The organism is Labrys sedimenti, assembly GCF_034424805.1.
Lineage (GTDB): Bacteria > Pseudomonadota > Alphaproteobacteria > Rhizobiales > Labraceae > Labrys > Labrys sedimenti.
In genome coordinates this window covers 1-55,980 of sequence record NZ_JAXOUF010000004.1, presented here as the reverse complement: position 1 = coordinate 55,980, position 55,980 = coordinate 1, and the positions used below count along the sequence as shown (strand labels likewise).

Sequence of the window (55,980 nt, the reverse complement as noted above, 5' to 3'; positions counted from 1 at the left end):
ATATTTGCCTGAGCCTTCGCTATCTCAATGGCCGCATGTTCGCCGATTGGCTGGTCGTCCTGCCCGACCATCGCCTGTCGTCCGCCGATGGCTCGCATTGTAGCGAGCCTGACGCGCTCACGGCCTCCATCGACGCCGTCGAGAAGCTTCGGCGTTGTCTACTGCCCAAGAGCAGCCTGAGCGTCAGTACGCTCGATGGCCATGCGGAGCGGTTTCAATGTCAGGTACGATTGGGCTTCGGTACACGTGAAACCGGCAGAGTGATCGTCGCCAATTCCGAACCTTGCGCCCGGCTGGCGGCTCTCCTTCATGCCTTCGCCGTTTCGACCCTAGGCTGGCCGGATCCTGCAAGCGAGCCAGCCAGGCTGCGCTTTGCCCTGGTCGACAAGTGAGCGCGCCCGACCGGAAATCGCTGCATGACGCCGTGTCGGCGCCTGCTCGATAGGCAGAAGGCTAGCGCCGCTCATTCCCGAGCAAGGTCGCACCGACGACGAGCCCAATGAGAAATCCGACAATACCGGCCGAGGACAATATCGTCGCGGCCGTGCCGGGATGTTCCCTCGCCGCATCGGTCACGGCATGCGCCTGCTCGCGGGCCTGCTGGAAGGAGGCTCTCGTCTGTCCCCTGGCCCGATCCACGGCTTCGGAAGCCGCTTCACGTGTGCGTTCCAAGGTCTCGGCACCGCGATCCGCGATGGATTTGCCAAGTGCGCTGATTTCCTTACGGAGACCGGCAATCTGCTTTTCCAGTTCCTTGCGCACATCGTCCGGGGAGATCGAGTCGGCCATCATGTTCTCCGTTCTGGTGATCCGTGACGGTGATGGTGGATACCTGTACCGCCCTTGCCCATAACGCCCGATCAGGCGCCATGTTCCCGGCATGCCCCACCAGCATACGAAAAAGGCTCCATTGGGAGCCTTGACGTCTTGCTGCGCATTCACCCAGGCACGAACGCGTTGCGCTCGAGCGCAAGCCTAGCGCTTAGTTGAACAGATCCTTGGTCAGGATCGCCACTTCCGTGCGGTTGCGCGCCTTGATCTTGCGCATGATGTTGCGGATGTGGATCTTCACCGTGCTCTCGCTCATCTCGAGCTTGAAAGCGATGATCTTGTTGGACTCCCCACGGCGCAAACGGTCGATGACGTCGATCTGCCGCTGGGTGAGGGCCTGGCCGAGTGGGCCCTTGTCTGCAGCCGGCATGGGCGCGGCCTGCGCCGCCAGGAGGCTGCTGACAGGGACAAACTTCTCGCCTGCCTGAACCAGGCGAATGGCGGCGGCCGCCATGTCCAGATTGAAGGTCATGCCGACGAAACCCTGGGCACCGTGTTCGAGGCTGCGGCGCACCAGAACGGGGTCCTCGACATCGGAGAGCACGATGATCTGGCTGTCGGGAGCCTTGGCCTGCAACCGGGCGATATCGTCGCAAATGACGCGTTCCGTCGCACTGTCCCCGGTCGCGCACAGCAATATCGTTACCGGAGCGGCAAGGTCTGCCGGACGCCATTCGTCGACCGATGCATAACCGCTCGTGCTGCAGTTCAATTCAGCTTCGGCCAGGCAACGCGCCAGGCAGTCACGGATCAGCGTTGCGGCGCTGATAATGAGGATCGGGGTCGTCGCGACCCGGGGTGTGACGATCGGACCGGCAATGGGTGTCGGCCGCATGACTTCATTGCGCAGTCTTGGCAGATGGTCGAAGTCGACGCTCCTATAGGCGTCGGAAAGAACGGCAGCACCCATTACCATATTACCTTAAAACAGACTGCCGCTATCCAGCAGATCTCCAAACTTCATGGAGCCTTAGGGATAATTTCATGCCGCGGATGTGCGATTTCGCACATCCGGCGCGGACAGGTCATCCGCCGCAATGGCGAATCCGGCTACGCGCACCACACTCTGAGACGGCATCGGCGGACTTCTGCGGCCGCAAGACACAGGTAGCGCTTCGATAAGAATCTTCTATCTATATAAATCAAAAACTCAGAATTCAGCAGAATATTGAAGTACCACATATTTATCGAAAATGTGTCATCATTGAGAAAGCAAAGATAATTTGAAGGCATATGTCGTAATTCTTATTTTCATCGAAATTTCATGGGAACAATTTGAGCTATGGTCTGTTGCATCGCTCATATCTGGAGTGGATACACTCGGCAACCATGGAGAAAAATCATGACAAACAGGTTGATGAACTTGATTGGCGTATCTTTGGTGGTGCTCTGGCTGCCTGCTGCGGCCCAAGCGCAAGGCGTGATGGGCGGAGCCCAGGAAGGGGCCGAACGCGGCAATGACAATGCCGGCCCGATCGGCGGGATCGTCGGCGGTACGGTCGGCGCCGTCACAGGCGGCATCAACGGGTTGCTGGGAATCGAGCAGCGCCCCCGCTTCCGCAAATATGTGATTGAGCGGCATATCCCCTCCTATAGCTATGAGGAGCCCCTCAATGTGGGCGTTGTCCTGCCTGAGGAAGGCGTCGAATATTACGACGTACCCGCTGACTATGGGGAAGTCCGCTACAAATATACGGTCATCAATGACGAGGTCGTATTGGTCGACCCCAGCACCCGCAGGATCGTGCAGATTGTAGAGTAGCGTCCAGACCTTCGAGTGGCTCGGTCACTTCGGCCACCCTTGGAACAGACCGCGAGATCTTCCGGCTGCTGCAGATGCAGGGGTCGGAAGACCTCGATGTCTGCCCAAGGCACGGGTGGGTGTGGGTTTCGCATCATGCCCGAAAAAGCAGGCCAAGTTGATAAATCATCGATTTATGAATATTGCATATCATGTTGATACATATTCATTTTTTTGAAAACACAAAGAAAGATTCGTTCCTGCTCGGATGAAGAAACGTCTTGCCCAGTGGCAATGAGCCCGCCAGCTGGGGCCGACTTATCGCCGCGGGATCATGCTCATCCTTAACTTCAGCAAGCTGGCCATCCGCCAATAGAAACGACACCCGCCGGCCACAGCGCGCGACCACCATGCCTGCAGCGAAGGCCGCTGGTCGCGAGCCGTTCCCGTCATTTTTTCCGATCCCCTCACCCGCCGAAGCGCGGTTCGGGAACGCCCCTTATGCCGAGATCGTGGATCGCGAACAGGCTACCGCGCAGCACGCCGTCGCCCGGGAAGCGCGGCAAGGGGGGCTTGGCCATCGAGGTCACGTAGAGCACGTCGAGATCGGGGCCGCCGAACATCACACTGGTCACTTTCTTGACGGGCATCTCGATCACCCGGTCGACGGAACCGTCCGGCCGGTAGCGCACCAGTTTGCCGTCATAGACCAGGGCATTCCACAGGCAACCCTCGGCATCCACCGTCGAGCCATCGGCCGCACCGCCGCCAGAGCCGTCGACCTTGGCGAAGGTTCGCTTGTTCGACACGCCGCCCGTATCCTGGTCATAGTCATAGGCCGAGATCTCGCCGGACCAGGTGTCGGTGAAATAGAAGATGTTGCCGTCAGGGCTCCAGCATGGCCCGTTCGAGCAGATGATGCCGGAATCGAGCCTGGTGACCTTGAAATCCGTCGACAGGCTGTAGAGCGCTCCGTTCGGCCCCTCCTCCATGGTGTCCATGGAGCCGGCGACGAAGCGGCCGCGCTTGTCGACCTTGCCGTCATTGATACGGTTGTTGGGCAGGTCAGGCTCAGGATCGTGGATGAGCTCGACGTCCCCGGTCTTGAAGTCGAGGAGATGGAAGCCGCGCGCCAGCGAGACCACGGCACCCGAGCCGTCCTTGCGCAGCGCCATGGAACCGATCTTCTGCGGCACGTCCCAGGCCCGCAATTCCCGGCCGTCGGCCGTGGCGCGGAAGACGCGGCCGTCGAAGCTGTCGATCCAGTAGAGGCGTTGCTGGTCCACATCCCAGAGTGGCCCCTCCCCCAGTGTGGTCTTCACATCCAGCAAGACTTCGATGCGCATGGTCGTTCCCTCTCCTTCAACCGTTTTGTCTTCAGCCTCGCGGCTGCCTGCCCCTGGGCGAGGGCTCAAAAATTCACGGCATGGCCGCCCTTGAGGCTCAGCATTTCGCGGGCCTCGTCCGGGGTTGCCACGGAGAGGCCGAGCCCTTCGATGATCTGGCGGACCCTGGCGACCTGCTCGGCATTGGAACGGGCGAGCACACCGGGGCCATTCCAGAGCGAGTCCTCCAGCCCGACGCGGACATTGCCGCCCATCGCCGCCGCCATTGCCGCAATGTTGAACTGGTTGCGCCCGGCCCCGAGCACCGACCAGCGATACTGGTCGCCGAACAGGCGATCGGCGGTGCGCTTCATGTGAAGGACGTCGTCGGGATGGCCACCGATGCCGCCCTGCAGGCCAAAGACGGTCTGGATGAAGAGCGGTGCCTTCACCAGGCCGCGATCGAAGAAATATTTGAGATTGTAGAGATGCGCCGTGTCGTAGCATTCGAATTCGAAGCGGGTGTCGTTGCCGGCGCAGGTGGTCAGGATGTGCTCGATCTGTCCGAAGGTGTTGCGGAAGATGATGTCCTTGTTGGCCAGATAGGTGCGTTCCCACTCATGCTTGAGATCGGTGAAGCGATCGAGCATGCCGAACAGGCCGAAATTCATGGAGCCGAGATTGAGCGAAGCGACTTCCGGCGCGAAGGTCGCCGCCGGCCGCACGCGCTCCTCGATGCTCATGGTCGGGGCACCGCCGGTGGTCAGGTTGATGACGCAGTTCGAGCGCTGCTTGATCTGAGGCAGGAACCTGGCAAAGGCTTCCGGCGTCTGGTCCGGCTCACCAGTGACGGGATTGCGGGCATGCAGGTGCACGATGGCCGCGCCGGCCTCGGCGGCACCGACAGCCGCATCGGCGATCTCTTCCGGCGTCACCGGCAGATGTGGCGACATCGACGGCGTATGGATGGCGCCGGTCACGGCGCAGGTGATGATGACTTTATTGCGGGCCATGATGCCTTCTCACTTTCCGATATCCTTGGCGGCCTTGCGCTTGTGGGCAAGCAAGGCCATCAGCCGGCGGTCACGCCACATCTGGCGTTCGCCGAGCTTGTCGCGCGGAAGCAGGGCACTGCGCTCGGCCTCCACCCGCTCCATGACGGACCCCGCCCAGTCGACGCGGTGCTGCACCGACGGGAAGATGTTGGCGTAGATCCCCTGGTAGCGCTCGGCATAGTCGCGCACGCCGCCGGGGGCATTGAGATCGATCGTCTCGAACGGCCCCATGAAGGACCAGCGCAAGGCCAGCCCGTCGCGCAGGCCGACATCGATGTCCTCGACGCTGGCGATATCGTCTGCAACCAGGCGGAACGCCTCCTCGAGCAGCGCGCCCTGCAGGCGGTTCATGATGAAGCCGTCGATCTCGCGCTTCATCACCAAAGGCGACTGGCCGCAACTGCGCATGAAGTCGGCCGCCTTGCCCATGGCCTCCGGCGAGGTCCAGGGCGAAGGACAGACCTCCACCGCCGGCACCAGATAGGGCGGATTGATCGGATGGCAGACCAGGCCGCGCTGGCGGCCGGGAAGATGCTCCATGAAGGCGGACGGCAGGATTGCCGAAGTCGAGCTCGCCAGCACCGCCTTGGCGGGCGCCAGCCTGTCGAGATCGGCGAACAAAGCGCACTTCAGCTCGACCTGTTCGGGCGCATTCTCCTGGACATGGTCGACGTCATCGAGGGCTGCGGCAAGATCGGCCTCGAGATGAATGCGCGCCTTGAGCTCGGCCGGCTCGGAGCCGCCCAGCAGGTCATTGGCGGCGAGATCCGGCAGCATCTCGTCGATGAAAGCCAAAGCCTTGGGCAAGGCATCGGCATCCTTGTCCCAGAGCCTGACCTCGTGGCCGGCCCTGGCGAAGGTGATGGCCCAGGCGCGGCCGATGAATCCGGATCCGATGATGGCTGTCTTCATGGGGGTCTTCCCGACTGAGAGGGCGTTCGCTCACAGGGATTCGACGTTGCCGTCGACGCCCAGGGACTGGCCGGAGATGTTTATCCCGGCCGGCGACAGCAGGAAGAGCACCATCGCCGCGACGTCCTCCGGGCCCGTCATCCGGCGCAGCGAGATGCGATCGAGATATTGCTTCTCCATCGCCTCATAGGGCACGCCGACCTGCGCGGCGCGATCGCGGATCACCCCTTCCATGCGGGGCCCGCGGATGATGCCGGGCAGGATGGCATTGACGCGGATACCCGAGGGACCGAGTTCCTTGGCAAGGCTCTGGGTGAAGCCGATCACACCCCATTTGGCGGCCGAATAGGGCGTGCGATAGGCATAGCCATAGCGCCCCGCAGCCGAGGACAGGTTGACGATGGCGCCGTCGCCGGCCTGCTTGAGCAGGGGCACGCCATGGTGGGTGCACAGGAACTGGCCAGTGAGGCAGATATCGATGGTGCGGCGCCAGTCGGCGGGCGCGATCTCCTCGACGCCGCCGGTCGGCCCGGCGATGCCGGCATTGTTGATGAGGGCATCGAGGCCCCCGAGCCCTGCTTTCACCTCGTCGAACAGCCTAGCGACCGCCTCTTCGTCCGACACGTCGCACAGGCTGGCGCCATGTCCGGGATGGGCGCGACGGAAATCTGCCAGATGATGCTCGGCGACATCGCACACATGCACCCTGGCGCCATTGGCGATCAGCAGGTCAGCGATGGCCCGGCCGATACCGGATGCCCCGGCGGTGACGAGAACCCGAAGGCCGGGCTTGAGGGCAATTCCAGTCATGATATTTCCTTGCATGACAATGTGTTCAGGTATTTTTTTCGCGCAACGTGATAACAGCGCACAGCACGACCACCCCATAGAGAATGGCGCGGGTCGCATAAGGGAGCGTGGTGCCGGCCAGCAGGGTCTGCAGGGCCGTCAGCAGCAGGACGCCGCCGATCATGCCGATATAGCGCCCTCGCCCGCCGGTAATCAGCGTTCCGCCCACCACGGCGACGGCGATGGAAGGCAGGAGATAATCATCCCCCATGCCGAGACTCGCCTGGCCGGAGAAGCCGGCGAGAAGGCAGCCGACAAGCGCCGCGCAGAAGCCCGAGAGCATGTAGACCTTGACGAGGGTCGCCCCGACGGGAACGCCTGAGAGCTGCGCGGCACGCACGCCATTGCCGATGGCATAGACACGCCGGCCGAAGGCCGTCCGGCCGAGGAGGACGGTGGCAAGGACGACGAACAGGATGACGAGGGGGACGATCGGCGTCACGCCCATCACCTGTCCCGTCATGATCCAGCGCAGTCCCGGCGCCGAAAAACCGTCAGGCGTCCCGCCGGAGTATACGAGCGCGAAGCCTTGAAGGATGCCGTTCATCGCCAGGGTCATCACGATCGGCGACAGGCCGAGGGCAACGATACCGAGGCCGTTCACGAGGCCGATGAACGTGCCCATCGCCAAAGCCAGCGGCAGGGCATAGAGCATGGCACTGTCCGATCCCTTCATCAGGCCGGCGCTGACGATGCCGCAAAAGGCGATCGTCCACGGCAAGGAGAGGTCGAGGCCGCCGGTGAGGATCACACTCCCCTGCCCAAGCGCGAGAATGGCCAGGAAACTCGCCAGCACGATCAGGGAATTGTAGTAGCCCCATGACGCCAGCGTGCTGCCGAGCACGAACTGGCTGACCACGAGAACGATGGCAAAGCAGGCAAAGGCCGGCAGGACCGTGCGCAGATCCTCCTGGCGGCGGACCCAGAAACCGGGACGCGCAACATGGGATCGTGCGGCTTGAGCCGGCTCGGCCGGCAGCCGCAACCGCGTTTCCGGAAGGGACAGCTGGCGCGGCAGGCGCCCCTGGCGCCAGGCTGCCAGGCGATGGCTGCCCAGGCGCAGGGTGCTGGCGAGCACCGAGGTGCGCGTGATCGAGGCGCCGAGCACCGCCAGGATCAGGATGGTACCCTCGACCACGGACGAATAGAAGGCCGGCACGTTGAGGACGAGCAGGATGTTGACCACCATCATCAGCACATAGGCGCCGAAGATGGTGCCAACCGGGCCCCCGCGCCCACCGCCCAGCAAGGTTCCGCCCACGACCACCGCCGCGAACATCTGCAGCAGCATGGGATTGCCGACCAGCGGGTCGCCCGAGCCGGTCTGTGCGCTGATGAACACGCCGGCCAGCCCGTAAAGCCCGCCGGCGAGGACATAGACGGAGAATTCGCACAGGCGGGTGTTGAGGCCTGCTGCCCGCGCCGCGTCCCGGTCGGAACCGATGGCATAGATCGCCTTGCCGAAGACCGTGTTCTTGAGGAAGAGCCAGCCCAGCACTAGGAGGACGAGCATGAGAACTGGCCCGGGCAGCCAGTCAGGGATCGCGTCGGCTGTGAAAAAGGCGCTGAACCCTGCGGGAAGCTGGCCGCCCGGCTTGTCCATGACCAGCAGTGTCACCCCCTGCAGGATGAACATGGTCGCAAGCGTCACGACGATCGGCTGCAGGCGCAGAAAGGCGATGAAGAAGCCGTTGAAGGCGCCTGCTGCCGCCCCGATGGCGATGCCGGCGCAGGACCACAGCAGGATGCTGGAAGGGTCGTCCTGCATGTGGCTCGCCAGCGTGACGTTGACCAGCGAGACTACGGCAGCGGCCGACAGGTCGAACCCGCCCGACAGGACCACGATGGTCTGGCCGATCGCGGCGGTCGCCAGCGTGGCCCCGCCCGTGGCGATGGTCGAGATGTCGTAATAATTGAGGGATCCGCTGACGAGGCGGATCAGGCCGAGGCAGACCAGGAAGGCCGCAACGGCAATCAGCGTGCCCCGATAGCGCGACCAGCGCAGGCCCCCGCGCTTGGCCGGCGACGGCTTGAGGGACATATCGGCATGGGCCGCGCTCATGATGCCTCCTGGATCGTGGAAGCGCTACCCAGCGTGGCGCGCAGAATGGCGTCCTCGGAAATCGCGGGGCCGGAGAGATCGGCCGCGACTTTGCCGCGATAGAGCACGAGGACGCGATGGGCGAGATGGTCGAGTTCGGCGATCTCGGTGGAATGGAACAGGACGGCGCCGCCGGAGGCGGCATATTGCTGAATCAGCGCATAGATTTCATGCTTGGTGCCGACATCGATGCCACGGGTCGGATCGAACAACAGCAGCACGCGGCTTTGTGCGAACAGCCATTTGGCGATGGCGATCTTCTGCTGGTTGCCGCCGGAGAAGGATTTCACGCTGGTCCATAAAGCGCGCATCTGCACGTTGAGCCGCCCGAAGACCTGGGCGACATCCCTCTCCTCGCCGGCTTCATCGATCAGGCCGAACCTGGTATAGCGCTCGACCACCGGCAGGGAGACGTTGCGCTGCCCGTCGAGCTTGAGGAAAAGGGCCTCGGTCTTGCGGTCCTCGGGAACCAGGCTGATACCGATACGTGCCTCGATGGCATCGCGCGGGGAGGTCAGGGTCACCGGCTGTCCATCGATGCGGATCTCGCCGCGATATTCCTCCATGCCGAACAGGGCCGAGAAAAGTTCGAGCTGGCCCATGCCCTGGAGACCAGCGACGCCGAGAATCTCGCCTGCGCGCAGATCGAAGCCGACATGTTCGAGCCTCTTATGCGTACCCAGGGCGTTTACCGATAGCACGGGATCGCCGGTCAGCGACGGCACCGGCGGCTTGGGCGGGAAGGAGCGGCCCAGTTCCCTGCCCGCGATCATGCCGATCAGGTCCTCGTCGGCGACGTCGGCAAGGCTGGCGGTGGCGATGTGCTTGCCGCCACGCAGGACCGTGACCCGATCGCAGAAGGCCCGCACCTCCGCCATGCGGTGGGAAATGAAGACGACCGTGACGCCGTCGCGCTTCAGGCTGTCGATCAGGCCGCCCAGCCAATCGATGTCGCGGCCCGAGAGCGTGGAGGTCGGCTCGTCGAGGAGGAGTATCCTGGGGCGGCGGAACAAAGCGCGCGCTATCTCGATCTTCTGGCGCAAATTGAGATCGAGATCGCGCAGGTCGGTATCGAGGTCGATTGCCGCCAGGCCGAGCGCATCCAGATGCTCCGCCACTTGGCGGCGTGCCTCGGAGCGGCGGATCTGGCCGAGCAGGGTCGGCGGATAGGGCAGCAGCATGTTGTCGAGCACCGTCAGATCCTTGACGATGGTCAACTCCTGGAAGGCGGTCTGGATGCCGAGCCGATGGGCCGCACGCGGAGTGCTGAGCACGGCCTGCTGGCCGAAGATCTCGAAATGACCTGCGGTCGGCACGATCAGGCCGGACAGCAGCTTGACGAGCGTCGACTTGCCGGCGCCGTTCTCACCCAGCAGCGCATGGGTCTCGCCGACCAGGATCTCGAAGGAGACGCCGTCGACGGCAATGGTCGGCCCGAAGGAACGGCTGATATCGCAGGCCGCGACAGCGGCTTTCGCCGGCGCGGCCTGGACGGATAAGGACGACATACGAATCGGTCCCTGCAAATTTGTGTCACTCGGATAGAAAAGCGGGTCCGCCGGGATGGCACGGACCCACTTCGCCCTCAGTTCTCGGGCTGGCCGACCAGCGCCGCCGACAGGCCGAGCTCCGGCGTCTCGGCCGAATAGATCGAGGCGAACCAGCCGGGATTGGAAACCAGAGAGGGCTTGAAGGCATTGCAGCCGGCCTTCATCTCGGCCCAGCTGCCCTCCTGGCAGAGCTTGATCGTTTCGTTCGTCACGATCGGCAAAGGCAGCACCGTGTGTTTGGGAATGTCCTTGCCGTCGAGCTTGGCGACCGCGAGCTTCAGGGCCAGCCCACCCGAATAAGGCGGCGAGGCGTAGGAAATGCGGGGAGCGCCCATGGGCGTATAGGTGCCGTTGGCGCCCTCCACCTCGCTGCCCGCCGGGAGCATCTGGATGCGGCCGCCATTCGAGCCCTCGCCGGCGCAGGGCTTGAGCTTGTCGGGGGTGGCGCCTGCCTCGATCTGCATGGTGTTGGCGGTGTAGCAGCCTACCTGCGTCCACAGCCCGTCGATCTCGTCCCACTTGCGGGTGGCCATGATCTTGGACAATTCGGTGCGGGCCACCGCCTGGCTCCACATGCCGACGGCTTCGTTGACGATCTTGATGTCGGGATATTTGGCGAAGACTTCCTTGGCGGCCTTGGTGCGCAGTGTATCGACCGAGGTGCCGGGCACGCCGGTGATGGCGATGATGTTGCCCTTGCCGTTCAGTTTCTTGGCCAGCCATTCGGCCGTGACCCGCCCCGCCTCGCTCTGGTCGATCGTGACATTGTAGGCGCAGGGCTCGGTGATCTCGCCGTCATAGGCGATCACCACCACGCCCTTGCCGCAGGCATTCTTGACGGCCGCGTTCAGAGCGGTGGGCGAGATCGGGAAGACCACGATGGCCTTGGCGCCGGCCTGGACCATGGCGTTGATCTGCTGGATCTGGCGCTGGGCGTTGGGCCCGGCGACTTGGACCTGGAGGTCGACCTTGTCGGCCATCTCCTTGCTGGCGGCCATGGCCTTGACCATGTTGGCGGCCTCGCCCTGCCAGTCATTGCCGATATAGCTCATCGACAGATAGATCTTGTATTTGTCCTTGGCTTCGGCCTGCCCGCCAAGGGCACATATGCCGAGCAGTCCCGCGCCCAGCAGGGCAGCGCCGCGCTTTACCAGTCCCATTCTTCCCTCCCTGTCAGCCCGCTTCGTTGCGGCGGGCACTTCGACTCGTTGATAAGTCAGCTTCTGTGAGCTACTTTTGATCATAAATCAAAGATCAGAATTTTAGCAAGCCCGGCGACGCTTTCTCCAAACGCCGAACCGACCTACAAGACGAGAACCCGGCATCGGGATTTGCAACGCGGAGGTGTCATGAGCGAAATCAGGTCCAAGGCGCGGGAGCCGCTCTCGGTCGTGCGTGTGCAGCGCGCCACCATGCAGGAGGACGTCTATCGCCAGGCCAAGGAACTGATCCTCAACGGTGACCTGGCACCAGGCCAGTCGATCACCATCCAGTGGCTGGCGGACGCTTTCGGCGTCAGCGCCATGCCGGTGCGCGAGGCGATTCTGCGCCTGACGGCGGAAAAGGCGCTCACCGTGGTGGCCGGGCGCAGCCTCGGCATTCCCCATCTGACCCGCGAGCGACTGGCGGACCTGACGCGGACCCGCCTGGAGATCGAGGGACTGGCGGTGTCCTGGGCCGTGCCCAGCCTCCTGCCTGCAACGCTGGCCCGGCTCGATGAGTTGGTCGAAGAGATGGACAACATCAAGCCGAACAAGGAAGCCCGGAAGATCTATCTGCGCGCCAACCGGGCGCTGCATTTCGAGATCTACCAGGCGAGCGGCTCGGAAACCCTGTTCGGCATCATCGAAACGCTCTGGCTCCAGGTCAGTCCCTATTTCAACCTGCTGCAGGAACGCGGCAATTTCGTCGTCTCGAACAAGCACCATCGTGTCCTGGTCGAAGCGTTGCGATCACGAGACCAGGGTGGCGCGGTCCGCGCCATCCAGGCCGATATCAGCGATGCGGCCGATATTCTCGAAACCATTCTCTGACAGGCTGTGTTCGCTGAAGAGACCGGCTTCTAGCTGGTCCCAACTCTTCGTTTCGATGTGCCTTTGCGAATTCGGGCGAGGTTGTAGGATTGCAAAATACCTTGGCTCAGACACTTTCACAGCTGTGTCACATGGTCTGACAATAGTGTCCGCCATGCCGCAAATCGGCGGCATAGCAACCAACTTCCGACCCGGCGCCCGACACGCCGGGTACTTTGTTTTCCGAGCGACATGATCGGCATACAGCCTCAAAGCCGACGTCGTTTTCACAGCCGCCCTCAGGCCGCGCGGATGTCTCTTGAGCAAAGGCCAGCGAGGTTGCATCCTGCCTGAGACACGGTATGAACAAGGCACAACACCGGGATTGGTTTGGACATGCAGGCGGATCTATTGAGCTTTGCCGGCGAGTGGGGAGCGGCCCTGATGCTGCTGCTCTTCTTCGTCAGTGCCGTCTCGCTGCTGCCCCGGCCTGCGCTTTGCATCGTGGCCGGCTCCGCCTATGGTCTTTACGGCATCCCGCTTGCCCTGATCGGATCCATCCTTGGCGCATCCGTGGCCTACTGGCTCGGCCTGGTGGCTGGCCGCCGCTACGGCCATCGGCTCACCCGGCGCTGGCACCTGCTGGATGCACTTCGTGAAACCATTCGGATAAGTGGCTGGCGTATCGTGCTTTTATGTCGTTTCGCGCCGATCGCACCGTCAAGCCTGATGAGCTTCATGTTCGGCTCGACGTCGACGGCCTTCGGCCCGTTCCTGGTCGCGACCGGGCTTGGCATTCTGCCTGGAATCGCCCTGCAGGTCGCTGCCGGTGCCGGACTGCGCGCGGGCCTCGATGGACACCTGTCCACGCTGCAGATCGTTACCTTCGGCATGGGCCTTTGCGCCGGCCTGGCGGCTCTTCTCTTGCTGGGGCGCAAGATGCGGCAGGTTCTGGCGTCCTATCAGTCTGATCTGACGGCCGAAGGCCGGGTTCGGTAGTCCGTTCGCGCGCATAATCCTGGAACTGACCCACGCCAGGCCCGTCAACCGCGTTTTCTTCGCCGGATTTTGGCTGCTACCGCCCCCGCTACCAGCAGGCCCGCCGCCGTCAGGGCCACGATGCCCGTTACGCGAATGGCTGCCAGGGCGAGGATGATCGATGTCAGGGAGTGGATGAGGGCGTCGGCGATACTCAACAAGGGCGGCGCATACCAATGGAATGGGAATGAAGGAGATCAAATCTCGATTACACCGCAAGGATGACAGGAGAGTTGGGCGCTGATGGGGCACTGGCGGAACGAGCCTGGCCTTCGCTCGCCTTGCCTCCGTCGAGCGGTATTGGGTTCCGGACAATCGGATCACACCCCTGTCACGCCGGTGGCCGATCTAATGGCGGGCAAGGAAGGTCTGAGAAGACGCCCTGAAGCGTTTTGCGATTTGGCGGCCACGCCAAGCATCGCAAAGACGCGTCGAACCAAAGAGTGAGAGCAATGCGGCGTTTCCGTCCAAACGCCTTTGCTCTGGAGATCGAAGACGTTCTGCTCAAGAAAATGCGCCAACGCGCATGACTATAGAAAAACTGCGATCCAACGCGGTCGCAGGTCCCGCCGGTGGCACCCATGACGATCGACATGCACAATAGATATCTCGCGCCGGCTCCCGGCGAGGAAACCACGAGCCGGCCGCCAGCCAAGCCCAGGACGGTCCTCGTCTGTGGCGACGAGGCTATCGACCAACGTCGCGTCTTCGCCATCCTGGATCGCCTTCTGGCGGATGAGGGGGAATTTCGTATCGTCCATGCCGGCAAGCGTGGTGCCGACCTGCTGGCCGCCAAATGGGCGGTTGCCCATCGGGTCAGGTCGATCGTCGAGCGCGCGTCCTGGCTCAGATATGGCACATCCGCGGGACCGCTGCGTAACGAGCATATGCTCAATTTCTACGAGCCCTTCGTGGTGATTGCCTTTCCGGGCGGCAAGGATTGTGCGGACCTGGTCGCGCGGGCCCGGCGATCCGGCGTCCGCATCGTCGAAGCGGCCACCTTCTGAAGCCTGCAATGTCACGGTCCAGGCGACCGGAACCGGTCTCGAGTTCGGTCGTCCTTCCGATTGGATCAGGGAGCGTCGCTGTCGAAAAGATTATTGGTCATATAGGCGATTTCCGTACGATTGCGCGCCCGGATCTTTTGCATGATGTTGCGGATATGCACCTTGACGGTGCATTCCTCCATATTGAGCTTGTAGGCGATGATCTTATTGGATTCGCCCTGCCGCAGGCGCTGGATCACCGCCAGTTGCTTGGGTGTAAAGGCCGCCTGCCGAGACAGGCCTTCATCCTGGCTTTCCTCGCTGCCGAAATCGGCCCGTGACTTCGATGGCAGCAGGCCGCTTGCCGGGACGAAGATGCCACCCGCCGCCACCAGGCGTATGGCCGCCAGGGCAACATCGAGGCTGGAGCTCATGCCGATATAGCCCCGGGCCCCCTTGCCGAGAGCCGCCACGACCAGCCGGGGATCCTCGATGTCGGAAACCACGATCACCCGAACGTCGCCGCAATGATGGGCCACAAAATCGAGATCGAGCTCCGCGATCGCCTCGGTTGCCTTCTGCCCCGTGACGCAAAACAGGACAATGCAGGGCCCGTAGCCTTCCTCACTCTGGTGCCAATCCGCCAAGCTGGCATATCCCACGGCAGAAAAGGCAGGGGCGGCAGAGATGAGGCTGTGTATCAGGCAGCTACGGGTGAGCTGCTTTTCGTCGATGACGGCAATCGTCCAGGGCACACCCTGCCGGTCGTGTTCGGGAGCATGGGGAGTGGGTATCGGTTCCACGGGAGGGGTCTTTCAGCAAGAAAATGGACCATGAGAACTTCGGCAGCGAATTGTCGAAGTACATAGTGCGCCACCCTGTCACGCCGGCCACCATTGGAGGGGCAGCCCGCGTGATCTGGATCGGCGAAGATCGTCCGCTTCTCTTGCGGCAAGCGCCTTAGCCGCAATGGCTGGCAAGCTCGTCGTGAGACCAATCCCGCCTAGTTGCTCCATTCAACTCCAACTCGTTGGTCAAAGCGACTTTAGAAAACTCTTAGCTCATTTTCCATAGTCTGTCTTGGACTAGTCTGGATGGACTAATGGTCTAAGGTCAGCAACTAGCCTAAAGTAGGGTGTCATGCACGCCCCATCACCGTTGCACTTGCTCCTGATCGACGATCACTCGCTCTTGCGCGCTGGCTTGCGCCTTGTGCTCGAGCAAGGCCTGCCGCATGCCATGATCCGCGAGGCCGGTTCGATCGCCCAGGCCATTGCCGAGGACCAGGTGCGGCCTCATGCGGTGCTGCTCGACATCGAGATGCCTGGCCTCAGCGGCATGGAAGGGTTGGCCGTATTCAGGCGACGCTGGCCGGGCGCACCGGTGATCATCCTCACCTCGCATGACGATGTCGGCACGCGGGCGGAAGCCCTCGCCAAAGGGGCGGCGGCTTTCCTGTCCAAGGCCGAGCCGACCGATCGTATCGTCGCTACCGTCGAAGGCGCCCTGCGAGGAGAGTCGGGCCCCAGCGAGGTTGCCCATCCGGTCGCCAGAAGCCAGGCCCAGCTCACCCCGCGCCAATACGAGGTTCTCGACCATTTGGGCCGGGGCTATTCCAACAAGGTGATCGGGCGGCATCTCAACCTGTCGGAAAATACGGTGCGTGTGCACGTCCAAGCCCTGCTGGCGGCTTTCGACGTAGCCAGCCGGGCAGAGGCGGTGGCTGTGGCCCGCGAACGCGGCCTGATACGCTGAATGGCAGCGCTCTTGTTCAAGCCGGTTCCCGCTCGCATCGCTGCAGAGCAGCTTCGCTTCATGCTTGGCACGGCTCCGTTTGCCTTCATCATCGGCGGTATCGGCAATGCGGCGATGGCCGTCATCTTTGCCCTGAATGCCCCCGTGCTTCCCTTGGCGATCTGGGCAGTCTGCGCTTTTCTCCCCGTGCCTTTTCTGCGCCTGCTCGCCAACCGCTTCCGCGACAGTCCGGATCCTGTTGCCGAGGCTGGCCGCTACCAGCGTTATACCATCCTGCTTGCCACGGCGATCGGCATCCTGCGGGGCATATTGCCCTGGATCGCCTTTGATCAGGCTTCTCCCCTCGCCATCGCCCTGCTTCTGTGCTTCATGGCCGGCATCCAGGCTGGCTCCCTCTCCTTCATGGCGCCCGTGCTGCCGGCCTTTGTCGGCTATTCGGTCGTGTTCATCGCCATGCTTGCCCTCAAGCTGGTCACGCTCGGCGATCCCATGTATTGGGGCATGGCGATCGGCAGCGTCTTGTTCTGTATTGCCATCATCGCTTCGGCGCGAAGCGCGTCGCAGACCTTCCAGAAATTGGCGGAGCTGCGGTTCGAGAACAACGAATTGGTCGAGCGCCTGCGCCAGGAGACGGCGATCGCCCAGGCTGCCCGCCTCGAGGCCGAAACTGCAAACCAGGCCAAATCGAAATTCCTGGCGGCCGCCAGCCACGATTTGCGCCAACCCATCCATGCCCAGGGCCTGTTCCTGGAAGTGCTCGCCCGTGGCCAGTTGACGGCGCAGCAGCGCGAGATCCTGGACAATGCCCGCGCCGCCTCGATCGCCTCGGGCGACATGCTCAACACACTGCTCGATTTCTCCCGGCTGGAAGCGGGCGTGGTCACGGTGAGCAAGCGCTGCTTCGAGCTCCAGCCCCTGCTCAACAGGATCGGCACCGAACTTGCCCCATCGGCGGACGAGAAGGGCATCGTCTACCGCCAGCGCGATACCGATGTCATGGTGGAATCGGACCCCGCACTGGTGGAGCTGATCCTGCGTAACCTGATCTCCAACGCCATTCGCTACACCGAACGCGGCGGCGTATTGATCGGCTGCCGACGCCGTGCCGATCAGGTGCATGTCGAGGTCTGGGACAGCGGAATCGGCATCGCCGCCGACAACCAGCAGGAAATTTTTCGCGAATTCCATCAGCTCGGCAACCCCGAGCGCGATCGTCGTAAGGGGCTTGGCCTGGGATTGGCCATCACCGAGCGTCTCGCCCGGGCCGCCAATCATGAATTGCGATTGCGCTCGGTGGTCGGCCGTGGCAGCAAATTCGCTCTTATCCTGCCACTTGCAGCCGGACGGTCCGGCATGCACGCCGATCCCGAGCCGTCCGCGTCCGCGAACGACCACACGACGCTGGGCAGACCGTGCCGGATCCTCGTCATCGACGATGACGAAGCCGTTCGTGAAGGCATGTTGCGCCTGCTGAAAACCTGGGGCGCGCGGTGCGATGCAGTGGAGGGCATTGAGCAGGCGCGGCTTAGCCTCGGCCGCCTGGCGCCGGATCTGGTGATCTGCGATTACCGTCTGCGCGAGCAGCGGACCGGTGCGGAAGCGATAGCCATCCTCCGGGAACAGATCCCCGACCTGCCCGCCATCCTCATCACGGGTGACACCGCGCCCGAGCGGCTACGCGAAGCGGAGGCCAGCGGCATCCCCCTCCTGCACAAGCCGGTTCTGCCAGCCGCCCTCTTCGCCAAGATCCGCAGCACCTTGCCGCTTGGGCCAAAGCGTGCCCATGGCTGAACGGTGCTGGTAGCGCTGGCACCCCTTATGCCTTTCAACCGAAACGATTCATTGCAAAGGGTGCCGGATCGGCAAAAGTGGGCAATCCCGCCATCATTTCCGACAGCAGCCGCCCCGTGGCTGGACCGAGCGTCAGGCCATGATGGTTATGGCCGAAGGCGAACCAGAGGCCCTTGTGGCGCGGCGCCGGCCCGATCACGGGGCGCATGTCCGGCAGGCAGGGGCGCGATCCCATCCAGGGCGCATCCTCGACGCGCTGCCCAAGCGGGAACACTTCGCGGGCATGCGGCTCGGTCCGGTCGAGCTGTACCGGCGTCGGCGCGTGGTCGCGCGAGGCGAACTCGATTCCCGTCGTCAGCCGGATGCCCCGGGTCATCGGTGCCAGCAGATAACCGCGCTCGATGTCGACGATGGGTCGATTGAGGACGGCGTCGGGTGCCGGCTTGAAATGCACGTGATAGCCGCGCTTGACCGCGAGCGGCACGCGATAGCCGAATTTCGTATAGAGCCGGTCCGACCATGGCCCGAGGGCAACGACGGCCTCGCGGGAGCGATAATGACGTTCCGGCGTCTCCAGGCTCCAGCCATCCTCTTCCTGCTTCAGGGCGGTTGCGTCGGCCTCGACGAAGGTGCCGCCCTTGCGGCTGAAAAGCGCGGCATAGTCCTTCACCAGCCGGCCTGGATCGGCAATCGTGGCGGGATCGCGCCAATGCACCGCTCCCGCAAATACACCCGCCAGGCTCGGTTCCCTCTCACGCAGTGCGGAAGCGGCTAGCAGATCATAGTGCAGGCCGAACTCGTCGAGCTGCCTGGCGGCCGAGCACGCCTTCTCGAAGGCCCCGCTGGTACGATAGGCCTCCATCCAGCCAGTCGGGCGCAATTGTTCGGAAATGCCTGCATCGGCCATCAGCCTGGCATGTTCGTCCACCGAATGCTCGATCAGGGGCAGCATATCGAGGGCAGCCCGGCGCAGCCGCTTGGGCGAGGATTCCCACCAGAAGCGTGCGAGCCACGGCAGTGCCTTGGGCAGGAAGCGCCAGTGGTAGCGCACGTCCGCGGAAAGATTCAGCCCATAGTGGAGAAGCGTCGAGAGCTCACGCGGAAAGCCATAAGGAATGACGCTGGCCCGCTCGATCAGACCCGCATTGCCGTAGCTGGTTTCCTCGCCCGGAGGACGGCGGTCGACGAGAACGACGGATCGCCCCAATTTCTGAAGATGCAGAGCAACCGAAACGCCGACGATGCCGGCACCGAGCACCAGTACGTCGCCCGATTGCCTGATGACCTGAACCATGGACCGCTGCCCCCAAGCAATTTCGTGGCCAAGACCTGACCGCTGCATCGTGGAGCCCATGACTGCCGGCCGTTTCCCGATTGTCCTTGCGCCAAGCGCTGTCGTGCCCGCAAGCAATTTCATCGCATGATGCGGCAACCGCGCTGCTTTGACGCTTGGTCCATGAGAAAGGCAGGGATCGCCTGGATCATTCTACGGGCCCGTGCAGTTGTCCGGAGATATCGAAGGGATCATCATCGCGCACAAAGAAGCAGCAACAGAGGGTCAGGTTGCGGCCCTTCCCGCAAGAATGCCGTTTGCTTTAGGCTCCTCCCTTCGAATCAGCACAATCCAATCGGAGTGAGACGAAATGGACCGTTCAGCGGACGAGGCCCATTGGACGCGTATCGCCGAACAGTGGATCGCCTGGGCGCGTTCGCCCGGCCACGACGCTTTCTGGGCCTATCGCCAGTCCTTGCTCGCCTTTATCGGCGCCGGCCGGGGCAAGGCCTTGGAGATAGGCTGCGGCGAGGGCCGGGTCAGTCGCGAACTGCGCAAGCTGGGCTACCATGTGACGGCAACGGACGCCGTGGCGCCAATGGTCGATGCCGCGCGACAAGCAGAATCGGCCGACGCCTACGCTGTTGCAGGGGCTGCAAAACTGCCCTTCGCCGCTGCCAGCTTCGATCTGGTGGTGGCCTATAATGTCCTGATGGATGTCGAGGATGTGCCGGCAGCCGTCGCAGAAGCCCGGCGTGTTCTCAAGCCGACCGGCGAGTTCCTGATATCGCTGGTACACCCCTTTCGGGACCGTGGCCGCTTCGCAGGCCCTGGGCCAGATGCGCCCTTCATCGTGGAAGGCAGCTATTACGGCCGGGTTCGCTTCGAAGGCGAAGAAGAGCATGACGGGCTTCGCATGCACTTCGCCGGCTGGTCGCAGCCGCTCGAGAACTATGTCGCCGCCCTCTCGCAGGCAGGTTTGGCGATTACGGCTCTGCGCGAACCCATCCCCGACACGGCGAATGCAGACCGCCTCGAACAGTGGACCCGCCTGCCGCTCTTCCTATGGCTCAAGGCCAGGATCCTGGCTTGAAGGATTTTATTCAAGATATTAGAATTTCAATATAAGTAATTGTTATTTATAGAAATAATGAACATATTTCATAGTGCTGCACGAAACCGGGAGCCAGGCTGACGCCCTCGGCCCATTTTACACCGCCCATTCGACATCTGTGGTGAAGGCGATGGTCAGCCAGCGATCCCGGCTCTCGCCACCGATCGCTTCGCCGATCTCGTCACGGATACGATCCCATTCCTCCAGGCGCATGGCGGGCCGGCCGGGCGGCACGATGAAATAGAGCTCGATCTGCCGACCGCGACCAACCTTTGCGACATAAGCCTTGTGGGTCAGGAAATCATATTTGGCGACGAAAGTCCTGGCGACGGCGTCGACATGGTCCTTGAGAGAGGCTGGCGTCACCAGGAGGATCTCGGACAAAGCCTGCCTGACAGTCGAAACCGGCAAGGGGATGATGACCAGGCAGAGCAGAAGCAGGACCGCGGGATCGACATAGGGTGTGAGCCAGTCGAAGCGTGTGCCTTCGATCGCATAGCCGATGCAAAAAGCAACGAGAAGCGCCCCGGTGATCGAGGCCGACATGATCCAGGCCTTGGCATCGAGTGCGACGAAATCGGAGCGTATGGTCCGGTTCATGCGGGTTTCGAACACCGCCATCCCGATGCAGGCAGCCAGGGCCACGGCAGCATAGAGGATGGCGTATCCAAACGCCAGATCCCTGCCGCCAACCATCAGACTGCCAATGGCATTGATCATCGCATAGATGGCCGCCCCGATCAGCATGGCGCCGTTGAGGCCGAGAACCATCGGCTCCAGGTGCCAAAAACCCATGGTGAAGCGCTCATGCAGCTTGCCCACGGCGGTGGCGGGAGACGAATTGGTGGCAATCAGGCTGGCCACGATCAGCGCAAGGCCGCTCATGCTGGCATCGACCAGCATGTAGACGCCGTCGAAGACAATGGAAAAGGAACCGGAGAGCAGGCCGAACACCACGCCGAATCCAGCCACGAAAATGGTGACGGCGATCGAAACTTTGAGGATGCCCTGTTCCGTGTGCACCGTCGTCCCCGCTTTGCCGGACTGCCGCAGCTTCGGCTTCCTCGGTAAAGGCAGATCGGCATCGACACAGGCAAGCACGACCCACCAAGCCGATGGATCGTATCAGCAATGCCGCTCAAAAGGCGATGCCCCCGGAGGGCTATGGACGCAATTGCCCGATACGGCCCGAGCCCAGATTCCGGCGGACATGCCGCAACCGGCAGGTCCAGCGTTCCGCCGGCTTGGCGGCGGAGCGGGCAGCGCGTGCCGACAGAGGCCTGCGCCCGCCCTCGTCAGCCGCATGCTCGGCGGAGGTCTCGTCCGGAAACGAGTTCGGGGCGGGGATCGCTTTGCGCAGCTTCCCCTTCGTTTCTTCCGGCTGATTGGCAGGCGGCGACGGCTCCAGGCCGTTCGGGACCTTCGCATCAGGCGCCGGCCGCGTATCTATGGAAAGCCGTTCTTCCTGGGGTGCCTTGGCCTTGCGAGCCTTCTTTGCCGGAACAGCCTTTGCTTCCTCCGGTTGAGGCACCGGGGCTTTCACCACTTTCCGGCCGCGTTTAACGGCGGCCTTGTCGCCTTTCCCGTCGCGCGCCTGGGTTTGGACAACCTCGTCCTGCCGCTCGACGAGCACCTGGGCAGGAACGGGCGCAGGCTCCACAGGAGCGGATACCGGGCGTTTGGCCTCGGGCGCAGGATCGGAGGCTCGAGGCTGAAAGAATTGTTCAGCATGTTGCCAGGCCTTGGATCGCGCACCGGCAGGCTCAGGCGCATCCTCCCAGGACGACGTCGGTCGCGGGGGTGGAGAGGGCTGGGCCTGGGCCGGAATCGATCGCGAACGCCTGACCTCGACGAAGAAAGGCTTGGACGGGGGCTTCATTCGGGAATGTATGTTGTTTGCGAGTCGTGGAACTCAGGCAGCATTACACCCTCGATCGCGCTTGGCAAACCGCCAGATCAGGTGAAATGCGAAATACCCCTGCTTCTCCCCACCAAGAAGTGGTCATTCTGCGCTTCGCGCCGGATCATGGCACCGTCGGTGGTGCGTTCCGGCATCGCGCACCGAGCCGGCCTCCTCGATGTTTGCGCCTCCCTTGCCGGCGCTAGAGGGCGACCACGATCGGCCGGCTCTTCCGTCTCAATGATTTTGCGCGGTAAAACAGGAAAGGCGCCAAGGTCGGCCGAGCGAGAACAATATTCGGGCTAAAGCGCTTCTCCCAAAAAGTTGATAGACTTCTCGACCAATAAAACCCGCCAAAATAGGGATTTAGAGAAAAAGTTCGATTTGGGGATTTCCCGCTTCGCTCGAGCATGTCGCGATTTGAGGGAGATGTTTCAAACCGCAAGACCGCACCGAACCAACACGTTAGCGCAGAAATGTGCGGTCTTGCCGAAGGGTCGAGCCATTCCAGGGAGGAATTGTCATGGCTGCCAAGGACGTGAAGTTTTCATCCGAAGCGCGTGAGAAGATGTTGCGGGGCGTTGATCTGCTTGCAGATGCAGTCAAGGTGACTCTCGGCCCCAAGGGCCGCAATGTCGTCATCGAGAAGAGCTTCGGCGCTCCCCGCATCACCAAGGATGGCGTGACCGTCGCGAAGGAAATCGAACTCGCCGACAAGTTCGAGAATATGGGCGCGCAATTGGTCCGCGAGGTTGCCGCCAAGACGTCGGACGTCGCCGGCGACGGTACCACCACAGCCACCGTCCTGGCCCAGGCCATCGTCAGAGAGGGGGCCAAGGCAGTGGCCGCCGGCATGAATCCCATGGATCTCAAGCGGGGCATCGACATGGCGGTGGAAGCCGTCGTCGCCGATCTCAAGAATCACGCCCGCCAGGTCACCAAGAACAATGAAATCGCCCAAGTCGGCACGATCTCGGCCAATGGCGATGCCGAGATCGGCGAGTTCCTCGCCAAGGCGATGAAGAAGGTCGGCAATGAGGGCGTGATTACCGTCGAGGAAGCAACGGCGCTGACCACAGAACTCGAAGTGGTGGAGGGCATGCAGTTCGACCGGGGTTACATCTCGCCCTATTTCGTCACCAATGCCGAGAAGATGCGGGCCGAGCTCGAAGAGCCCTACATCCTCATCCACGAAAAGAAGCTTTCCAGCCTGCAAGCCTTGCTGCCCTTGCTGGAAGCCGTCGTGCAAAGCGGCCGTCCCCTGCTGATCATCGCCGAGGACGTGGAAGGCGAGGCGCTTGCCACCCTGGTGGTGAACAAGCTGCGTGGCGGGTTGAAGATCGCTGCCGTCAAGGCGCCGGGCTTCGGCGACCGGCGCAAGGCCATGCTCGAGGACATTGCCATCCTCGCAGGCGGAGCCGTCGTCAGCGAAGATCTCGGCATCAAGCTGGAGAATGTCGCTCTGCCGATGCTCGGGCAGGCCAAGAAGGTGGTGATCGAAAAGGAAAGCACCACGATCGTCGACGGCGCCGGCGAGAAAGCGGAGATCCAGGCCCGTATCGGCCAGATCCGCGCCCAGATCGAGGAGACCAGCTCCGACTACGACCGCGAGAAACTGCAGGAGCGCCTGGCCAAGCTGGCGGGTGGCGTGGCGGTGATCCGGGTCGGCGGTGCCACTGAAGTCGAGGTCAAGGAGCGCAAGGACCGGGTCGACGATGCGCTCCATGCGACCCGGGCGGCCGTGGAGGAAGGCATCCTGCCCGGCGGCGGCGTGGCCCTGCTGCGCTCGCTCGGCGCCCTCGGCAGCCTGAAACCGGGCAACAGCGACCAGAAAACCGGTATCGACATCGTCAGGCGCGCAATCGAAGTGCCGGCCCGGCAGATCGCGGCGAATGCCGGTGCCGACGCCAGCATCATCATCGGCAAGCTTCTGGAAAAGGATAGCTATAATTGGGGCTACAATGCCTATACGGGCGAATATCAGGATCTCGTCCGAGCCGGCGTGATCGACCCCGCCAAGGTGGTGCGGACGGCCCTGCAGGGCGCAGCATCGATCGCAGCCCTACTGATCACCACCGAGGCGCTGGTGGCTGAACTGCCCGGCAGGGAAGCCCCACCGGCCATGCCGGGCGGCGGTGGCATGGGCTTTTAAGTGCCGCGATATCGCGTCCAGGACGGGCACGGGGCACCGGAGGGAAACTCGCGCCTTGCGGGTTCCGGGATGGTGCCTTGTCAAACGTCGCCCGCAGCCTGGTTCCAGCTGCTTTTCCAGCCATTGTGATCGGGTGATGGTCGCAATGTGCGAAATCGCACTGACGAGCCCTATCACGTCCTGCCTTGTCGTTACGTCATGTCGGCAGTTCGAGGGCAAGATCTTGGTGCGGAAAGAAACGTTGCTGGACCTTATCGAGGGACAATCCCAGGCCGGGAAGGCGGGCCGAAGGATTGCCCGTCGCCAGTACTGTTTCGCCGCCTGCACCGTCGCGACACTCGCAGTGGCCATGGTGACCACGGCTATTGCCGGCGTCTCGGCCTATCAGGGCCAGACGACCTATTGGAACCATCCGGCCCACAAGCGCGCATCGCTGGCCAGGCCGTAGAACCAGGACCTTCGGTGCCGTGGGCAGCATTCGGGCACGAACATACTGCTGCTGATGCTTCAGGCTTTGTCGGCGAGCCAGGCCGCCGCAGCCGATCCCAGCTTCGATGCGGGTAAATCCCATGCCGCGGGATTGTCCGCGATCACAACCGGTGGGCGGATGCGCCGGGCTGTGCCCCAGCCTGTCTGCTCGACAAAGTCGGACCAGTCGGCGGGCTGTTCGGGTGCCAACGCTTCCATAGCGCTGTCCTGGTTTCCATTTGAAACCAGGAGGCGAGCCGTTCGCGCCAGCGATCCCCGCACCTCGCATCCCCGCCCCGTCTGCAGCCGCTCCACCAGGCCGCGGACGGCCGCTGCGGCCAGGATATAGCCCGTGGCATGGTCTAGCGCCTGTCCCGGCAGCGGTGTCGGACGATCGCGCCCTGACGCCCGCATCCCGGCATCGGCGATCCCCGTGCTCATCTGAATCAGGCTGTCATAACCGCGACGCCCCTGCCACGGCCCGTTCCAGCCGTAGGCGTCGAGGCAGACATCGATCAGCCCGGGATTGAGGTGACGGCGGCGCGCGGAGCCGAGCCCGAGGCGGGCCAGGGCATCGGGCCGATAGCCGTGAACGAATATGTCCGCTTGCGTGAGCAACCGCTCCAGCGCATGCAGGTCATCCGGGTTTTTCAGGTCGAGCCGAGCACAGCGCTTGCCGAGCACCACCTCCGGCACCGTAGCCGGTTCTTCCCACCCAGGAGGATCGATGCGCAGGACCTCGGCCCCGAAACCCGCGAGGAAGCGCGTTGCGACGGGGCCGGCAAGAATGCGCGTCAAGTCCAGCACGCGGATGCCCTGCAAGGGCCGGCCAGCCGACAATGTCGCGCGCAGTCGGTTACCGCTGGTGCTGCTGCGATACAGCAGCGGCTCGGCATTGACGGCCCTTCCCTGTGCGTGATCGGCCCATTGTTCGAGCGTGCGCATGGCTGCGGCACAGCCATTCTCGGTGACGATGGCCGTCTCCAGCGCCTCTGCCTGCCATTGCCTCACGGCCGCAGCCACCACCTCGCGGTCGGCTGCTGACTTCAGGACAGCCAAGGCCGCATCACGGTGATGCGGGGCGTTTGTATGCAGCCGGATCCAGCCATCCGCGGCCTGATAGTCGCCGGCCACGGCATCCCATTGCGGCGGCATCGACCAGCCCTGGGGCCGTAGCGAGGTGAGGAACCAGAAAGAGGCCAGCCGTCGATCGACCCGCACGGCAGGGAATCTGCCCCGCTGCAGCGATACCAACTCGGCGACGGCGAGGCCGGCGGCTCCTACCGCAGCGCTGGCGAGATCAGTGACGCGAAATATCGAGGGGAGAGCGCCGGCACCGCTTATCGTCAGATGGCGGAGATGCGCAGGATCCCCACCGACAGCGCTCCAGATTTCGCTGACGAAACAAGCACCGGGAGCAGAAACCGTCGAGGAAAGCGATGTCGCAGCGATGTCGTCATGCATGGAAGCCTCAATGTGATCTTGTTCGATGAACAACTCAGCAGGTGTCGGGGCTCAGATGTCGCCCGATGCTGAAACCTGCAAGCCGAACTGGTAGCGCACAGAGCTTGAATGAACGACATGGCATGCTAGGTACGCTTGTCTTGCCTCCTCACCCTCGATCTTCTCCCTATCGCTTCCAGAGGGTGAAATTTCTATGATTTCAACGTTCTTTCTGGAACTTTTCTTCAAAACACCCAATTCGAATTACCTGGAATCGACAGTATGAACTCGTTTGTCCGCCCCATGGCTTTTCTGGGGATTCTGCTTTGCCTTGCCCTTTCCGCCTGCGGGGACCAGGAACCCAGCCAACGCAAGGAGTTCATCGAATTCCTGCAGACCCGCATTCTCGACAAGCCCGGCGCTCATGTGCCGCAACTGAGCGGCAATCAGAAGGACGCCTTCGGTCCCTACGTCAAGGATTACGCCATCATCACCGACTTCGCGGCAGGCCCGTCCGGTGAGCCAGGCAATCTGCAGCAGCGCTTCAGCGCCATCATGGCGAAGGGCTCCATCCGTTCGATGAGCGATCTGGCGTCACGGCGCGAGGATCTGGTCGCGGTGCAAAATCTCATCGGAGAGCTCGGTGGCGCCATCGACCAGGCCCTTGCCAAGGCCGGTGCCGCCAAGGCTCAGCTCAAGCAGCCCGAGGATCTCAAGGCCGTTTTCGACAGGGCCTATGAGCGTGACGTGACGAACGTGGCCAGCAGCGTCAAGCAGATGCTGCCGCCGGTCCAGGACATGATTGCCGCTGCGTTGCAGCTCTCCGATTTCATCGCAAGCCACAAGGACAAGCTCGAAGTCACCGGCATGATGATCACTGCCAAGGATCAGAAGACCCTGGCATCCCTGCAGCCTCTGCTCAACGATTTCAACGCCAAGGGACAGGCTGTGATGGCACTGCAACAGAAATTCCGTTCTGCCATGCTCGGCACGGGAAACTGAGCCAACCTTCCTTCGATTTCATCAGGCCATAGGTATTCAATATGCTGATATTGCGAAAACTCGTCATGATCGTGGTGGTGGCCGTCATAGCCATCGTCGGCACGGCCGGCTATCGCTGGTATGACTATGTGACGGCCGCCAAGGACCCGCTCGACGAAGTCGGCATCGAGCTCAACAGCCGTATGCCGATGGCCTTGCGCAAATGGGGCTGCTACCAGTTGCAAAAGCGTTTTGGAGACCGCCTGCCGCCTTATGGCTGCTCCAGCGGCGACGGCCGGAGCTGGATGTAGCCAGGCCGCCACATCGCCCCGTCCGAGCGGTGGAAGGGTGGCCTTTCATCAGCCGCAGCCGGCGCTGACCACCCGCCCGGTCGCCGGGTTGGTGGTGATGGTGACCCGGTCTGGACGAAAATCGAAGGTGACGGCCTGGCCCGGCTTGATCTGGCGCACAATCCGGGCGCCGGTCAGTTTCCTGGCCTCGTCATCGCTTGGCCTGGGCTGGCCGACCAGACGTTGCACCACCGCCGCCACGCAGGCTGAAGGTTGTCCCGGCTGCGCTGCATTGGAGGCACAAGCCGCCAGCGCCAGCACGGCGATGGCCAGGAGCGGCAGGAAGGGCTTGAACTGACCTGCGGGCATGACGAATTCCTCATCGCGGCATTTGATCGCCGATAAACCGATCGAACGCTGTCCCGCCGAACGCTGCCCCGGCGGTCTCGCCGCCGGATCCAATATGGCAAGAATTGCAAATTACATCATATTTTTCAATATATTATATATATTCTTGCATCTTGAGAATTCGGAAGGCCTCTTGCCGTTCTAGCCTAGCGGCATGCCCTTGATATGGCAGGTCTTGGATATGGCAGACCTTACGCCTGGCATGCGCTGTCGCCGCGTCCCTTCGCAGAGCTGAGGCATCCGCATGCAGTAAAGTCGCGGTGCTGTCGAATGATCACTACAGGCGTAACTGCGCGGCCTCAGGATCGCTGAATGAAATCGCGGATCAGATCGGCGACGGTGTCCGGAGCATCTTCGAAGCAGTAATGCCCTACTCCCTTAAGCCGCTCGATGGGCGCCCGAGGAAAAAGCTCGGAGAACAAGCGCAGGAAATGGTCGGCCTGGAGCGTGCGATCCGCCTCCCCCCAGATCGCCAAGGCAGGCTTGTCGCGGATGATCTCGATGGCAGTCGGGCTGGGTTGCTCGAACCGGTGGATGCCAAGGGCAAAGCCCTCGGCCCAGCCGATTGCGCCCAGGCATTCGGCCGGCTCCGAAAAGGGCGCGCCATAGGCCGAAAGCCAGGTATCGGTGATGACGGCATTGTTCTCGAAGCCGTTGAGCTTCAACGTGCTCAAAATGTTGAAGCCGAGCTGGCCAAGCACGCTTCTCAGCACGCCGCCGGCATGGGCCTGAGCAATCCACTGGAACCACGGCGATGCCGACGCATTGGCGGTGAGGCGCTCGACGAGATCGGCCTGCCCGAAGGGCGTCGGCCCATTGGCTGAGATGATCCGGCGGATCCGCTGCGGCTGCCGCGCGGCAAGCCCCATGCCGACGGGACCGCCGAAATCATGCATGACGAGAGTGATATTGCCGAGGTCGAGTGCAAGGACGAAGCGCTCGAGATTGTCGATGTGATCCTGCAGCCAATAGCTGCGCCCTGTCGGGGTCTCGCTCTTGCCGAAGCCCATGTGATCGGGAACGATCACGCGATGTGTTCGGCTCAGGCCAGGGGTCATGTGGCGGAAAAGATACCCCCAGGTCGGTTCGCCATGCAGGCACAATATGGGCTCGCCATCACCGGGGCCTTCATCGACATAGTGCATTCGAAAACCAACCGCGTCGGTGAAGCGCGGCGCGAATGGAAAGGTGTTGTCGAAGGTGGCTTCTGCCTCGATCATGAGATTATCCGGCTCCATGGTTTTAGATTGAAACTATGGAGGTACTAGATCTTGTGGTTTCATTTTGCAACCTATATGTTGCGAGACGGGAGCCCACGCCGGGTGAACGAGAATGATGGACGAGTGTCATGGCCAAGCGGATAAGCCACCAGCAATCCCTATGCGGCGTCGCCCGGCCGCTGGATGCGATCGGCGACTGGTGGTCGCTGCTGATCGTGCGCGACGCTTTCGACGGCCTGCGCCGGTTCGGCGAATTTCAAAAGAATCTCGGCCTGGCCAAGAACATTCTCTCGGCGCGGCTACGCAATCTGGTGAGCCATGGCATCATGGATATGGTGCCCGCCGGCGATGGCAGCCCCCATCACGAATATATCCTGACCGAGAAGGGCCGTGGCCTGTTCCTGGTGCTGGTCGCCCTGCGGCAATGGGGGGAGGATTTCTTCTTCGAGCCGGACGAGGCGCATGTGCTGCTGGTGGACAAGAAGACCGCCCTCCCCGTGCGCAGGCTTGAGCTGCGCGCCCAGGACGGACGCGTGCTTGGCGCACAGGACACATTCGTCCGCAGCCCACCGGGACGGATGGATGCGGAGAAGGCGGGTTGAGCCCTCCTCGCACACACAACGGCCGTTCTAGCATTCCTCCTGATGCGCATCGCATCGGCGGTCGCCATGAGCGGTCAGGCGGGCTTGGAAATCGGCGGAGAGATCCGCCAGCGTGACCTTGGCAAACTGATCGAGCAGCAGCTGGCGCGCCTGACCGAGCGCATCGTCGAGGCGGGCATTCACCGCCTGCTCGACCAGGCATTGCGCGTGGTCCTCAGCGAGACCCAGGGCGAATATGGGTGGCTCGCCGATGGCGGCATAGACATCGAGCAAGGTGAATTCACCGAGAGGCCGGGCCAGTTTCCAGCCGCCGCCATGGCCCTTCTCCGAGGTCACATAGCCCTGCTCCCGCAGGCCCGCCATGGTGCGGCGGATCACCACGGGATTGGTGTCGAGCATCCTGCCGATCTCGTCCGAGGTCAACCCGCGTTCGGCCTGATCGATATGAAGCAGCACATGGAGCATGCGTGACAACCGGCTGTCGCGAGCCATTCGGTCCCCTTTCCTTTCAGTATTCCCGACCGGCTACCGCACCGTGGCGACGATGGGTTGCCGCCATCAGTGATAACCGGAATCGATTCTCGTAACAATAAAAGTTGCGTTATTCGTTGGCCGAGATATCATGTAACTCTCAATGATACGCATGTGGCAGCCACGCCAGCGAACTGCTTTTCAACCTGGACCATAGGTGCTTCAATGACTGCATCGCCCCTCGACGATGCCGACCGCCACCCTCACGACGTCATCATCGTCGGCGGCAGTTTTGCCGGCGTCTCCGCAGCGATGCAACTCGCCCGCGCCCGACGCCGGGTACTGCTCATCGACGCCGGCCTGCCGCGAAACCGTTTCGTGGAGAGCGCCCATGGCTTTCTCGGCCAGGATGGGCGCCCGCCGCGCGAGATCATCGGCACCGCTCTTGCTCAGCTCTCGGCCTATCCGACTTTCGGTTTCCTTGCCGGCCAGGCCCGACAGGCACGCCGGAAAGGAGCGGTCTTCGAGGTCGACCTCGGGCAAAAGGGCATTGCCCTTGGGCGGCGGCTGATCCTCGCGACCGGCGTCGGGGACGAATTGCCCGAGATCGCCGGCATGCGCGAGCGCTGGGGCCTTTCCATCTTCAGCTGCCCCTATTGCCATGGCTATGAAGTCGCGGATCGCCGCCTCGGCGTCATCGCCAACCATCCAATGTCGGCGCATCAGGCCGTGCTGGTGTCGGATTGGGGCCCGACGGTCTATTTCACCCAGGGGCGGTTCGAGCCCGACGAGGACCTCCTACCGCTGTTCCGCGCTCGCAACATCGAGGTCGAGCAGAGCCCGGCCGTCGAGATCATCGGCACCGGCACGGCCATCGAGGCCGTCCGATGCACCAATGGCCTGACGGTGCCGGTCGGAGCCATCTTCACTGCGCCGCGAACCTGCTTGACGTCACCGCTGGCAGAACAGCTCGGCTGCCGGATCGAAGACGGTCCCCTTGGGCCTCTCGTCAGCGTCGATGACCAGAAGCGTACCAGCGTCGAGGGTGTCTTTGCCGCCGGCGACGTCACCAGCATGATGGCGAATGCCACGATGGCTTCGGCTGCCGGCGTGATGGCTGGCGTATCCGCCCATCGCTCCCTCGTGTTCGAGGGCGTGATGCAAGGCTAATCCATCGCATGTGGCAGCAGGCCGGAAGCGGCCGGCCGCCAGGTGCAAGCCACCGGACGGCCCGACCGATCACATCGTCCGCGCGAGGCCGCTGGCGACATCCCTGGCGGCCGCCAGCGTGACCGCGACGTCCTCGCGGCTATGGGCCGTCGATACGAACAGGTTCTCGTAAGCGCCGGGATGGAAGAGCACGCCGCGCTCCAGCATGCCCTCGAACCAGCGCCGGAACAGGCCCTGGTCGGCGTAACGTTCGGCGTCGCGATAATTGTGGATCGGCTTGTCGGCGAACCACACCTGCATCAAGGGGCCGAGACCGACCGTGTAGGCAGGCAACCCCGCCTGCTTCAGGACGAGGTCGAGCCCCGTCCTCAATTCATCCGAGACGGCATCCAGTCGCTCATAGACCCCGCTTTGGCCGAGCTCATCCAGCGCCGCATTGGCGGCAGCGACCGCAATGCCATTGGCCGTGTAGGTGCCCGCCATCGACACGGTGCCATCGGCGACCAGGCTCATGATCTCCTTCCTGCCCCCGAGCGCCGCCACCGGGAAGCCGCCGCCGAGCCCCTTGGCGAACACCGACAAATCAGGCCGGATGCCGAACCGCGCCTGGGCGCCGCCGAGGCCGAGCCGGAAACCGGTGATGACCTCGTCGAAGATCAGCACGACGTCATGCCGGGTGGCGAGATCGCGCATCGCTTCCAGGTAGCCGGGCCTGGGCAGGATGCAGCCGGTATTGCACATCACCGGCTCGGTGATGATGCCGGCGATCTCCTCGCCGTGTTTGGCCAGAACGTCGGCCAGCACCTGCGCGTCGTTCCAGGGCAGGATGATCAGGTTCTCTTCCACGCCGCGCGGCATGCCGGGACCCTGGGCCACTGCCCTGGGGCTGTGATCGGGCCCGGCCTTGTCTATGGGGGGATGCTTGCTCCAATATACCCCATCCGAGAAGCCATGATACATGCCCTCGAAGCGGATGATCTTGCGCTTTCTGGTGAAGGCCCGAGCCAGGCGGGTGGCATAGAGCACGGCCTCGGTGCCGGTATTGCACAGGCGAACCTGCTCGACGCCGGGGACCGCGGCCACGATCTTTTCGGCCAGGACCGCCTCGTCGGCCGTCGGCAAGGCGAAGACGGTGCCGCGCTGCTCGATGAAGTCTACGACCGCCCGGGTCACCTGGGGTGGACGATGCCCGAGGATCATCGGGCCGAGCCCGAGGAGATAGTCGATGTAGTGATTGCCGTCGACATCGACGAGCCGCGATCCCTCCCCCTTCTCGACGAACAGGGGATAAGGCAGCCAGCCTGACCATTGGGCCCGGGCGGTCGAGTTCACGCCACCAGGAATGACATGGCGCGCCGTCTCGAACAGGGAGGCACTGGTGGTGGTACGCGTGAGGGAGGGGCTGATGTAATTCACGGGATTATCTCGATTGAGGAGGGTTTTGGCGGGCGCGTCGCCTTGAGTTCGGCGCGCGGGCATCAGTGCTGGGCGAGATCGGCGTCGAGGAAGCCGAGAGGATGGGGCGGGCGGATCACCCGCGTGCCGGCCTGTTCCTGCTCCGTGGCAATGGTGCGGTGCAGTTCGGGCATCTTGGTCCAGTGAACCTTGGGCCTGTAATGATGCTCGGCGTGATAGCCATTGTTCATCCAGGTCCAGTTGTAGACCTTTTCATAGGTGCTCACGCCCCAGGCCAGCGGCTTTTCCGGGTCGCCGCCGAAATGCTCGTAATAGCCGTTGAGGGACGACAGGCATTGGCCCAGATAGTTGAAGGGCAGCATGCAAACGATGAAGCGCCAGTCGAGCAGCGCCAGCACCAGGTAGAAGCCGATCATCACGGCGAGTTCGAACTTGGCCTGCCGGGCCTCGCCCGGACGCCGCACCGCCATGGCCCGGAGGATTTCGGCCGGGTCATCGCGGAAATAGCTGAGGAAGGTATAGGCCCAGACATTTTCGGGCTTGCCGTCATGGCCATGCTTGTAGATCGACAGGTAGTCGATGGTTTTTCCGGCCTCGTCGGGCCTGTCCATATTGCCGCTGTGATGGCGCATATGGACGAAGTTGTACATGGCCTGCGAAAAGCCGAGCGTGATCGACAGCATGAAGCTGAAGACGACATTCAAGGTCTGGCTGGCAAAGAACGAATTATGAATGAAGTTGTGCGATATACTGTTGATATTCCAGGATATCGATAGCGAATAGATCAACGCCAGGCAGATGAAGCTCCACCAGGACAAATGCGGGAAAGCTAGAAACAACCCGATCACGGCGAGGAAGTGAGCGGTGCCGAGCACGACAGGCACCCAGTCCCACTTTGAATATTGCAGAATGCGCATCTTGAACGTTCCTGGTTCGGTCGCCTTGCCAGGTGACCAACAGAGCGGCTGTCCTACCAACCGCAAGGAACGTGCCAAGATCGCCAAAGTCGGGAATGCCCTCATTCCGCCGGGGCTTTGGCGTGTTGCGCGCTGCGACCGGCAATGGGAGGGCGGCCGGCACTCCGACATTTCCTGACGCGAGCTACAAAACTTGTAGCTCGCAATTTGGAGGAAGCCGAGGAAATCGAGGTGGTGTGACGATCTTCAGATCGGCATTTTTGCCGGCAGGCGCTCGTCTCCATCCCTATCTGAAGACCGGCACACCGGTTCGCGACCGCGCAAAGCCGACTGGCATGCATCTTGCGACGAGGAGGCAAATCTCCTGCCGGCGGATCGTGAAATGGCGTATCGGATATATTGCGACTTCGATGGAACGATCGCGACAAGCGACGTGACCGACGTGCTGCTGGAAGCCTTTGCGGCACCCGGCTGGCGCGACATCGAAGCCCAGTGGCAGGCGGGCCTGATCGGTTCCGCCGTTTGCATGGCCCGTCAGGTCGCGCTGCTGCAATGCAGCCGCCCTGCCCTCGATCATCTGCTCGACGCCATCGACATCGATCCCGGTTTCGTCGACTTCGTCGCCTTCTGCCGAGACCATGACATCGAGCCGATCATCGTCAGCGATGGTCTCGATTATGCAATCCGGCGCATCCTGTCGCGCGTCGGCCTGGGCGACCTGCCCGTCATTGCCAATCGCCTGATGTTCCTGGCCGAGGATCGTCATGCCATGCTCAGCCCGCATGCCTCCCTAGCCTGTCATTCCGCAGCCGGAACCTGCAAATGCGAAGCCGTGCGTTCGGCCGGCAGCGCGGAGGCGCACACCACCATCCTGATCGGCGACGGGCGTTCCGACTACTGCGCGGCCGGGGTCGTCGATCTCGTCTTTGCCAAGGCAGGCCTGTGGGAGCACTGCCAGGCAAACGGCATCGCGCACCTGCCTTATGCGGATTTTGCCGAGGTCACCCGGCTTCTGGCCGAGCGGCTGCCAAACCTCGGCGGCACCGGTTTGGCCGACCTGCCCATCCACGCTCCCAGCGGAGCCTTTTTCGGACAGGAAAAGCAAGCAGTCGTGCTCGAAGCCGATATTCCCCGCAGGGTGCTGCCATGATGCCGATCCGGGTCCTGGATCTCGACGGCAGCCTGCCTGGCCAGGGGCCGATCACCCGGCGCCTGCAGTCCGGCCAGGCTGTCCTGCATGACCTGCGCTCGCTCGGGCCGGCCTTGCGCCTATGGGCGCGCCGCCAGGCCTATGCCGCCTTCGAAAGTTTCTGGGCCGGCCTGCCGGCCTCGTCGGGACCGGCGCTGACGCTGGTCGGTTCCGGCGATTTCCATCACCTTACCGCCAGTTTCATCGCCTCCGCTCCGGGGCCGTTGACCGTGCTCCATTTCGACAATCACCCCGACTGGTGCTGGACCATGCCCCGCCGCCATTGCGGATCCTGGGTCAACGAGGCGCTCGCCCTGCCACATGTCCAGCGCGTCGTCACCATTGGCCCCTGCAGCGACGATCTCGTGCGTCCAGACCGCAAGGGCGCCAATCTGGAGGCTTTGTCGAACGGACGGCTGGAACTCTTCCCCTGGTGGCATGGTCCCTCGGAAACCCGCAAGGCCGTCCGCAGCGGCGCCGGGCATGTCGCCGCCGACGGGTTGATTCGCTGGCACAACCTGGTGGACCAGGACTGGGGCAACTTCCTCTGTGCCCTGATGGAACGCGTGCCGACGGAGCGGATCTGGATCACCATCGACAAGGACGTGCTGCCGCCGACCGAAGCCGTGACCAATTGGGACCAAGGCGGACTGCCGCTGCAACGCCTGATCGAAGCCATCCGGCGCCTGGCAGCCAATTTCAGCGTGGTCGGTGCCGATATCTGCGGCGAATACGCGCCGATCCGCCATCGCAATCCCTTCAAGCTCATCGAATCTCGGCTCGACCAGCCGCGCGTCGAGGCGGCGCCCGATCTCTCCGTCAATGCCCATACCAACGAGCGGCTGATTGCTGCCTTCGAGGCTGCCCTATGAACGGTTTCGCCCTTCTCGTCCTCTTCGGCACGATCCTGTGCGACGTCGTCGGCCAGCTCTGCTTCAAGGCAGGCCTCGACGGCGTCACGGGCGGGGATTCCTCGCGGCCGGTCTGGCTCAAGGTCGCGACCACGCCATTGATCTGGCTGGGCGTGGCGACCTACGCCATCGAGATCGGGGCCTGGCTGTTCGTGCTGTCGCGCATGCCGCTGAGCCTGGCCTTCCCGCTGGCGAGCCTCTCCTATTGCGGCATCGCCCTCGCCAGCCGCTTCATCCTCAAGGAACCGGTATCGCGTCGGCGCTGGCTTGGAACCGCCCTCATCGCCGTAGGCGTCGCCATTGTGGGGACCTCGACATGAATGTCCACACCCCGATCGGCCAGCCCGAGGCCGAAAGCTCTCCATCTACTGCCCAGCCCCATGCCTTTCACTATGCCGGCGGCCCGACTGCCATTCTGTTGATCCACGGGCTGACCGGCACGCCGGCCGAGTTGAAGCTGGTCGCCAAGGGCCTCGCACGGGCCGGCTATTCGGTCTATGGCGTGCAGCTTGCGGGCCATTGCGGCAGCGAGGCCGATCTCACCGCGACCGGCTGGAAGGATTGGCTGGCCAGCGCGCTCGAAGCCTTCGACCAGATCCGCCAGGACCACGACGCCGTGTTCGTCGGCGGCCTATCGATGGGCGCGCTGCTGGCCCTGCTGGTGGCATCCCACCGGTCCGACCGGGTGGCCGGCTGCCTGCTCTATTCGCCGACCATGTTCTATGACGGCTGGAGCGTGCCGCGCGGCAGCGTGCTTTTGCATGTGGCGATCCTGCTCGGGCTCGGACGCTTCTTCCGCTTCCGTGAGAATTTTCCCTACGGCATCAAGGATGACCGGCTCCGGACCCGCGTGCAGGCCGCCATGGAATCCGGCCGAAGCGAAGAGGCGGGCCTGCTCTACATGCCCGGCCGCAGCCTTGCCCAGCTTCTCTACCTCATCCGGGACCTGAAACCGCGCCTGCCCGCCCTGCGCACGCCGGTCCTGGTCCTGCACGCCCGCGAGGACGACGTCACCAGCATCCGCAATGCCAATTATCTGGCGGCCAATCTTGGCGGCAATGTCGAGAAGATCCTGCTGGAGAACAGCTACCACATGATCACGCTCGACCAGGAGCGGGAGCTGGTGATCGATCATTCCGTTGGTTTTCTCAAGCGCACCGAGCCTCGACGGCTTACTGCGCCCAGCCTGAGCCTGGCGCTCAATCGAGGACGATCATGACGCTCACCGCCATCGTCGAAAACTCGATCACCGCCTTCGACAGCGCGGACTGGAACCGCTGCTTTCCGTCCGATCCGGAAAACTGGGCCTTCTATCGCGCCTGCGAGGAAGCCGGGCCTCCCGGCTTCACCTGGTACTACGCGGCCATCCGCGACGATGGCCGCCTGATTGCGGTCGTACCGGCCTTCGGCACCGAATATCGCCTCGACACCACCGTGCAGGGCGTCTTGAAGCGGATCACCAACCAGATCCATCGCCTGCTGCCGGCCCTGCTGTCGCTGCGCCTGATCGCCTTCGGCTCGCCGGTTGCCGAAATCTGCCATCTCGGCTTCGCGCCGGAGGTGCCGGCCTATGACCGGCCCGCGCTGCTCAGGCGTATCGTCGCTGCGCTCCAGGAATTCGGCGCGGCCAAGCGCTATGGCCTGCTCGGCATCAAGGACGCCCCCTCCCGCGACGACGGCCTGTGGCGCGGCGCGCTTGCGCCGAACGGCTTCACCCGCCTGCCCGGCCTGCCGACGGCCGTGCTCGACCTCCCCTATGGCAGTTTCGACGCCTATCTCGAAAGCCTGAGCAAGGCCACCCGCAAGGACATGCGGCGCAAGCTCAAGGCCTTCAAGGATATCCGCGTCGAGCAGCGTCGCCAGATCGACGACGTCGTAAGCGAGGTGTCCGCCCTCTATGAGCAGACGGTCGCCCATAGCGACCTCCAATTCGAATATCTGCCGCCGGACTATTTCCCGCAGCTGCTGCGCTTCCTGGCCCCGGAGGCCAGCGTCTTCCTTTATTGGCACGGCAGCGAGCTGGTCGCCTTCAATTTCGTGATCGAGACAGCGGATCGCCTGATCGACAAATATATCGGCATGAACTACGCCGTCGTTCCGAAATTCAGTCTCTATTTCAACAGCTGGCTGCACAATGTCCGCTATTGCATCGAGCGCGGCATCCCCGTCTACCAGAGCGGCCAGGCATTCTACGGCCCCAAGCTGCGTCTGGGCTGCCGGTTGCAGCCCAATTGGCAATATTTCCGCCATCGCAACGCGGCGATTAACACCATATTGCAAGTCGTCGCCAAATTCGTGCGGTTGGACCGTTTCGATCCCGCGATCGCCAATCTCGTGAAGGAAGCGGCATGACCAACGCAATCTCCACCATGCGTCCAGGCTACCGCAATACCTTGTTTGCGTGGCTGCTCCTGCTGGTGTTCGAGACCACCTCGCAGCTTGCCCTCAAGATCGGCGGCGAAGCGCTGGCGCATCTGCCTTTCGGCCTGGCCTGGCTGATGCAAGCGGCAAGCAATCCCTGGGTCATCGTCGGTGTCTTCGGCTATCTCGGGGCCTTCTCGGCCTGGATGGTCATCCTCGATCGCATTCCGCTCAGCTTCGGCTTTCCCCTCACCGCCGTGGTGATGCTGGTGGTTGCCATCGCCTCCCACTACGTCTTTGGTGAAGAGCTCTCACCCTGGCGCCTGGTCGGCATCGGCCTGATCGTCGCAGGGGTGGTCGTCATGGGAGGAGGCGACGGGTGACGATGCTCACCGTTCTCTATAAGTGGTGGAGCCGGTCGATACGCTGGAAGCTTGTCGGCGTGTTCGTCATCATCAGCGTCATCCCGATGCTGATCGCAACCAAATTTGCCACGCAGGTCGTCTCCACCACCTTCGAGGACAATGTCGAGGCCTGGCTGTTCCAGACCTCGCACTTCTTCGTGGCCAACATCCTCGACCAGCGCAGGGAAACCGCCAGCATCGCCGACGTGCTCGCCGAGAACGGCAGCCTGACCGCCCTCGTCACCGGGCAGTCGCGCGAGATGCCGCCGGCCGTGTCGCATATGATCAACGCGCTCGGCTACGACCTCCTGCTGATCTCCGACAATGAAGGCAGGGTTGTCTTCTCCTCAAAGCCCGCCACCAACATCACCAGCGTGCCCTTCGGCGAGGGCCAGAAGCTCTATCTCGACGTCATCGACGGTACGCCGACCCTGATGGCAGCGGGTTCCAGCACCTTCGACTATCAGGGCCAGCGCTACCACGTGCTGATCGGCACATTGGTCGACCAGAGCTTCGTCGCCAATATGGGAGCGCTGTCGTCGCTGACCGTTCGCCTCTACTACAAGGTCAATGGTCAGTTCACGCAAGTCTACGCCTCCGGCGGCCAAACATCGGTGGCCCTGCCCCCGGCAACGCTGACCGAGGTCGCCGGCAATGCCGCCGACGAGTATACATCCGCCGACATCGATGGCGAGGATACGTCCATCGGCATCTATGCGCCGATCCGTGACGGCAACAATCTCATCGGCGTGCTGTTTTGCGGCCTCAGCTCGGACTCGGGTATTGCCGACTGGGTAACGAGCAAGAACCTGTTCATCGCCATCTTTGCCTTCGGCATGCTGCTGTCGCTCGGTGCCGGGCTGATCATGTCGCGCCTGCTCACCAGCCCGGTCATCCGCCTTGCGGAAGGCGTCAACGCCATTGCGAAGGGCGATTTCAGCCAGCGCGTGCCGACCCGCCGGCATGACGAGCTTGGCCAGTTGTCCGTCGCCTTCAACTCGATGGCCCAGCAATTGGAGGGCCTGCGCAAGATGGAGGCCAAGCTCAGACGGCGCGAGCGCATGACCACGCTCGGCGAGGTCGCCGCCGGGCTCGCCCATGAGGTGCGCAATCCGCTCGGCATCATCAAGACCTCCGCCGAACTGCTGCAGAACAGCGCCAACCTGTCGGAGGTGGAGACACGGCGCCTGGGCTATGTCATCGACGAGGTCCGCCGGATCGACCAGCTTATCCGCGACTTCCTGGCCTTTGCCCGGCCGCCGCAGCGCATGACGGACCTGGCTCCCGTCGATCTTGTCGACCGGGTTCTCGGCAGTTGCCAGAGCGAGATCGAGCAGCAGCAGGTCCTCGTCAATGTCGAGGACGAAAGCGGCGAAGCCCGCATCCATGTCGATCGCGACCAGATGATCCAGGCCTGCCTCAACCTGGTGCTCAACGCTCTGCAGGCCATGGAAGGAACGCCCGAACTGGCGACGGCACCCGGTCTTGCCGTTCGCCCCCGCCTCGACATTCGCATCACCACCGAGGGAGACGAGGTGCATTTCATCTTCGCTGACAATGGGCCGGGCATCCCGCAAACCCTGATCGACCGCATCTTCGATCCATTCGTCACCACCAAGGACAGTGGCACCGGGCTTGGCCTCGCCCGCGTCTTTGCGGTGGCGGAAGGCCATGGCGGCTGGATCGAGGCCCGCAACGCCACGCATGGCGGCGCCATTTTCGAACTCGTGATACCCGCATCCCAACGGAGGGCAGGCGATGTCCCAAACGATCCTGCTCGTTGACGACGAGGTCAAGCTGCTCGACGTGCTGAGCGGCGTGCTGGAGGGGCTGGGTTATCGTCCGCTCACCGCAAGCAGCGGCGCCGCCGCGCTCGAACGGCTCGAACAGGAACCCGTCGATCTCGTGCTCACCGACCTGCGTATGCCAGGCATGAGTGGCCAGGAATTGCTGGCGGAGATCCACCGCCGCCATCCTTCGATGCCGGTGGTGATCATGACAGCTTATTCGACGGTACGCGACGCTGTCCAGGCCATCAAGGACGGGGCCTTCGACTATATCGACAAGCCGATCGAGCAGGAGGAACTGGCGACGACCCTCGCCAACGCCCTACGCCTGCACGAGGCCTTGCGTGACAATGAGCGCCTGCGCCGGGAATTGGCGGGGCGCTACAAGTTCGACACGCTGGTGGGCAAGTCCCCCGCCTTCCAGAAGGTGCTGCGCGCGGTCAGCGAAGTGTGCGAGCAGCGCACCACCGTGCTGCTCACCGGCGAAAGCGGTTCGGGCAAGGAAGTGGTGGCGCGCGCCATCCACTTCAACAGCCCACGCCAGCGCAAGCCTTTCGTCGCGGTCAATTGCGCCGCCATTCCCGAGGCGCTGTTGGAAAGCGAGTTCTTCGGCCATGTGAAAGGCAGCTTCACCGGTGCCGTCAGCAACCGCGTCGGTCGCTTCGCCCAGGCCGAGGGCGGCACGCTCTTCCTCGACGAGGTCGGCGACATGCCGCTCAACCTGCAGGCCAAGATCCTGCGCGTGCTGCAGGAACGCCAGTATGAGCCGGTGGGCGCGACGGGTTCGCGCACGGCCGATGTGCGCATCATCGCGGCGACAAACCGCGACCTCACAGCCATGGTGGCCGAGAATAAGTTCCGCGAGGATCTCTATTACCGCCTCGCCGTGTTCCCGATCGCCTTGCCGCCCCTGCGCGAACGGGCCGAGGATATCCCGCTGTTTCTGGACCTTTTCGCCGATGACCTCGCGCCAACCCTCGGCAAGCGCGACATCCGCTTCAGCCCCGATGCCGTACGGGTACTGACCGCCTATCGCTGGCCCGGCAATATCCGTGAATTGCAGAATTGCGTCGAGCGCTCGCTGATCTCGGCCCGCAGCCCGGTGATATCGGCTGCCGACCTGCCGGCCTACATCGCCGAAAAGCCGGGCAACGGCACGGCACAGGACTTTCCCATTCAGCTCGACGATGTCGCCGCCGCCTTCGAGCGCGGTCTCATCGTCGAGGCCCTGAAGCGGGCCGAGGGCGTGCAGGTGCGCGCTGCCGAACTGCTCGGCATCAATGAGCGCAGCCTTTGGCACCGGCTGAAGAAATACGAGATCACCGTCTCCAAGACGGTCGGGCCGCGTTCCTAGCGTCGCCCAATAGGAGATCATGAGATGGCTTCCACCTTGGACCGCATCCTCCGCTGGGCCTTTGCGAGGATCGTCAGCCGCGGCAATCTGACGGTGGTGACGCCCGCCGGAACCCGGCTCGCCTTCGGTGACGGCAGCGGCGAGCCGGTCACTGTCCGCCTGACCGATCGGGCTGGCGTTATCGCTCTACTGACCGATCCCGACATGCGGCTCGGCGAACTCTATATGGACGAGCGCTTCCTGGTCGAACAGGGCTCGATCTACGATTTCATCCATCTCATCCTGCGCGAGGGGCAGAACCAGACCCATCCCCTGCCCGCGCGCCTCATCGATCGAGCCCGCGCCGCGCTGCGCCGGTTCCGGCTGCGCAACCTGCCGGGCCGTTCCAAGCGCAACGTCGCGCATCACTACGATCTCGACGGACGCCTCTACAATCTGTTCCTGGATGCCGATCGGCAATATTCCTGCGCCTATTTCGAATATCCCGGCCAAAGCCTGGAGGACGCCCAGGCCGCCAAGAAGCAGCACATCATCGCCAAGCTGCGGATCGGGCCGCAGCACAAGGTGCTCGACATCGGCTCGGGCTGGGGCGGCCTCGCCTGCTCGATGGCCGAAGCGGGTGCGAGCGAGGTCCGAGGCGTCACCCTGTCGGAAGAACAACTCGCCTTCGCCAGGGAACGCCCCAAGGGCACCGCGGAAGGCCGCGTGCATTTCGACCTGATCGATTATCGCAGCGTCCAGGGCCATTTCGACCGCATCGTCTCCGTCGGCATGTTCGAGCATGTCGGCCTTGCCCACTATGAGACCTTCTTCAAGACCGCGGCCCGGCTGCTCGCCGATGACGGCGTCATGCTGCTCCACACCATCGGCTGTTCGGCAGAACCCGGCTTCACCACGCCGTGGCTCGACAAATACATCTTCCCCGGCGGCTATATTCCCTCACTATCGGAGATCCTGCCGGCCATCGAGCGGGCCGGTCTGATCGTCACCGATGTGGAGGTATTGCGCCTGCATTACGCCGAGACGCTGAAGGCCTGGCGCGAGCGCTTCCTGGCGCGCTGGGACGAGGCAGAAGCGCTCTACGACGCGCGCTTCTGCCGGATGTGGGAATATTACCTCGCCGCCGCCGAAGTCGCCTTCCGCTGCGAGGACCTCGTGGTCTTCCAGATCCAGCTTGCCAATTCCAACCAAGCCCTGCCGACGACGCGCGACTATATCGCTGCCGGACATCCGCCGCCGGCCGGCAATTTTACGACCGTAGACACGCAGCTCGAAAGCGCAGCCTGAAACGACACGCCAAGTTCTTCCCCCGAGGCTCGCCGCCCGGGGCAAACCTTCGAACACAACGAACTGATGGAATAGCCGCAAGAACATCCTTCAACACCACTGAACGGTGACGACCATGGCCCATATCGTGCTGATCAATCCGCGCTTCGAAGCTTCCTATTGGGGATTGGAACATGCCTTGCCCCTGTTCGATGCCAAGGCCAATCTGCCGGTCGCCTGCCTGCCCTTGCTGGCGGCGCTGACACCATCCGAACACACCGTGACCCTGATCGACGAAAACGTCGAGGCGATCAACTACGAGCTCTGCGCCCGCGCCGACATCGTCGGCCTTACCGGCATGATCGTGCAGCGTTTCCGCATGCGCGAGATCCTCAACGAGTTGAAGCGCCGCAACTGCTTCGTGGCGGTCGGCGGCCCCTGGATCACCGTGCGCGAGGACTATTTCGGCGATGATGCCGACGTCGCCTTCATCGGCGAGGCCGAGGAAAGCTGGCCGCGCTTTCTGGATGACTGGGTCCAGAACCGTCATGCCCGTCGCTACGAGCAGGCCGACAAGACCGACATGGCCACGGTGCCGGTACCGCGCTTCGACCTCCTCAAGATGGACGACTACGCCGTCGGCAGCGTGCAGTTCTCACGCGGCTGCCCGTTCACCTGTGAGTTCTGCGACATCATCGTGGTGTTCGGCCGCAAGCCCCGCATCAAGACCAGCCGGCAGGTCATCGCCGAACTGGAGGCGCTGCTGGCGACCGGGATGGATACTGCCTTCATCGTCGACGACAATCTGATTGGCAACAAGAAGGCGATCAAGGAAGTTCTGCGCGACGTCATTGCCTGGCAGGTCGCGCATGATTATCCGATGACCTTCGTGACCGAGGCCTCCATCGACCTTGCCGACGATGCCGAGTTGATGGAGCTGATGGTCGACGCCAATATCAGGGTGGTGTTCATCGGTATCGAGACGCCCAACGAGGCCGCCCTGCGCGAGACCAAGAAGCTGCAGAACGTGCGCAAGGGCGCCAGCATGCTGGAGAAGGTCCATACCATCCAGCGCAGCGGCATCGAGGTGTGGTGCGGCATGATCCTGGGTTTCGACAGCGACGATGCCACCATCTTCGAGGCCCAGCGCCGGTTCATCAAGGACTCGCGCATCGTCAACGCCATGGTCGGCATGCTCGCGGCCATTCCCAAGACCCCCCTCTACGCCCGCCTCGCCAAAGAGGGGCGGCTCGATCCCACCGACCGCCAGATCTATGGCACCAATGTCATCCCGCTCAATTTCAGCCGCGAGGCGCTGCGCGACGGTTATCTCGAGGTGATGGCCGACCTCCATCGGCCCGAGGCCTATTTCGATCGTCTCGATGCACTCTATCTCGACGAGCGCATCGAGCCGGAACGCTCCAGGCTCAGGCATCTGCGCCGCCACCCGCTACAACTGGCCAAGCTCAACCTGATGTGGATGTTCGAGGCCGCCGGCATCTTCCTACGCCTGATGCGCCGGGTGCCCCAGAAGGAGTTGCGCCGGATCTACCGCCAGCGTCTGTGGATGATGCTCAAGCGACGGCGATCCCCCGTGGTGATGCAGATCTACGCGATCAAATGCGCCATGCATTATCACGCCCACACCATGATCACCGACATGCGAGCCGGGCGGATCGTCAACTCCTTCTGAAAAATGCGGAGCAAGCCTGCGCTCGGCCTAGTACTACAGTTGCTTCTTTGTTCGAAAGGTATTTGGAGTGTCAGCCTCCACAGCTCCACCACTTGATGGAGCTGTGGAGGCTGACACTCCCCTTTTCCCGTGCTCCTTCATGCAAACGCAACTGCAGTGCTAGCAGCACCGGCCGCCGCTTGCGTTCGAACTGCAGCACGCAGTCGCCTCGGCCAGTTGCTCGAGCCGATGGCGCGGCTTGCAAATTGCCGGGCGCCCTTCGAGTTTGAGGACGAGCTGCTCGCCACCGGCGATTTCAAGGGCACCGACATCGAATATCTGCATGGGCTCGCCAGGCTGGCCCACCTCGAAGGTAAGCCGGGCATCCGCTTCGAGGTCCACCCTTTCCGCGACCCGCTGCAGGATTCGTTCAAATTTGGCGACGGACATGAAATCCCCGCCGGCGGTCGCCTCGATGTCCTCCACCTGCAGGATGGTTTCCCGCCAGGCATCCGGGGAGGCGCCACAGTCCAGGGTGATGAATGCGCCCGCCTTGACCTCGGTGATATGATAGCCGGGCCGTATCGTCCGCCCGCCATAGTTCAGCACCAGCGCCTTGCCGGCATGGGGTTTCAACGCAGCGAGGAAACCGCTGTGCGAGGCATCGCCGCCAAATTCAATCATCAAGGGGCTGGCAGAAGCGTTCATGTTGATGTATCCATCATCTCAATGATTCTTGAGATGTTGAGATAAAGATGGACGAAAAGCAAGCCCTCGATGCCTTCGCCGCCCTATCCCAGGAAACGCGGCTCAGGATCGTCAAGCTCCTGGTGACGGCTGGCCCGGACGGCATGGCGGCTGGCGCGATCGGTGAAGCCATGGACGGCGCTTCCTCCTCGCGCATGTCGTTTCACCTCGGCCACCTCGAACAGGCTGGCCTGGTCGAGTCACGCCGGGAGGGGCGCTCGATCCTCTACAGCGCGACCTATCCGGCGCTCTCCGGCCTGATCGAGTTCCTGATGCGCGACTGCTGCCAGGGGCACCCGGAAGTCTGCAATCCTGCCGTCGCCTCGCTCTCCGCTTGTTGTGCTCCTCGAAAGGATGTCACCCATGCCTGACCCGCACACCTACAATGTGCTGTTCCTGTGCACCGGCAACTCGGCGCGCTCGATCCTGGCCGAAAGCATCCTGCGCAAGGACGGCGCAGGTCGCTTCAATGCCTTCTCGGCGGGAAGCAAGCCCAGGGGTAGCGTCAATCGCTTCGCGCTGCATTGCCTGGAACGAGCAGGCTATCCCGTCGACGGCCTGCGCTCGAAGAGCTGGGACGAGTTCGCCGGGCCGGATGCCCCGCAGATGGATTTCGTCTTCACCGTCTGCGACGACGCCCATGGCGAGACTTGTCCAGTGTGGCCCGGACACCCGATGTCGGCCCATTGGGGCATCGAGGACCCGGCCCGCGTCGAGGGCAGCGACATCGAGAAGGAAACGGCCTTCGTCACGGCGCTGCGTTTTCTCAAGAACCGCATCGGTGCCTTCACAGCGCTACCGGTCTCCAGCCTGGACAAGGCCTCGCTTCGGGCACAGCTCGTTGAGATCGGCCAATCCGAAGGGGCAACCTCGCCCCGCAACAGCGCGGCGTGACAGCAAGCATGGACATCATCATCTATCACAATCCCGATTGTGGCACCTCTCGCAACACGCTGGCCTTGATCCGGCAATGGGGGATCGAGCCCCATGTCATCGAATATCTGAAAACGCCTCCCTCACGCGCCCTGCTGGCGCAACTCGTCGAGCGAATGGGCATCGGCGTGCGAGGCCTCGTCCGCCAGAAGGGCACGCCCTATGCGGAACTCGGATTGGATGCGCCTGATCTGACGGAAGACGAACTCCTGGATGCGATGGTCGCACATCCCATCCTGATCAATCGCCCCATCGTCGTCAGCCCTCTTGGCGTGAGGCTCTGCCGGCCGTCCGACGTCGTGCTCGATCTCCTCCCTCCGATGACAGTCTCGTCGGCGATCGGGAAGGAAGAGGGTGTGCCTTTCCTCAAAGACACTCCGATAGCTCCGACCTATCCGGCCTTGCTCGCAAGCCTCCGGGCAGCAAATCTGCCGACCGACGATTTCGCCGAGCCCGGCCGCACCTTCTTCGCCTATGAAACGCTCGACGGCCGGCCTGTCGGATTTGGCGGCTACGAATTGCAGGGCGACGAAGCTCTGATCCGATCGGTCGTGGTCCTGCAGAAGGCCAGAGGAACGGGGATCGGCCGCAACATCGTGCCCTTGCTGCTCTACCGGGCCTATGAAGCTGGTGCAAAGCGAGCCTGGCTCCTGACGACATCGTCATCTGATTTCTTCTCTCGCGTCGGCTTCAAGCCTGTAGAGCGGGCAGTTGCACCCGCATCAATCCTGGCGACACGCCAGGCGTCATCGCTTTGCCCCGCCAGTGCGGTCCTCATGACCCGCAAGATCAGTTTCTGACATGTCCACATTCGAACGCTACCTGACGCTTTGGGTTGCCCTTTGCATCCTCGCCGGCATTGCGCTCGGCCATTTGATGCCGGCGGCCTTCCAAACCATCGGCGCCGCCGAGATCGCCAAGGTCAATCTCCCGGTTGCCGTACTGATCTGGCTGATGGTCATCCCCATGCTGCTGAAGATCGACTTCGCCGCCCTGCGCGAGGTCGGGCAGCACTGGCGGGGCATCGGCGTCACCCTCTTCATCAATTGGGCCATCAAGCCATTCTCCATGGCGCTGCTCGGCTGGCTGTTCATCGGCTGGCTGTTCCGGCCCTATCTGCCGGCGGTCCAGATCGACAGCTACATCGCCGGGCTGATCATCCTTGCCGCGGCACCCTGCACCGCCATGGTGTTCGTCTGGTCGAACCTGACCAGGGGCGAGCCGCATTTCACCCTGAGCCAGGTCGCGCTCAACGATGCCATCATGATCATCGCCTTCGCGCCGATCGTCGGCCTGCTGCTCGGCCTATCGGCGATCACCGTGCCATGGGACACGCTCGTCCTGTCGGTCGGGCTCTACATCGCCATTCCGGTGATCGTGGCACAATGGCTCCGCCATCGTCTGCTGGCTGCTGGCGGCCAGGCGGCGCTCGAGCGTTTTCTCGCGCGTATCGGCCTCGTCTCCCTGCTGGCGCTCCTCGCCACGCTGGTGCTGCTGTTCGGCTTCCAGGGCGAGCAGATCATCGACCAGCCGCTCGTGATCGCGCTGCTTGCCGTACCGATCCTGATCCAGGTCTATTTCAATGCAGGGCTTGCCTACCTGCTCAATCGTATCGCAGGCGAGCAGCATTGCGTCGCCGGTCCCTCAGCCCTGATCGGCGCCTCCAATTTCTTCGAGCTTGCCGTTGCCGCCGCCATCAGCCTGTTCGGCTTCAACTCGGGGGCAGCCCTTGCAACCGTCGTCGGTGTGCTGATCGAAGTGCCGGTCATGCTGTCAGTCGTGTGGATCGTGAACCGGTCAAAGAATTGGTACGAGCGGGGTTCCTCTGCGACCGCCGCGGAAGGACGCAATTGATGATCAACGACCTGCCCAACATCGCCGCTGATTGCGTTGAGATCCCCTCGCTCGATCGTCTGCGGCCGAAGGCGTCAGTACATCCGCCACGCATCCTGATGCTTTATGGCTCGCTACGGGAACGCTCCTACAGCAGGTTACTGACCTTGGAAGCGGAACAGCTCCTCAGGCATTTCGGCGCAGAGACCCGTATCTTCGATCCCCATGGCTTGCCGCTGCCGGACACCGAGCCGGCAGACCATCCCAAGGTTCGCGAACTACGAGAACTGTCGGAATGGTCGGAGGGGCAGGTCTGGTGCAGTCCTGAGCGCCATGGTGCCATGACCGGTATCATGAAGACACAGATCGATTGGATTCCCTTGTCGATCGGAGCGGTGCGCCCGACCCAGGGTAAGACGCTTGCCGTCATGCAGGTCTCTGGCGGCTCGCAATCCTTCAATGCGGTCAACCAGATGCGCGTCCTCGGCCGCTGGATGCGAATGATCACCATTCCTAACCAGTCCTCGGTCGCCAAGGCTTATGAGGAGTTCACGCCCGATGGCCGCATGAAGCCCTCGCCTTATTACGAGCGCGTCGTCGATGTAATGGAAGAACTGGTCAAGTTCACTTTGCTGACGCGCGATGCCTCCGATTACCTCACCGATCGCTATAGCGAGCGGAAGGAAGCACACGCCGCCCTCGAAGCCCGTCTCAAACTGGCAGAAGTCCGATGATCCAATCCCACGCTGGCCCGTGATCGCCATCATCCGGGCGGCACGGATCTTTGCGCGGGGAGCTTCCTAACCGCGCAAATCGCAAAACGCTTCAGCGGAATTTCAGGCCGAAGGAATAGCTCAGGCTGAGGCCGACCGTGTTCTGGTTGAGCGAACCGAAACGCTTCGTGACCGGACTGTCCGCGGCATCGCCCGTCAGGCGCTCGAACTTGTCGTAGAGCGTCGCCTTCCAGGCCGGCGAGAACTGATAGGAAACCGAAGCCAGGGCGCCATAGGCCTTGATGCCGGCTGAGGGATCGTAGGGTATCACCTTGCCGTTGCGCACGGCGTCGCGCTCCGTCACGCCGAAGGAGGAGCGCATATAGGTGCCGTTGCCGACCGACAGGCGCGGGCCGATCGAAAAGGTGAAGGCGTCGTAGGGCTGCACCCAATCGGCCGAGAAATCGGCGACCAACCCCTGCCCGGCCCGCAGGGCCTGGCGTACTTCAGCACGGACACGCAACTGGTTCTCGATCAGCCAGTATTCCATGAACAGGCCGGCATCCAGCGTTGCGGGCACCGTATGCACCCCGGCGAGGTCCCGCTCATCTGATCGCGAGCGGCCGCCACGGAAATCGGCAGCGGGCCCGATGGCAAGGCCGTGGCTCTCGAACACCGAAAACGAGAACGCGTCATCCGGCGCACCCCATCCGGGTGCCTCCCCCGCCCGCCTGATGTCGAAATCGGAGGGTAGCACCGTGACGCTGGTTTTCGAGGCTCCCTCATAGGTCGGTCCATACTGGGTCCCGACACCCACCGTCATGATCCAGTCCGGACCGGCGTCGGGCTGCGAGGAGAAGTTCAGCACCGAATAGGGAGAACGTTCATCGGCATGCACTTGGGAGCCGGGCGTGAACGCGCCGGCGGCAAGGCCAAGGAACGTCAGAACGGGCAATACTCTCGAACGCATGGACGCGGCATCCTCAAACTGGATCGTACTTGCGGCGCGTTCCGTCGCGTTGACAAGCAAAATCAGGCTAGAGGCTTAAGATTTCATGGGCATGACGCGTTTGTGCCACGGGAGAAATCTGCCGTTCATCGCCTCGTCTTGAGTGTCAATCGTCACGGCCGAGCCGGCGTCAGCTTGGCCCCCAGATAGAGACGGTTCATCAATCTGAGCTGGTCGGGCGCGCCCGGCGTGGTCGGCGCGTCCTTGCGCATCATGCCGACCATGGTCTTCATATTGTTGAGCACCACCGCGGCAATGTCGTCGGCCTCGGCCTCCGCCAAACCCGGCGCGTTGGCCTTCAGCGCGGCACGTACGCCGGCGAGCGCCTGGGCGCGAAAGCGCAGGCGGATCTGCGTCCAATCCGTCCTGGAATCCAGCAAGGCCGTGACAGCGCGCGCCTGGGGATGGAGTTGCACCAGGAGTTCGATCAGAATGTCCGCCAGCTGCTCCGGCGTGGCGCTTCCTGCCTGGTCGCGCACGGCGTCATAGGCCCCAGCAAGAACCGTCGCATAGCGATCCATCAGGGCGTCCGCCACCGCGTCCTTGCTGGGAAAGAAACGATAGAGCGAACCGATGCGGGCATCGGCGCGCTGAGCGATCTCCGCCATCGTGGTCGCCTCGAAGCCACGCTCCTGAATCACCTCCGCCGCCGCCTCCAGAAGTTCAGCCACGCGTTGGCGGCCGACCTCACGCTGTGGCGCCAGGGTTCTGCGTTTCTGGCTTGACAAATTTGAGTCCATCCTCAAATAGATGTTCTGCTTGAGTTACTCCTCAAATAGATAGCGGCCTTCGTGCCACCGCGCAATCCGGCGCGAGCCGGTCGGGAACTCGGCGAAAGGATGGTTCCATGCTTGCTTTGCCTGCCAGCACCACGGCCCTCATTCTGATCGATCTGCAGAAGGGAATTGTCTGTACACCGGCCGAGCCCTATTCCGGCCCGGATGTGGTCGCCCGCGGAAGTCTACTCGCCCAGCGCTTTCGCGCAGCCGGAGCGCCCGTCATTCTCGTCAATGTCGCCTTTTCCGCCGATCGCGGCGATGCCCTCAAGGCCCCCGTCGACCAACCCATGAGAATACCGCCCGGCGGCTTTCCCGAAGGCTGGGCGGATCTGGCCGAGGGTCTTGCCGAGCCCTCCGATCTCCGGGTCACCAAGCATCAATGGGGCGCCTTCTATGGCACCGAGCTCGATCTGCAGCTGAGGCGGCGCGGCATTACTACCGTGGTCATCGGCGGCATCGCCACCAATATCGGCGTCGAGTCGACCGCCCGCGCTGCGCACGAACACGGCTATGCCGTCGTGCTGGCGGAAGACGCCTGCACGGGCCGCGCCGCCGACATGCACGCCTTCGCCTTCCAGCGCATTTTCCCCTTGCTCGCCCGCGTCACCAAGACCGACGACATCGCGCTGCAGCCATGAGAAGCCCACAGGCACGGTCGGGGATACGCAGCTAGAAACCCAAACCGGCGACGGCGGGACAAGGCCATGGCGCTGACAGTCGCCATGGCCTTTCGTTGCGTTGTCGCTCAGTCATAGATCGGGAAGCGGGCGAGCAGACTGTGCACCGCCTCGCGCACGCCGACTTCCACAGCTGAATTGCTCGCCTCGCCATTGGCGGCGAGACCGTCGATCACCGCCAATGTGAGGCGGGCGACCTCCTTGAATTCCTCGACCATGAAGCCGCGGGTCGTGCAGGCCGGCGTGCCCAGGCGTACGCCGGAGGTGACCATCGGCCCCTGGGGATCGAAGGGAATGCCGTTCTTGTTGCAGGTGATATGGGCCCGGCCGAGCGCGGCCTCCACCGCCTTGCCGGTGAGGTTCTTGCGACGTAGGTCCACCAGCATCAGATGGGTATCGGTGCCGCCCGACACGATGTCGACGCCACCCGAGGACAGGGCCTCGGCGAGCGCCTTGGCATTGTCGATGACATTTGCGGCGTAGGTCTTGAACGCGGGCGTCAGCGCCTCGCCGAAAGCCACCGCCTTGGCGGCGATCACGTGCATCAGAGGGCCGCCCTGCAGCCCCGGGAAGACGGCCGAATTGATCTTCTTGCCGATTTCCTCGTCATTCGACAGCACCATGCCGCCACGCGGGCCGCGCAGGGTCTTGTGCGTCGTGGTCGTCACCACATGGGCATGGTCGAGCGGGTTGGGATGCACGCCGCCGGCGACCAGGCCCGCGAAATGCGCCATGTCGACGAAGAGCTTGGCGCCGACCTCGTCCGCGATCTCCCGGAAGGCCTTGAAATCGATGATGCGCGGATAGGCCGAGCCACCGGCCAGTATGACCTTGGGCTGGTGTGTCCTGGCAAGGTCCCGCACCTGGTCAAGGTCGATGCGATGCGTCTGCGGGTCGACGCCATAGGAAACCACGTTGAACCACTTGCCGGACTGGTTGACCGGCGCCCCATGGGTGAGATGTCCGCCTGCCGCCAGATTGAGGCCGAGGAAGGTATCGCCCGGCTGCATCAGGGCCATGAACACCGCCTGGTTGGCCTGGCTGCCCGAATTGGGCTGCACATTGGCGAAGCTGCAGTTGAACATCTGCCGTGCCCGCTCGCGGGCAAGTTCCTCGACCTCGTCGACATGCTGGCAGCCGCCATAATAGCGCCGCCCGGGATAGCCCTCGGCATATTTGTTGGTGAGGACGGAGCCCTGTGCTTCCAGCACGGCCCTGGAGACGATGTTTTCCGAAGCGATCAGCTCGATCTCCTCGCGCTGGCGATGGAGCTCGCGGCCGATGGCGCCGCTGACCGCCGGATCGGCCTCGGCCAGGTTATCGCGAAAGAAATGGCCGGTATCCGTACCAGTGGATCTGACGGGGCTGTCCATGAAACTCCTCCCTTGTGGCGCCCGGAGGCGCTGATATGACCATCGTCAGCCGGTCCAACCGAGCCCGGCCGAGATGCAGTTGATCGAAAGCAGCAGGGCATTGACCGCCCGCTTGGGGCTGGCGGACTTGCCGTCCTGGGCGCGCACTTCACGCAAGAGCTGGACCTGCAGGCGGTGGATCGCATCCATCTGCGGGCGAATCTGGTCGAAATGCCGCTTGAAGGAGGGAAACCGCTCCGAAAGGGCCAGCCCGCCATTGACCTCGCCGATCATCTTGCGGGTCAGCTCATATTCGGCAGCGATCTTGCGATAGATGCGTTCACCCACTTCGCCGTCCTGCACCAGCGAGGCATAGAGGCGCCCGATTTCCATGTCGGTCTGGTAGAGGCCCTTGTCGACCTCGTCGACGACGAGCCGGAAGAAACGGGAGCGCTCGAACATCTGGCGCAGGAGGTCGAGTCCGGCCTCGCCGCGAACGCTGACGAAGGAGTTGAGCGCACTGCCGATGCCGTACCAATTGGTGATCAGGTGCCGGTTCTGGCTCCAGGCAAAGACCCAGGGAATGGCGCGCAGGTCGGAAATGTCGCGGGCGCCGAAGCGCCGGGCCGGCCGAGAGCCGATCTTGAGCAGCGACAGTTCCTCCACCGGGCTCGCCTGGTTGAAATAGTCTATGAAGCCCGGCTCGCGGATCAGGCCGGAATAGGTGGCCTGCGACATGCCGGTGAGCGCTTCCAGCGCCTCGTTGAACTCGGGATTGTCCTTGAGCTGGCTCTCGTTGCGCGACTTGACCGAGTGCGCGAACACGCTCGCGGCCAGGATCTCCAATTGGTAGAGGCCAGTGCCGCGATTGGCGAATTTCGACGATACCACCTCGCCCTGCTCGGTGACGCGCATCACCCCGTCGATGGTGCCGGCCGGCTGCGCCGCGATGGCCCGGCCGGTGGGCGCCCCGCCGCGACTGACCGAACCACCCCGGCCATGGAAGAAGCTGATCTTGACCTTGCGCTTGACGCCCAGGGCGGTGATGCGCCGCTGGGCCTTGCTCAGCTCCCAATTGGACGCAAGGAAGCCGCCATCCTTGTTCGAGTCGGAGTAGCCGAGCATCACTTCCTGGCGGTTGGCGAATTCGCGCACCGATCGGCGCACGATCGAAATGCCGAACAACTGATCGAGAATATCGGGGGCGGCACGCAGGTCGGCGATGGTCTCGAACAGTGGCACCACGCGCAGATTGATGGTTCCGCTGCCATCGGAAGCGGTGGCAAGCCCGCTATATTGCGCAAGGAGATAGACGGCGAGCAGGTCGTCGCAGGACCGCGTCATCGACAGGATGAAGGCACCGATCGCGCCCGTGCCCGGATCGGCGGACGCCTCGCGGATGACATCGAAGAGGTCGAGCAGTTCCCTGGCTTCGTCCGACAAGGCCGCCCGGTCGAAAGCCGGTCTCCTGCCCGATTGCAGCTCGGACCGCAAGCGCGCGCTCCATGGGCCAGTTTCCGGCTGCGGCGCCTCGCTTCCCGCGATCTGGCCGAACAGCTCGGCCAGCACGCGATTGATCACGGTGGAATTCTGCCGGATGTCGAGCGAGACGGTCCGGAAGCCGAAACTCTCGACCTGCTGGCGCAGGGGACGAATGAGACGCCGTGCCGTCAGGGAGCCGCCCAGCCTGACGAGGACGTTTTCGAGTTCGCCGAGATCGGCGTTGAAGGCATCCGCGCGGGTATAGGGCTCCGCCATGGATTCGCTGCGCATGGCACGCAGGCGCTCCAGCATGCCTGCCGCGAACTGACGCAGGGGCTCTCCAGGGTTGCGGGCCATGACGGCCGACACCGCGCCTGTCGAGCGCAGGAGGCGCTCCAGGGCCTGGCCGAAATCCTCCGGAATATCGACGACGTTGGCGCTGACGCTGAGCACGGTCACCAGACGGCGCACCTGCTGAATATACCAGCCGATGATGGCCTGGCGGCAGGCATCGAGCGCATAGGCCGTGGTCTTGGCCGTGACATTGGGATTGCCGTCGCGGTCGCCGCCGATCCAGGAGGCGAAATGCAGGAAGGGTGGCACCTTGATGTCATATTCCGGGTAGTGGCGCGCCAGAGCCTCCTGGGCCGTCTCGTAGATCCGGGGTGTCGCCTCGAAGATGACCTCGCGGAAGAAGTGGAGGCCCCAGGCGATCTCGCGCTCGACCGAGGGGCGTTCGAGCCGCAACTCGCCGGACATCCACAACAGCTCGATCTCGCTGGCCAGATCATTGACATGCTGCTCGCGCTCGCGGGGAGCCCAGCGATGCTGCTCCAGTTCGGTGAGCTTGCGATAGATGCGTCGGTGGATCTCCAGAACGGTGACGCGCTTGGCTTCGGTCGGATGGGCCGTCATCGTCGGCCCGACCCACAACTGGTCGAGCGCGGCCTGCACCTCCTCGGCCGGATAACCGGCCGAGGCGATCTCGCCCATCACATTGGAAAAGGAACCGACGATCTCGTCGGCGCCGCCGACTTGCTCGAGCTCGCGCCGGGCGCGCATGGCCAGCAATTCGTTGGCGATGGCAACCAGCTGAAACCAGATCCCGGTCGCCTGGAGGGCACAGATGCGTTGCTTCTTGTCGAGCGTATCCAGTGGCTCGGTGCCGGCCAGCACCGCAGCTAGGGATGGCTCGCGTTCGCTGACGACGGACAGGAGCAGCCTGAACAACAGGCTGCGTACATCCTCGCGGAAACTGAGTGGCCTGCTCTCGTCCAAGGCGTCCCCCGTTCGTCTAGCGGTGATCCCGCAGGCAGGAGGCCCGATACCGGCCTTTCGCCTGTTCCCCTGAATGCTTCGTTCTTGGGATTTTTGGTTGGCTTAGCAGAGCGCGTTTTGCCTCGGTTGGGAACGCCCGGACGGGTAGAAATCCTGCTCGTTCGGGTGGTGGAAAGACTGGCCGCCCGGATGACACCGATTGCCCTGCCGAGGAATGGCGGCCCCTCGCCTCACCCAGGGCGTGGTGGACGAGGGGTGTGCAACGGCAAGCCAGCAAAAGAAAACGGGGGCGACCGATGTCGCCCCCGCGTCTTTGAGAAACTGCGATTTTCCTGAAGATCAGGCGAGATCGAAGCGATCTGCGTTCATGACCTTTGTCCAGGCAGCGACGAAGTCGGTCACGAACTGGCCCTTGGCATCATCGCTGGCATAGACCTCGGCCAGAGCGCGCAGCTGGGAGTT

The 55,980-nt window shown here is 63.1% G+C and carries 55 protein-coding genes and 1 pseudogene (1 of these 56 only partly in view); 30 read left to right on the top strand and 26 right to left on the bottom strand.

Features of this window, described 5'->3' with window-relative positions; genetic code table 11:
• Positions 1-392, top strand: the 3' portion of a protein-coding gene (locus U1R88_RS15325) for a hypothetical protein (protein ID WP_322431997.1). It extends 85 nt beyond the left edge of the window; only the last 392 of its 477 coding nucleotides appear in the window; its start codon lies beyond the left edge, outside the window; the stop codon is at positions 390-392.
• 61 nt (positions 393-453) lie between these two features.
• Here the strand turns inward: U1R88_RS15325 and U1R88_RS15320 are convergent, their stop codons facing one another.
• Both U1R88_RS15320 and U1R88_RS15315 read right to left on the bottom strand, forming a co-directional pair.
• The gene (locus tag U1R88_RS15320) at positions 454-792 is read right to left on the bottom strand and encodes an ElaB/YgaM/YqjD family protein (RefSeq protein WP_322431996.1); all 339 of its coding nucleotides are present in this window, start codon (positions 790-792) and stop codon (positions 454-456) included.
• A 190-nt stretch (positions 793-982) separates the two neighbouring features.
• Positions 983-1,741, bottom strand: coding sequence for a response regulator transcription factor (locus U1R88_RS15315; protein ID WP_322431995.1), 759 nt, complete (start codon positions 1,739-1,741; stop codon positions 983-985).
• Positions 1,742-2,173: 432 nt separating this feature from the next.
• Here U1R88_RS15315 and U1R88_RS15310 point away from each other — a divergent pair, with 432 nt between their 5' ends.
• Positions 2,174-2,593 carry a DUF1236 domain-containing protein gene (locus U1R88_RS15310; RefSeq protein ID WP_322431994.1) on the top strand — a complete coding sequence of 140 codons (420 nt, stop codon included), beginning with the start codon at positions 2,174-2,176 and terminating at the stop codon, positions 2,591-2,593.
• 446 nt (positions 2,594-3,039) lie between these two features.
• On the opposite strand, the gene U1R88_RS15305 is transcribed toward U1R88_RS15310, so the two are convergent.
• The 7 genes from U1R88_RS15305 to U1R88_RS15275 all read right to left on the bottom strand — a co-directional run bounded on the left by U1R88_RS15305 (position 3,040) and on the right by U1R88_RS15275 (position 11,524).
• Positions 3,040-3,918 carry an SMP-30/gluconolactonase/LRE family protein gene (locus tag U1R88_RS15305; RefSeq protein WP_322431993.1) on the bottom strand — a complete coding sequence of 293 codons (879 nt, stop codon included), beginning with the start codon at positions 3,916-3,918 and terminating at the stop codon, positions 3,040-3,042.
• Positions 3,919-3,983: 65 nt separating this feature from the next.
• Positions 3,984-4,910 (bottom strand): 3,5-dioxohexanoate:acetyl-CoA acetone transferase, encoded by a 927-nt coding sequence (kce, locus tag U1R88_RS15300; protein ID WP_322431992.1) that lies wholly within the window; start codon positions 4,908-4,910, stop codon positions 3,984-3,986.
• 9 nt (positions 4,911-4,919) lie between these two features.
• Positions 4,920-5,864, bottom strand: a complete 945-nt coding sequence (locus U1R88_RS15295) for a 3-hydroxyacyl-CoA dehydrogenase (protein WP_322431991.1) — start codon at positions 5,862-5,864, stop codon at positions 4,920-4,922.
• A gap of 30 nt (positions 5,865-5,894) precedes the next feature.
• Positions 5,895-6,674 carry an SDR family oxidoreductase gene (locus U1R88_RS15290; RefSeq protein ID WP_322431990.1) on the bottom strand — a complete coding sequence of 260 codons (780 nt, stop codon included), beginning with the start codon at positions 6,672-6,674 and terminating at the stop codon, positions 5,895-5,897.
• A 25-nt stretch (positions 6,675-6,699) separates the two neighbouring features.
• The gene (locus tag U1R88_RS15285; protein WP_322431989.1) at positions 6,700-8,775 is read right to left on the bottom strand and encodes an ABC transporter permease; all 2,076 of its coding nucleotides are present in this window, start codon (positions 8,773-8,775) and stop codon (positions 6,700-6,702) included.
• Positions 8,772-10,322 carry a sugar ABC transporter ATP-binding protein gene (locus tag U1R88_RS15280; protein ID WP_322431988.1) on the bottom strand — a complete coding sequence of 517 codons (1,551 nt, stop codon included), beginning with the start codon at positions 10,320-10,322 and terminating at the stop codon, positions 8,772-8,774. The genes U1R88_RS15285 and U1R88_RS15280 overlap by 4 nt, the downstream gene beginning before the upstream one ends.
• A gap of 77 nt (positions 10,323-10,399) precedes the next feature.
• Positions 10,400-11,524, bottom strand: coding sequence for a sugar ABC transporter substrate-binding protein (locus U1R88_RS15275; protein ID WP_322431987.1), 1,125 nt, complete (start codon positions 11,522-11,524; stop codon positions 10,400-10,402).
• Positions 11,525-11,713: 189 nt separating this feature from the next.
• On the opposite strand from U1R88_RS15275, the gene U1R88_RS15270 reads away from it, so the two are divergent.
• Together U1R88_RS15270 and U1R88_RS15265 are read left to right on the top strand one after the other, a co-directional pair.
• The gene (locus U1R88_RS15270) at positions 11,714-12,397 is read left to right on the top strand and encodes a GntR family transcriptional regulator (protein ID WP_322431986.1); all 684 of its coding nucleotides are present in this window, start codon (positions 11,714-11,716) and stop codon (positions 12,395-12,397) included.
• A 375-nt stretch (positions 12,398-12,772) separates the two neighbouring features.
• Positions 12,773-13,375 (top strand): TVP38/TMEM64 family protein, encoded by a 603-nt coding sequence (locus tag U1R88_RS15265; RefSeq protein ID WP_322431985.1) that lies wholly within the window; start codon positions 12,773-12,775, stop codon positions 13,373-13,375.
• Positions 13,376-13,419: 44 nt separating this feature from the next.
• Here U1R88_RS15265 and U1R88_RS15260 read toward each other — a convergent pair whose 3' ends face one another.
• Positions 13,420-13,572, bottom strand: a complete 153-nt coding sequence (locus tag U1R88_RS15260) for a hypothetical protein (RefSeq protein WP_322431984.1) — start codon at positions 13,570-13,572, stop codon at positions 13,420-13,422.
• A 423-nt stretch (positions 13,573-13,995) separates the two neighbouring features.
• On the opposite strand from U1R88_RS15260, the gene U1R88_RS15255 reads away from it, so the two are divergent.
• Positions 13,996-14,421 (top strand): SLOG family protein, encoded by a 426-nt coding sequence (locus U1R88_RS15255; protein WP_322431983.1) that lies wholly within the window; start codon positions 13,996-13,998, stop codon positions 14,419-14,421.
• 65 nt (positions 14,422-14,486) lie between these two features.
• On the opposite strand, the gene U1R88_RS15250 is transcribed toward U1R88_RS15255, so the two are convergent.
• Complete coding sequence (locus tag U1R88_RS15250) at positions 14,487-15,203, bottom strand: response regulator transcription factor (RefSeq protein ID WP_322431982.1); 717 nt, start codon at positions 15,201-15,203, stop codon at positions 14,487-14,489.
• Positions 15,204-15,540: 337 nt separating this feature from the next.
• On the opposite strand from U1R88_RS15250, the gene U1R88_RS15245 reads away from it, so the two are divergent.
• Together U1R88_RS15245 and U1R88_RS15240 are read left to right on the top strand one after the other, a co-directional pair.
• Positions 15,541-16,155 (top strand): response regulator transcription factor, encoded by a 615-nt coding sequence (locus tag U1R88_RS15245; protein ID WP_068292466.1) that lies wholly within the window; start codon positions 15,541-15,543, stop codon positions 16,153-16,155.
• Positions 16,156-17,946: an ATP-binding response regulator gene (locus U1R88_RS15240; RefSeq protein WP_322431981.1), complete on the top strand. Its 1,791-nt coding sequence runs from the start codon at positions 16,156-16,158 to the stop codon at positions 17,944-17,946.
• A gap of 34 nt (positions 17,947-17,980) precedes the next feature.
• Here the strand turns inward: U1R88_RS15240 and U1R88_RS15235 are convergent, their stop codons facing one another.
• Positions 17,981-19,240: an NAD(P)/FAD-dependent oxidoreductase gene (locus U1R88_RS15235; protein WP_322431980.1), complete on the bottom strand. Its 1,260-nt coding sequence runs from the start codon at positions 19,238-19,240 to the stop codon at positions 17,981-17,983.
• Positions 19,241-19,589: 349 nt separating this feature from the next.
• Here U1R88_RS15235 and U1R88_RS15230 point away from each other — a divergent pair, with 349 nt between their 5' ends.
• On the top strand, positions 19,590-20,312 hold the full coding sequence (locus tag U1R88_RS15230) for a class I SAM-dependent methyltransferase (RefSeq protein ID WP_322431979.1): 723 nt from the start codon (positions 19,590-19,592) through the stop codon (positions 20,310-20,312).
• Between the two features lie 117 nt (positions 20,313-20,429).
• On the opposite strand, the gene U1R88_RS15225 is transcribed toward U1R88_RS15230, so the two are convergent.
• The gene (locus U1R88_RS15225; protein WP_322431978.1) at positions 20,430-21,356 is read right to left on the bottom strand and encodes a cation diffusion facilitator family transporter; all 927 of its coding nucleotides are present in this window, start codon (positions 21,354-21,356) and stop codon (positions 20,430-20,432) included.
• A 139-nt stretch (positions 21,357-21,495) separates the two neighbouring features.
• Positions 21,496-21,993, bottom strand: coding sequence for a hypothetical protein (locus U1R88_RS15220; protein WP_322431977.1), 498 nt, complete (start codon positions 21,991-21,993; stop codon positions 21,496-21,498).
• A gap of 763 nt (positions 21,994-22,756) precedes the next feature.
• On the opposite strand from U1R88_RS15220, the gene groL reads away from it, so the two are divergent.
• Complete coding sequence (groL, locus tag U1R88_RS15215) at positions 22,757-24,385, top strand: chaperonin GroEL (protein WP_322431976.1); 1,629 nt, start codon at positions 22,757-22,759, stop codon at positions 24,383-24,385.
• 241 nt (positions 24,386-24,626) lie between these two features.
• Positions 24,627-24,833: a hypothetical protein gene (locus U1R88_RS15210; protein WP_156771656.1), complete on the top strand. Its 207-nt coding sequence runs from the start codon at positions 24,627-24,629 to the stop codon at positions 24,831-24,833.
• A 59-nt stretch (positions 24,834-24,892) separates the two neighbouring features.
• Here U1R88_RS15210 and U1R88_RS15205 read toward each other — a convergent pair whose 3' ends face one another.
• Positions 24,893-26,317 carry a CoA transferase gene (locus U1R88_RS15205; RefSeq protein WP_322431975.1) on the bottom strand — a complete coding sequence of 475 codons (1,425 nt, stop codon included), beginning with the start codon at positions 26,315-26,317 and terminating at the stop codon, positions 24,893-24,895.
• A gap of 261 nt (positions 26,318-26,578) precedes the next feature.
• Here U1R88_RS15205 and U1R88_RS15200 point away from each other — a divergent pair, with 261 nt between their 5' ends.
• Positions 26,579-27,298 (top strand): DUF3053 family protein, encoded by a 720-nt coding sequence (locus U1R88_RS15200; protein WP_322431974.1) that lies wholly within the window; start codon positions 26,579-26,581, stop codon positions 27,296-27,298.
• Between the two features lie 41 nt (positions 27,299-27,339).
• Positions 27,340-27,588: a hypothetical protein gene (locus tag U1R88_RS15195; RefSeq protein ID WP_245314901.1), complete on the top strand. Its 249-nt coding sequence runs from the start codon at positions 27,340-27,342 to the stop codon at positions 27,586-27,588.
• Between the two features lie 48 nt (positions 27,589-27,636).
• Here the strand turns inward: U1R88_RS15195 and U1R88_RS15190 are convergent, their stop codons facing one another.
• Positions 27,637-27,936 (bottom strand): I78 family peptidase inhibitor, encoded by a 300-nt coding sequence (locus tag U1R88_RS15190; RefSeq protein ID WP_322431973.1) that lies wholly within the window; start codon positions 27,934-27,936, stop codon positions 27,637-27,639.
• 338 nt (positions 27,937-28,274) lie between these two features.
• Complete coding sequence (locus tag U1R88_RS15185; RefSeq protein ID WP_322431972.1) at positions 28,275-29,195, bottom strand: alpha/beta fold hydrolase; 921 nt, start codon at positions 29,193-29,195, stop codon at positions 28,275-28,277.
• A 128-nt stretch (positions 29,196-29,323) separates the two neighbouring features.
• On the opposite strand from U1R88_RS15185, the gene U1R88_RS15180 reads away from it, so the two are divergent.
• Complete coding sequence (locus tag U1R88_RS15180; RefSeq protein WP_322431971.1) at positions 29,324-29,797, top strand: winged helix-turn-helix transcriptional regulator; 474 nt, start codon at positions 29,324-29,326, stop codon at positions 29,795-29,797.
• Positions 29,798-29,824: 27 nt separating this feature from the next.
• Here U1R88_RS15180 and U1R88_RS15175 read toward each other — a convergent pair whose 3' ends face one another.
• Positions 29,825-30,289, bottom strand: coding sequence for an Rrf2 family transcriptional regulator (locus U1R88_RS15175; protein ID WP_322431970.1), 465 nt, complete (start codon positions 30,287-30,289; stop codon positions 29,825-29,827).
• A gap of 204 nt (positions 30,290-30,493) precedes the next feature.
• On the opposite strand from U1R88_RS15175, the gene U1R88_RS15170 reads away from it, so the two are divergent.
• On the top strand, positions 30,494-31,438 hold the full coding sequence (locus U1R88_RS15170; protein WP_322431969.1) for an NAD(P)/FAD-dependent oxidoreductase: 945 nt from the start codon (positions 30,494-30,496) through the stop codon (positions 31,436-31,438).
• A 69-nt stretch (positions 31,439-31,507) separates the two neighbouring features.
• Here the strand turns inward: U1R88_RS15170 and U1R88_RS15165 are convergent, their stop codons facing one another.
• Both U1R88_RS15165 and U1R88_RS15160 read right to left on the bottom strand, forming a co-directional pair.
• Entirely contained in the window at positions 31,508-32,854 is a 1,347-nt protein-coding gene (locus tag U1R88_RS15165) for an aspartate aminotransferase family protein (protein WP_322431968.1), read from the bottom strand.
• Between the two features lie 62 nt (positions 32,855-32,916).
• Positions 32,917-33,771, bottom strand: coding sequence for a fatty acid desaturase family protein (locus U1R88_RS15160; RefSeq protein WP_322431967.1), 855 nt, complete (start codon positions 33,769-33,771; stop codon positions 32,917-32,919).
• A gap of 382 nt (positions 33,772-34,153) precedes the next feature.
• On the opposite strand from U1R88_RS15160, the gene U1R88_RS15155 reads away from it, so the two are divergent.
• From U1R88_RS15155 to U1R88_RS15110, 10 genes are all read left to right on the top strand, one after another.
• Positions 34,154-34,921: an MtnX-like HAD-IB family phosphatase gene (locus U1R88_RS15155; RefSeq protein WP_322431966.1), complete on the top strand. Its 768-nt coding sequence runs from the start codon at positions 34,154-34,156 to the stop codon at positions 34,919-34,921.
• On the top strand, positions 34,918-35,832 hold the full coding sequence (locus tag U1R88_RS15150; RefSeq protein WP_322431965.1) for an arginase family protein: 915 nt from the start codon (positions 34,918-34,920) through the stop codon (positions 35,830-35,832). The genes U1R88_RS15155 and U1R88_RS15150 overlap by 4 nt, the downstream gene beginning before the upstream one ends.
• Positions 35,829-36,191 (top strand): EamA family transporter, encoded by a 363-nt coding sequence (locus tag U1R88_RS15145; protein WP_068292525.1) that lies wholly within the window; start codon positions 35,829-35,831, stop codon positions 36,189-36,191. The genes U1R88_RS15150 and U1R88_RS15145 overlap by 4 nt, the downstream gene beginning before the upstream one ends.
• Positions 36,188-37,090 (top strand): alpha/beta hydrolase, encoded by a 903-nt coding sequence (locus U1R88_RS15140; protein WP_322431964.1) that lies wholly within the window; start codon positions 36,188-36,190, stop codon positions 37,088-37,090. Before U1R88_RS15145 ends, U1R88_RS15140 begins: the two co-directional genes overlap by 4 nt.
• On the top strand, positions 37,087-38,223 hold the full coding sequence (locus U1R88_RS15135) for a GNAT family N-acetyltransferase (protein ID WP_322431963.1): 1,137 nt from the start codon (positions 37,087-37,089) through the stop codon (positions 38,221-38,223). Before U1R88_RS15140 ends, U1R88_RS15135 begins: the two co-directional genes overlap by 4 nt.
• The gene (locus tag U1R88_RS15130; protein WP_322431962.1) at positions 38,220-38,615 is read left to right on the top strand and encodes an EamA family transporter; all 396 of its coding nucleotides are present in this window, start codon (positions 38,220-38,222) and stop codon (positions 38,613-38,615) included. The genes U1R88_RS15135 and U1R88_RS15130 overlap by 4 nt, the downstream gene beginning before the upstream one ends.
• Before the next feature lie 2 nt (positions 38,616-38,617).
• Positions 38,618-40,420 (top strand): sensor histidine kinase, encoded by a 1,803-nt coding sequence (locus U1R88_RS15125; RefSeq protein ID WP_322432286.1) that lies wholly within the window; start codon positions 38,618-38,620, stop codon positions 40,418-40,420.
• Positions 40,395-41,777: a sigma-54-dependent transcriptional regulator gene (locus U1R88_RS15120; RefSeq protein WP_322431961.1), complete on the top strand. Its 1,383-nt coding sequence runs from the start codon at positions 40,395-40,397 to the stop codon at positions 41,775-41,777. Before U1R88_RS15125 ends, U1R88_RS15120 begins: the two co-directional genes overlap by 26 nt.
• A 24-nt stretch (positions 41,778-41,801) precedes the next feature.
• Positions 41,802-43,064 (top strand): cyclopropane-fatty-acyl-phospholipid synthase family protein, encoded by a 1,263-nt coding sequence (locus U1R88_RS15115; RefSeq protein WP_322431960.1) that lies wholly within the window; start codon positions 41,802-41,804, stop codon positions 43,062-43,064.
• 115 nt (positions 43,065-43,179) lie between these two features.
• Positions 43,180-44,736 carry a B12-binding domain-containing radical SAM protein gene (locus U1R88_RS15110; protein WP_322431959.1) on the top strand — a complete coding sequence of 519 codons (1,557 nt, stop codon included), beginning with the start codon at positions 43,180-43,182 and terminating at the stop codon, positions 44,734-44,736.
• A 159-nt stretch (positions 44,737-44,895) separates the two neighbouring features.
• On the opposite strand, the gene U1R88_RS15105 is transcribed toward U1R88_RS15110, so the two are convergent.
• Complete coding sequence (locus U1R88_RS15105) at positions 44,896-45,423, bottom strand: DUF6428 family protein (protein WP_322431958.1); 528 nt, start codon at positions 45,421-45,423, stop codon at positions 44,896-44,898.
• Positions 45,424-45,470: 47 nt separating this feature from the next.
• On the opposite strand from U1R88_RS15105, the gene U1R88_RS15100 reads away from it, so the two are divergent.
• The 5 genes from U1R88_RS15100 to arsH are packed head-to-tail and all read left to right on the top strand — an operon-like array spanning position 45,471 to position 48,962.
• Positions 45,471-45,833 (top strand): ArsR/SmtB family transcription factor, encoded by a 363-nt coding sequence (locus U1R88_RS15100; protein ID WP_322431957.1) that lies wholly within the window; start codon positions 45,471-45,473, stop codon positions 45,831-45,833.
• Complete coding sequence (locus tag U1R88_RS15095; protein WP_322431956.1) at positions 45,826-46,356, top strand: arsenate reductase ArsC; 531 nt, start codon at positions 45,826-45,828, stop codon at positions 46,354-46,356. Before U1R88_RS15100 ends, U1R88_RS15095 begins: the two co-directional genes overlap by 8 nt.
• An 8-nt stretch (positions 46,357-46,364) precedes the next feature.
• Positions 46,365-47,195 carry an arsenic resistance N-acetyltransferase ArsN2 gene (gene arsN2 / locus U1R88_RS15090; RefSeq protein ID WP_322431955.1) on the top strand — a complete coding sequence of 277 codons (831 nt, stop codon included), beginning with the start codon at positions 46,365-46,367 and terminating at the stop codon, positions 47,193-47,195.
• Position 47,196: 1 nt separating this feature from the next.
• Positions 47,197-48,249, top strand: coding sequence for an ACR3 family arsenite efflux transporter (gene arsB, locus U1R88_RS15085; RefSeq protein ID WP_322431954.1), 1,053 nt, complete (start codon positions 47,197-47,199; stop codon positions 48,247-48,249).
• On the top strand, positions 48,249-48,962 hold the full coding sequence (arsH, locus tag U1R88_RS15080) for an arsenical resistance protein ArsH (protein ID WP_322431953.1): 714 nt from the start codon (positions 48,249-48,251) through the stop codon (positions 48,960-48,962). Before arsB ends, arsH begins: the two co-directional genes overlap by 1 nt.
• Positions 48,963-49,053: 91 nt before the next feature.
• Here arsH and U1R88_RS15075 read toward each other — a convergent pair whose 3' ends face one another.
• Both U1R88_RS15075 and U1R88_RS15070 read right to left on the bottom strand, forming a co-directional pair.
• Complete coding sequence (locus U1R88_RS15075) at positions 49,054-49,911, bottom strand: MipA/OmpV family protein (protein ID WP_322431952.1); 858 nt, start codon at positions 49,909-49,911, stop codon at positions 49,054-49,056.
• Between the two features lie 152 nt (positions 49,912-50,063).
• Positions 50,064-50,621, bottom strand: coding sequence for a TetR/AcrR family transcriptional regulator (locus U1R88_RS15070; protein ID WP_322431951.1), 558 nt, complete (start codon positions 50,619-50,621; stop codon positions 50,064-50,066).
• Between the two features lie 176 nt (positions 50,622-50,797).
• Between U1R88_RS15070 and U1R88_RS15065 the strand changes: the two genes are divergently transcribed.
• Entirely contained in the window at positions 50,798-51,367 is a 570-nt protein-coding gene (locus tag U1R88_RS15065; protein WP_322431950.1) for a hydrolase, read from the top strand.
• Positions 51,368-51,474: 107 nt separating this feature from the next.
• On the opposite strand, the gene glyA is transcribed toward U1R88_RS15065, so the two are convergent.
• From glyA to U1R88_RS15050, 3 genes and pseudogenes are all read right to left on the bottom strand, one after another.
• Positions 51,475-52,779 (bottom strand): serine hydroxymethyltransferase, encoded by a 1,305-nt coding sequence (glyA, locus tag U1R88_RS15060; RefSeq protein ID WP_322431949.1) that lies wholly within the window; start codon positions 52,777-52,779, stop codon positions 51,475-51,477.
• A 45-nt stretch (positions 52,780-52,824) separates the two neighbouring features.
• Positions 52,825-55,518, bottom strand: a complete 2,694-nt coding sequence (locus U1R88_RS15055; RefSeq protein ID WP_322431948.1) for a phosphoenolpyruvate carboxylase — start codon at positions 55,516-55,518, stop codon at positions 52,825-52,827.
• Positions 55,519-55,857: 339 nt separating this feature from the next.
• A pseudogene (locus U1R88_RS15050) lies at positions 55,858-55,980 on the bottom strand (catalase (peroxidase I)-like protein); the annotation flags it as partial.

Bases quoted from the DNA above. Each gene is read 5' to 3' on its own strand.
- arsN2 (WP_322431955.1), top strand. From the start codon at position 46,365: ATGGACATCATCATCTATCACAATCCCGATTGTGGCACCTCTCGCAAC.
- kce (WP_322431992.1), bottom strand. From the start codon at position 4,910: ATGGCCCGCAATAAAGTCATCATCACCTGCGCCGTGACCGGCGCCATC.
- arsB (WP_322431954.1), top strand. From the start codon at position 47,197: ATGTCCACATTCGAACGCTACCTGACGCTTTGGGTTGCCCTTTGCATC.
- U1R88_RS15130 (WP_322431962.1), top strand. From the start codon at position 38,220: ATGACCAACGCAATCTCCACCATGCGTCCAGGCTACCGCAATACCTTG.
- U1R88_RS15230 (WP_322431979.1), top strand. From the start codon at position 19,590: ATGGACCGTTCAGCGGACGAGGCCCATTGGACGCGTATCGCCGAACAG.
- U1R88_RS15305 (WP_322431993.1), bottom strand. From the start codon at position 3,918: ATGCGCATCGAAGTCTTGCTGGATGTGAAGACCACACTGGGGGAGGGG.
- U1R88_RS15180 (WP_322431971.1), top strand. From the start codon at position 29,324: ATGGCCAAGCGGATAAGCCACCAGCAATCCCTATGCGGCGTCGCCCGG.
- U1R88_RS15240 (WP_322431981.1), top strand. From the start codon at position 16,156: ATGGCAGCGCTCTTGTTCAAGCCGGTTCCCGCTCGCATCGCTGCAGAG.
- U1R88_RS15155 (WP_322431966.1), top strand. From the start codon at position 34,154: ATGGCGTATCGGATATATTGCGACTTCGATGGAACGATCGCGACAAGC.
- U1R88_RS15195 (WP_245314901.1), top strand. From the start codon at position 27,340: ATGCTGATATTGCGAAAACTCGTCATGATCGTGGTGGTGGCCGTCATA.
- U1R88_RS15235 (WP_322431980.1), bottom strand. From the start codon at position 19,240: ATGGTTCAGGTCATCAGGCAATCGGGCGACGTACTGGTGCTCGGTGCC.
- U1R88_RS15245 (WP_068292466.1), top strand. From the start codon at position 15,541: ATGCACGCCCCATCACCGTTGCACTTGCTCCTGATCGACGATCACTCG.
- arsH (WP_322431953.1), top strand. From the start codon at position 48,249: ATGATCAACGACCTGCCCAACATCGCCGCTGATTGCGTTGAGATCCCC.
- U1R88_RS15205 (WP_322431975.1), bottom strand. From the start codon at position 26,317: ATGCATGACGACATCGCTGCGACATCGCTTTCCTCGACGGTTTCTGCT.
- U1R88_RS15110 (WP_322431959.1), top strand. From the start codon at position 43,180: ATGGCCCATATCGTGCTGATCAATCCGCGCTTCGAAGCTTCCTATTGG.
- U1R88_RS15290 (WP_322431990.1), bottom strand. From the start codon at position 6,674: ATGACTGGAATTGCCCTCAAGCCCGGCCTTCGGGTTCTCGTCACCGCC.
- U1R88_RS15295 (WP_322431991.1), bottom strand. From the start codon at position 5,864: ATGAAGACAGCCATCATCGGATCCGGATTCATCGGCCGCGCCTGGGCC.
- U1R88_RS15200 (WP_322431974.1), top strand. From the start codon at position 26,579: ATGAACTCGTTTGTCCGCCCCATGGCTTTTCTGGGGATTCTGCTTTGC.
- U1R88_RS15115 (WP_322431960.1), top strand. From the start codon at position 41,802: ATGGCTTCCACCTTGGACCGCATCCTCCGCTGGGCCTTTGCGAGGATC.
- U1R88_RS15100 (WP_322431957.1), top strand. From the start codon at position 45,471: ATGGACGAAAAGCAAGCCCTCGATGCCTTCGCCGCCCTATCCCAGGAA.
- U1R88_RS15135 (WP_322431963.1), top strand. From the start codon at position 37,087: ATGACGCTCACCGCCATCGTCGAAAACTCGATCACCGCCTTCGACAGC.
- U1R88_RS15120 (WP_322431961.1), top strand. From the start codon at position 40,395: ATGTCCCAAACGATCCTGCTCGTTGACGACGAGGTCAAGCTGCTCGAC.
- U1R88_RS15270 (WP_322431986.1), top strand. From the start codon at position 11,714: ATGAGCGAAATCAGGTCCAAGGCGCGGGAGCCGCTCTCGGTCGTGCGT.
- U1R88_RS15140 (WP_322431964.1), top strand. From the start codon at position 36,188: ATGAATGTCCACACCCCGATCGGCCAGCCCGAGGCCGAAAGCTCTCCA.
- U1R88_RS15145 (WP_068292525.1), top strand. From the start codon at position 35,829: ATGAACGGTTTCGCCCTTCTCGTCCTCTTCGGCACGATCCTGTGCGAC.
- U1R88_RS15185 (WP_322431972.1), bottom strand. From the start codon at position 29,195: ATGATCGAGGCAGAAGCCACCTTCGACAACACCTTTCCATTCGCGCCG.
- glyA (WP_322431949.1), bottom strand. From the start codon at position 52,779: ATGGACAGCCCCGTCAGATCCACTGGTACGGATACCGGCCATTTCTTT.
- U1R88_RS15105 (WP_322431958.1), bottom strand. From the start codon at position 45,423: ATGAACGCTTCTGCCAGCCCCTTGATGATTGAATTTGGCGGCGATGCC.
- U1R88_RS15170 (WP_322431969.1), top strand. From the start codon at position 30,494: ATGACTGCATCGCCCCTCGACGATGCCGACCGCCACCCTCACGACGTC.
- U1R88_RS15315 (WP_322431995.1), bottom strand. From the start codon at position 1,741: ATGGGTGCTGCCGTTCTTTCCGACGCCTATAGGAGCGTCGACTTCGAC.
- groL (WP_322431976.1), top strand. From the start codon at position 22,757: ATGGCTGCCAAGGACGTGAAGTTTTCATCCGAAGCGCGTGAGAAGATG.
- U1R88_RS15265 (WP_322431985.1), top strand. From the start codon at position 12,773: ATGCAGGCGGATCTATTGAGCTTTGCCGGCGAGTGGGGAGCGGCCCTG.
- U1R88_RS15065 (WP_322431950.1), top strand. From the start codon at position 50,798: ATGCTTGCTTTGCCTGCCAGCACCACGGCCCTCATTCTGATCGATCTG.
- U1R88_RS15310 (WP_322431994.1), top strand. From the start codon at position 2,174: ATGACAAACAGGTTGATGAACTTGATTGGCGTATCTTTGGTGGTGCTC.
- U1R88_RS15320 (WP_322431996.1), bottom strand. From the start codon at position 792: ATGATGGCCGACTCGATCTCCCCGGACGATGTGCGCAAGGAACTGGAA.
- U1R88_RS15175 (WP_322431970.1), bottom strand. From the start codon at position 30,289: ATGGCTCGCGACAGCCGGTTGTCACGCATGCTCCATGTGCTGCTTCAT.
- U1R88_RS15125 (WP_322432286.1), top strand. From the start codon at position 38,618: ATGCTCACCGTTCTCTATAAGTGGTGGAGCCGGTCGATACGCTGGAAG.
- U1R88_RS15160 (WP_322431967.1), bottom strand. From the start codon at position 33,771: ATGCGCATTCTGCAATATTCAAAGTGGGACTGGGTGCCTGTCGTGCTC.
- U1R88_RS15275 (WP_322431987.1), bottom strand. From the start codon at position 11,524: ATGGGACTGGTAAAGCGCGGCGCTGCCCTGCTGGGCGCGGGACTGCTC.
- U1R88_RS15095 (WP_322431956.1), top strand. From the start codon at position 45,826: ATGCCTGACCCGCACACCTACAATGTGCTGTTCCTGTGCACCGGCAAC.
- U1R88_RS15190 (WP_322431973.1), bottom strand. From the start codon at position 27,936: ATGCCCGCAGGTCAGTTCAAGCCCTTCCTGCCGCTCCTGGCCATCGCC.
- U1R88_RS15285 (WP_322431989.1), bottom strand. From the start codon at position 8,775: ATGAGCGCGGCCCATGCCGATATGTCCCTCAAGCCGTCGCCGGCCAAG.
- U1R88_RS15075 (WP_322431952.1), bottom strand. From the start codon at position 49,911: ATGCGTTCGAGAGTATTGCCCGTTCTGACGTTCCTTGGCCTTGCCGCC.
- U1R88_RS15255 (WP_322431983.1), top strand. From the start codon at position 13,996: ATGACGATCGACATGCACAATAGATATCTCGCGCCGGCTCCCGGCGAG.
- U1R88_RS15150 (WP_322431965.1), top strand. From the start codon at position 34,918: ATGATGCCGATCCGGGTCCTGGATCTCGACGGCAGCCTGCCTGGCCAG.
- U1R88_RS15280 (WP_322431988.1), bottom strand. From the start codon at position 10,322: ATGTCGTCCTTATCCGTCCAGGCCGCGCCGGCGAAAGCCGCTGTCGCG.